At 41.6% G+C, this 43,894-nt stretch carries 43 protein-coding genes and 1 rRNA gene; 38 read left to right on the top strand and 6 right to left on the bottom strand.

Annotated features, from left to right (window positions below):
* The 8 genes from rrf to hisC all read left to right on the top strand — a co-directional run bounded on the left by rrf (position 1) and on the right by hisC (position 7,340).
* Positions 1-115 (top strand): 5S ribosomal RNA (rrf, locus tag E0H79_RS13535).
* A 207-nt stretch (positions 116-322) separates the two neighbouring features.
* Positions 323-1,777: an RNA polymerase factor sigma-54 gene (locus tag E0H79_RS13530; protein WP_131261926.1), complete on the top strand. Its 1,455-nt coding sequence runs from the start codon at positions 323-325 to the stop codon at positions 1,775-1,777.
* Between the two features lie 166 nt (positions 1,778-1,943).
* Positions 1,944-2,276 carry a ribosome hibernation-promoting factor, HPF/YfiA family gene (hpf, locus tag E0H79_RS13525; protein ID WP_004975196.1) on the top strand — a complete coding sequence of 111 codons (333 nt, stop codon included), beginning with the start codon at positions 1,944-1,946 and terminating at the stop codon, positions 2,274-2,276.
* A 138-nt stretch (positions 2,277-2,414) separates the two neighbouring features.
* The gene (gene ibaG / locus E0H79_RS13520; RefSeq protein ID WP_004975198.1) at positions 2,415-2,666 is read left to right on the top strand and encodes a BolA family iron metabolism protein IbaG; all 252 of its coding nucleotides are present in this window, start codon (positions 2,415-2,417) and stop codon (positions 2,664-2,666) included.
* Positions 2,667-2,673: 7 nt separating this feature from the next.
* Positions 2,674-3,930, top strand: a complete 1,257-nt coding sequence (gene murA, locus E0H79_RS13515; RefSeq protein WP_131261925.1) for a UDP-N-acetylglucosamine 1-carboxyvinyltransferase — start codon at positions 2,674-2,676, stop codon at positions 3,928-3,930.
* A complete protein-coding gene (gene hisG, locus E0H79_RS13510) occupies positions 3,930-4,634 on the top strand; it encodes an ATP phosphoribosyltransferase (protein ID WP_004975201.1) in 705 nt (234 codons plus the stop codon). The genes murA and hisG overlap by 1 nt, the downstream gene beginning before the upstream one ends.
* Positions 4,635-4,811: 177 nt before the next feature.
* Complete coding sequence (gene hisD, locus E0H79_RS13505) at positions 4,812-6,116, top strand: histidinol dehydrogenase (RefSeq protein ID WP_165492545.1); 1,305 nt, start codon at positions 4,812-4,814, stop codon at positions 6,114-6,116.
* 135 nt (positions 6,117-6,251) lie between these two features.
* Positions 6,252-7,340 carry a histidinol-phosphate transaminase gene (gene hisC / locus E0H79_RS13500; RefSeq protein WP_131261923.1) on the top strand — a complete coding sequence of 363 codons (1,089 nt, stop codon included), beginning with the start codon at positions 6,252-6,254 and terminating at the stop codon, positions 7,338-7,340.
* A gap of 66 nt (positions 7,341-7,406) precedes the next feature.
* On the opposite strand, the gene pabB is transcribed toward hisC, so the two are convergent.
* Complete coding sequence (gene pabB, locus E0H79_RS13495; RefSeq protein ID WP_004975209.1) at positions 7,407-8,747, bottom strand: aminodeoxychorismate synthase component I; 1,341 nt, start codon at positions 8,745-8,747, stop codon at positions 7,407-7,409.
* Between the two features lie 255 nt (positions 8,748-9,002).
* Between pabB and E0H79_RS13490 the strand changes: the two genes are divergently transcribed.
* The 6 genes from E0H79_RS13490 to E0H79_RS13465 all read left to right on the top strand — a co-directional run bounded on the left by E0H79_RS13490 (position 9,003) and on the right by E0H79_RS13465 (position 17,180).
* Positions 9,003-10,022 (top strand): DUF6160 family protein, encoded by a 1,020-nt coding sequence (locus E0H79_RS13490; RefSeq protein ID WP_131261922.1) that lies wholly within the window; start codon positions 9,003-9,005, stop codon positions 10,020-10,022.
* Positions 10,023-10,215: 193 nt separating this feature from the next.
* A complete protein-coding gene (locus E0H79_RS13485) occupies positions 10,216-11,049 on the top strand; it encodes a C39 family peptidase (protein ID WP_131261921.1) in 834 nt (277 codons plus the stop codon).
* 46 nt (positions 11,050-11,095) lie between these two features.
* Positions 11,096-12,226 carry a hypothetical protein gene (locus E0H79_RS13480; RefSeq protein ID WP_131261920.1) on the top strand — a complete coding sequence of 377 codons (1,131 nt, stop codon included), beginning with the start codon at positions 11,096-11,098 and terminating at the stop codon, positions 12,224-12,226.
* A 12-nt stretch (positions 12,227-12,238) separates the two neighbouring features.
* Positions 12,239-13,903 (top strand): OmpP1/FadL family transporter, encoded by a 1,665-nt coding sequence (locus E0H79_RS13475; RefSeq protein ID WP_004975217.1) that lies wholly within the window; start codon positions 12,239-12,241, stop codon positions 13,901-13,903.
* Positions 13,897-15,249 carry a putative pilus assembly protein FilE gene (filE, locus tag E0H79_RS13470; protein ID WP_131261919.1) on the top strand — a complete coding sequence of 451 codons (1,353 nt, stop codon included), beginning with the start codon at positions 13,897-13,899 and terminating at the stop codon, positions 15,247-15,249. Before E0H79_RS13475 ends, filE begins: the two co-directional genes overlap by 7 nt.
* A gap of 20 nt (positions 15,250-15,269) precedes the next feature.
* Positions 15,270-17,180 carry a flagellar protein FilF gene (locus E0H79_RS13465; protein WP_131261918.1) on the top strand — a complete coding sequence of 637 codons (1,911 nt, stop codon included), beginning with the start codon at positions 15,270-15,272 and terminating at the stop codon, positions 17,178-17,180.
* A gap of 101 nt (positions 17,181-17,281) precedes the next feature.
* Here E0H79_RS13465 and E0H79_RS13460 read toward each other — a convergent pair whose 3' ends face one another.
* Positions 17,282-17,830: an NUDIX hydrolase gene (locus tag E0H79_RS13460; protein WP_026438436.1), complete on the bottom strand. Its 549-nt coding sequence runs from the start codon at positions 17,828-17,830 to the stop codon at positions 17,282-17,284.
* A gap of 123 nt (positions 17,831-17,953) precedes the next feature.
* On the opposite strand from E0H79_RS13460, the gene E0H79_RS13455 reads away from it, so the two are divergent.
* The 9 genes from E0H79_RS13455 (at position 17,954) to E0H79_RS13415 (ending at position 26,322) form a co-directional block, all read left to right on the top strand.
* Positions 17,954-18,550 carry a CoA pyrophosphatase gene (locus E0H79_RS13455; RefSeq protein ID WP_004975226.1) on the top strand — a complete coding sequence of 199 codons (597 nt, stop codon included), beginning with the start codon at positions 17,954-17,956 and terminating at the stop codon, positions 18,548-18,550.
* A 31-nt stretch (positions 18,551-18,581) separates the two neighbouring features.
* On the top strand, positions 18,582-19,112 hold the full coding sequence (locus tag E0H79_RS13450) for a gamma carbonic anhydrase family protein (RefSeq protein WP_131261917.1): 531 nt from the start codon (positions 18,582-18,584) through the stop codon (positions 19,110-19,112).
* Positions 19,113-19,272: 160 nt separating this feature from the next.
* Positions 19,273-19,938, top strand: a complete 666-nt coding sequence (gene tsaB, locus E0H79_RS13445; protein WP_131261916.1) for a tRNA (adenosine(37)-N6)-threonylcarbamoyltransferase complex dimerization subunit type 1 TsaB — start codon at positions 19,273-19,275, stop codon at positions 19,936-19,938.
* 12 nt (positions 19,939-19,950) lie between these two features.
* Positions 19,951-20,775: an undecaprenyl-diphosphate phosphatase gene (locus E0H79_RS13440; RefSeq protein WP_131261915.1), complete on the top strand. Its 825-nt coding sequence runs from the start codon at positions 19,951-19,953 to the stop codon at positions 20,773-20,775.
* Positions 20,769-21,590: a class I SAM-dependent methyltransferase gene (locus E0H79_RS13435; RefSeq protein WP_131261914.1), complete on the top strand. Its 822-nt coding sequence runs from the start codon at positions 20,769-20,771 to the stop codon at positions 21,588-21,590. Before E0H79_RS13440 ends, E0H79_RS13435 begins: the two co-directional genes overlap by 7 nt.
* Before the next feature lie 146 nt (positions 21,591-21,736).
* Entirely contained in the window at positions 21,737-23,146 is a 1,410-nt protein-coding gene (locus E0H79_RS13430) for a C13 family peptidase (RefSeq protein WP_131261913.1), read from the top strand.
* 18 nt (positions 23,147-23,164) lie between these two features.
* The gene (fghA, locus tag E0H79_RS13425; RefSeq protein WP_131261912.1) at positions 23,165-24,004 is read left to right on the top strand and encodes an S-formylglutathione hydrolase; all 840 of its coding nucleotides are present in this window, start codon (positions 23,165-23,167) and stop codon (positions 24,002-24,004) included.
* Positions 24,005-24,172: 168 nt separating this feature from the next.
* Positions 24,173-25,276 (top strand): YjgN family protein, encoded by a 1,104-nt coding sequence (locus E0H79_RS13420; RefSeq protein WP_131261911.1) that lies wholly within the window; start codon positions 24,173-24,175, stop codon positions 25,274-25,276.
* A gap of 14 nt (positions 25,277-25,290) precedes the next feature.
* Entirely contained in the window at positions 25,291-26,322 is a 1,032-nt protein-coding gene (locus E0H79_RS13415; RefSeq protein WP_131261910.1) for a M48 family metallopeptidase, read from the top strand.
* 10 nt (positions 26,323-26,332) lie between these two features.
* Here the strand turns inward: E0H79_RS13415 and E0H79_RS13410 are convergent, their stop codons facing one another.
* Positions 26,333-26,614 (bottom strand): DUF2218 domain-containing protein, encoded by a 282-nt coding sequence (locus E0H79_RS13410; RefSeq protein ID WP_131261928.1) that lies wholly within the window; start codon positions 26,612-26,614, stop codon positions 26,333-26,335.
* Positions 26,615-26,843: 229 nt separating this feature from the next.
* Between E0H79_RS13410 and rpe the strand changes: the two genes are divergently transcribed.
* From rpe to E0H79_RS13370, 8 genes are all read left to right on the top strand, one after another.
* On the top strand, positions 26,844-27,530 hold the full coding sequence (gene rpe / locus E0H79_RS13405) for a ribulose-phosphate 3-epimerase (RefSeq protein WP_004975246.1): 687 nt from the start codon (positions 26,844-26,846) through the stop codon (positions 27,528-27,530).
* A gap of 426 nt (positions 27,531-27,956) precedes the next feature.
* The gene (locus E0H79_RS13400; RefSeq protein WP_225543581.1) at positions 27,957-28,478 is read left to right on the top strand and encodes a hypothetical protein; all 522 of its coding nucleotides are present in this window, start codon (positions 27,957-27,959) and stop codon (positions 28,476-28,478) included.
* Positions 28,479-28,523: 45 nt separating this feature from the next.
* Entirely contained in the window at positions 28,524-30,569 is a 2,046-nt protein-coding gene (locus tag E0H79_RS13395) for a multicopper oxidase domain-containing protein (RefSeq protein ID WP_131261909.1), read from the top strand.
* Positions 30,556-31,491, top strand: coding sequence for a copper resistance protein B (locus tag E0H79_RS13390; RefSeq protein ID WP_131261908.1), 936 nt, complete (start codon positions 30,556-30,558; stop codon positions 31,489-31,491). The genes E0H79_RS13395 and E0H79_RS13390 overlap by 14 nt, the downstream gene beginning before the upstream one ends.
* 122 nt (positions 31,492-31,613) lie before the next feature.
* Positions 31,614-32,675, top strand: coding sequence for a cation transporter (locus E0H79_RS13385; protein WP_104852421.1), 1,062 nt, complete (start codon positions 31,614-31,616; stop codon positions 32,673-32,675).
* A gap of 146 nt (positions 32,676-32,821) precedes the next feature.
* Positions 32,822-33,139, top strand: a complete 318-nt coding sequence (gene sugE, locus E0H79_RS13380; protein ID WP_004975255.1) for a quaternary ammonium compound efflux SMR transporter SugE — start codon at positions 32,822-32,824, stop codon at positions 33,137-33,139.
* Between the two features lie 95 nt (positions 33,140-33,234).
* On the top strand, positions 33,235-33,726 hold the full coding sequence (locus E0H79_RS13375; RefSeq protein ID WP_004975257.1) for a methylated-DNA--[protein]-cysteine S-methyltransferase: 492 nt from the start codon (positions 33,235-33,237) through the stop codon (positions 33,724-33,726).
* A 51-nt stretch (positions 33,727-33,777) separates the two neighbouring features.
* Positions 33,778-34,416 (top strand): nuclease-related domain-containing protein, encoded by a 639-nt coding sequence (locus E0H79_RS13370; RefSeq protein ID WP_004975258.1) that lies wholly within the window; start codon positions 33,778-33,780, stop codon positions 34,414-34,416.
* Positions 34,417-34,479: 63 nt separating this feature from the next.
* On the opposite strand, the gene E0H79_RS13365 is transcribed toward E0H79_RS13370, so the two are convergent.
* The gene (locus E0H79_RS13365) at positions 34,480-35,247 is read right to left on the bottom strand and encodes a hydroxymethylpyrimidine/phosphomethylpyrimidine kinase (protein ID WP_131261907.1); all 768 of its coding nucleotides are present in this window, start codon (positions 35,245-35,247) and stop codon (positions 34,480-34,482) included.
* Between the two features lie 88 nt (positions 35,248-35,335).
* Here E0H79_RS13365 and E0H79_RS13360 point away from each other — a divergent pair, with 88 nt between their 5' ends.
* Both E0H79_RS13360 and E0H79_RS13355 read left to right on the top strand, forming a co-directional pair.
* The gene (locus E0H79_RS13360; protein WP_131261906.1) at positions 35,336-35,992 is read left to right on the top strand and encodes an HAD-IA family hydrolase; all 657 of its coding nucleotides are present in this window, start codon (positions 35,336-35,338) and stop codon (positions 35,990-35,992) included.
* A gap of 109 nt (positions 35,993-36,101) precedes the next feature.
* A complete protein-coding gene (locus E0H79_RS13355; RefSeq protein WP_131261905.1) occupies positions 36,102-36,464 on the top strand; it encodes a hypothetical protein in 363 nt (120 codons plus the stop codon).
* A 105-nt stretch (positions 36,465-36,569) separates the two neighbouring features.
* On the opposite strand, the gene hemJ is transcribed toward E0H79_RS13355, so the two are convergent.
* On the bottom strand, positions 36,570-37,022 hold the full coding sequence (gene hemJ / locus E0H79_RS13350) for a protoporphyrinogen oxidase HemJ (RefSeq protein ID WP_004975266.1): 453 nt from the start codon (positions 37,020-37,022) through the stop codon (positions 36,570-36,572).
* A 17-nt stretch (positions 37,023-37,039) separates the two neighbouring features.
* Positions 37,040-38,269, bottom strand: a complete 1,230-nt coding sequence (locus E0H79_RS13345; RefSeq protein ID WP_131261904.1) for a beta-ketoacyl synthase N-terminal-like domain-containing protein — start codon at positions 38,267-38,269, stop codon at positions 37,040-37,042.
* Between the two features lie 284 nt (positions 38,270-38,553).
* Here E0H79_RS13345 and E0H79_RS13340 point away from each other — a divergent pair, with 284 nt between their 5' ends.
* The 5 genes from E0H79_RS13340 to E0H79_RS13320 all read left to right on the top strand — a co-directional run.
* A complete protein-coding gene (locus E0H79_RS13340; protein WP_131261903.1) occupies positions 38,554-40,062 on the top strand; it encodes an EcsC family protein in 1,509 nt (502 codons plus the stop codon).
* Positions 40,063-40,201: 139 nt separating this feature from the next.
* Positions 40,202-40,576, top strand: coding sequence for a 30S ribosomal protein S12 (gene rpsL, locus E0H79_RS13335; protein WP_000246374.1), 375 nt, complete (start codon positions 40,202-40,204; stop codon positions 40,574-40,576).
* 179 nt (positions 40,577-40,755) lie between these two features.
* Complete coding sequence (gene rpsG, locus E0H79_RS13330) at positions 40,756-41,226, top strand: 30S ribosomal protein S7 (protein WP_004975277.1); 471 nt, start codon at positions 40,756-40,758, stop codon at positions 41,224-41,226.
* A 131-nt stretch (positions 41,227-41,357) separates the two neighbouring features.
* Positions 41,358-43,493, top strand: a complete 2,136-nt coding sequence (gene fusA, locus E0H79_RS13325; protein ID WP_004975278.1) for an elongation factor G — start codon at positions 41,358-41,360, stop codon at positions 43,491-43,493.
* 95 nt (positions 43,494-43,588) lie between these two features.
* Positions 43,589-43,894, top strand: a 306-nt coding sequence (locus E0H79_RS13320) for a GTP-binding protein (RefSeq protein ID WP_228258797.1), incomplete at its 3' end; no start/stop codon positions are given.

Below are 43,894 nucleotides of genomic sequence, written 5' to 3'. Positions count from 1 at the left end.
GCTGGCGACCATAGCAAGAGTGAACCACCTGATCCCTTCCCGAACTCAGAAGTGAAACCTCTTCGCGCTGATGGTAGTGTGGGGTTACCCATGTGAGAGTAAGTCATCGCCAGCTCATTATTCGAACACCCTCAACTAGCGTTGGGGGTGTTTTTTTATGTGGGAAAGAAAAGTAGAAAGAAATCTGAACAGAACTTCTGATTAAAATCTTTATGTCTTTTAATGAATCTATGTTATACCTAATAAAACGGCATAGAAATTGCTTATCAAAAACTTATATATTAAGTTGTTGAAAAACATAAATTTAAAAGAGTGGGTGAAAATGAAGTTATCGGTTGGATTAAAAGTTGCAAACTCCTTGTCACTGACACCGCAGTTACAACAAGCCATTCGTTTGCTTCAACTTTCGAGCTTGGAACTTGAACAAGAAGTTCAAATTCAGTTGGACAGTAATCCCTTATTAGAAAAAGTCGAAGAACAAAGTAGTGTCGAAAGTTTATCCACCTTAGAAGAGCAAGAGCATGATCAAAAGGATTTGACTAAAGAATTAAATGCAGATCATCTACCGAATGACTTGCCTGTCGATACAGACTGGGATGATGTGTACACTCATTTACCCACGAGTTTGGGAGCAGCGGAATATGAAGAGCGCGAGGATAATCGTCAGGGACATTTAGGTTTAAAAGAGCACATGATGCAACAAATCAATCTGTTGCATTTTTCTCAAGTCGAGCAGCTCATTGCCTACTGTATTGTCGATGCTTTGGATGACAATGGTTTCTTGGATTGTGAAATATCTGAAATCACTACATCTGTGCAACATTTATTGATCTCCATGGAATACGAAGATGAAGTTGAAGACGATGAAGTTTTGGTCGTTTTGAAACATATTCAGCGTTTAGAGCCGATTGGTATTGGTTCGCGTAATTTGGCGGAATGTTTATCTATTCAGCTTGAAAGTTTGGCTACAGATGTGCCTTATCGGCAGGAAGCACTGCAACTCTTGCAGCATTATGAGTTATTAATTTCGAATGATTTAGCCAAGTTAATTAAGCAAACGGGTTTAAGCGCAGATCAGCTACAGCATGCAGTGGCTTTATTAAAAACCTTGAAAGCGCATCCTGGTACAGCATTTGAAGATCAGGAGTCAGATTATCAAATTCCAGATGTAGTGGTCAGTAAAAAGCAGGACCATTGGCAGGTGCAGCTGAATCCTGATGTTGTGCCTAAGCTTAGAATTAATTCGTTTTATGCCAATATGATTAAACGCGCAGATCAAAGTGAAGATAATCAATATTTGCGTAATCAAATGCTAGATGCGAAAAACTTTATTAAAAGTGTTGATGAACGTCATAAAACCTTATTAAAGGTAGCGACTTGTATTGTGCAGCATCAACGTGAATTTTTAGAAATTGGTGCTGAAGGAATGAAACCGTTGATTTTGCGTGATGTAGCTGATGAGGTGGAGTTGCATGAATCTACAGTTTCACGGGTGACCACCAATAAATATATGTTAACTCCACGTGGTTTATTTGAATTGAAATATTTCTTTTCAAGTCATGTTGGAACCTGTTCAGGTGGAGAAGCATCCTCAACTGCGATTCGCGCGAAGATTAAAAAGTTAATTGCAGATGAAAATCCACGTAAACCTTTGTCAGACAACACAATTGCAAACCTTCTTAAGGAAGAAGGAATTGATGTGGCACGTAGAACGGTTGCGAAATATCGTGAGTCATTAAATATTCCGTCATCTTCTGAACGAAAAGTCTTGATCTAGTTTTTAAAATCGGTCTATTCTAAGGATTCATTATGACCAAATAATGAATTTTTTTTGAAGGAATAGTTAGACATGATTTAAAGTGACCGCTGCAGTGATCTGTTATTTGGCAATCAATCATGTGAACTATGCCTTCCTAATCCTAATGAAGGTGAGGGATAGAATTATGCAAATAACAATTCGTGGACATCACTTAGCTATCACCCCTGCAATTGAAGAAAATATTCGACTTAAATTTGCACAAATGACCAAACATCTGGATCAGGTCAATAGTATGCAGGTGAAATTAAGTAAAGATCATCAAATCGATAAACATTCTAAAAAAGGCAGCGCCAATCATATTGCAGAAGCAATTATTCGTTTACCTGGAACGGAGCTTTTTGCGCAGGCTAGTGCAGATGATATGTATACTTCAATTAAGATGATGACAGAAAAATTAAAACGTCAGTTAGAGAAACATCGGAAGATGCAGTTGGATTATCAGCCTTTAGCCATCTAGTTAAAATGTGATTTAAAAAGAGGTTTTGGATAAACCTCTTTTTTTATTGCGATAATGTATAGTATTAATGAATTATTTTTTCTATTTATAGTAAAATGACAGGTTTTTACACCGTTGGTCCTATAAGAGGTCTTTGTGATGAATAGTGAACAGCTCACTGAAATTTTAAAAGCTGCTTTTCCAGAGGCTGAAGTTGCTGTAAGTGGGCAAGGCGGCAAGTTTGATCTTCGTATTGTAGATAATCAGTTTGAAGGTAAGCGTCCTGTTGCTCGTCAACAAGCAGTGTATGCACCATTGAATAGCTATATTGCCAGCGGTGAAGTTCATGCGGTTACAATTCGTGCAATGACACAAGAAGAATGGCGTAAAGCAAGCTTATTTGGAGCTTAATAATTTAATGGATAAATTTTTAATTCAGGGCGGTAATAAGCTCGAAGGTGAAGTGCGTATTTCTGGTGCAAAAAATGCAGCCTTGCCACTTCTTGCTGCAATGATTCTTGCAGAAACGCCAATTACATTGAAAAATGTTCCAAATTTAAAAGATGTAAATACCTTGGTGAAGTTGATCGCAGGCTTGGGCATTAAAATGTCTTATGAAGGCGATACAGTCATTGCAGATACATCAACGTTGGACAACCAATTTGCACCTTATGAATTGGTAAAAACCATGCGTGCTTCTATTTTGGTGCTTGGCCCATTGGTCGCGCGCTATGGTAGTGCAAAAGTATCTTTGCCAGGTGGTTGTGCAATTGGTTCACGTCCTGTCGATCAGCATCTTAAAGCACTTGAAGCTTTAGGCGCAGAAATTGAAGTTGAAAATGGCTATGTGAATGCCAAAGTTAATGGTCGCCTTAAAGGTGGCGAAGTGGTCTTTGATATGGTCACTGTTGGCGGAACAGAAAACATTCTCATGGCTGCGGTATTGGCAGATGGTGTTACCACTATTCGTAATGCTGCACGTGAACCTGAAATTACCGACCTTGCGCAAATGCTCATCAAAATGGGCGCTAAAATTGAAGGTTTAGATACCGATACTTTAGTGGTTACAGGTGTTGAACACTTGCATGGTTGTGAGTATTCGGTGGTTGCTGACCGTATCGAAACGGGTTCTTATTTGGCTGCGGCTGCAATTACAGGCGGTAAAATCAGAACCACACATACCGATCCTGCCTTGCTAGAATCTGTGTTAGATAAGTTTGAAGAAATGGGTGCGGAAGTCACACGTGGCGATGACTGGATTGAACTGGATATGATGGGCAAGCGCCCTAAAGCCGTGAGTTTGAGAACTTTACCACACCCTGAATTTCCAACAGACATGCAAGCACAGTTAATGGCGGTGAATGCGATTGGACGCGGTTTTGCTACCATTTCGGAAACTATTTTTGAAAACCGTTTTATGCATGTCCCTGAGTTGTCACGTATGGGTGCCAATATTCAGGTAGAAGGCAATGATGCGGTGGTGACAGGCGTAGAAAAACTTTCTGCTGCACCTGTTATGGCAACCGATTTACGTGCCTCATTCTCGTTGGTGTTAGCAGCATTGGCGGCAGAAGGCGAAACATTGATTGACCGTATTTATCATATTGATCGCGGTTATGAAAATGTAGAACAAAAGTTACAAGGTTTAGGCGCCCAAATTAAGCGAGTAAATTGATGAATGACATGAGAAACGATGATCCAAATTTTGACGTCATGGGCAATTTTGATCATGGTTTAACTTTGGCATTAAGTAAGGGGCGAATTTTAAAAGAAACTTTGCCTTTATTAGAAACTGCGGGAATTAATTTACTGGAAGATCCAGATAAATCACGTAAGTTGATTTTCCCAACCACACATAAACAAGTGCGTATTTTAATTTTACGTGCCTCTGATGTACCAACTTATGTTGAAAATGGTGCGGCAGATATTGGGGTTGCGGGTAAAGACGTGCTGATGGAGCATGGCGCTCAAAATGTATATGAGCCGCTGGATCTGAAAATTGCCAATTGTAAATTAATGACTGCGGGCAAAGTTGGTATGCAGCGTCCAAAAGGTCGTTTAAAAATTGCCACTAAATATGTGAATTTGACCCGTCAATATTATGCCAGCTTAGGTGAGCAGGTTGATGTCATTAAACTCTATGGCTCAATGGAATTAGCACCATTGGTCGGTTTGGGTGATTACATTGTCGATGTGGTTGATACAGGTAATACTTTACGTGCCAACGGTTTAGAGCCGCTAGAAGAAATCTGTAAAGTATCTTCACGTTTAATTGTCAATAAAGCCAGTTTTAAGCGCAAGCAAGATTTGCTCAATCCAATTTTGGCACAACTTGAAAAAGCTGTGGCAGAACGAGAGTTGGCAAAACAATCTGCTTAACTTTGAACTTTGTATCCATCATCCTGCCTTCTCAAAAAACCGTCATTCAATGGCGGTTTTTTTATGTTCGTGCATGATTCTGTTCTTGAATTTCCATCAAAACATACTGCTTTCGCCATGTATAGATTCCCACAAAGCCCTAGAAACAAGGTAAACTAAACTTTTCTATCAAACCTTGTGGGTAAATTGATGCGACGTTTATCGACTCAAGATCAAAGCTTTAAACAAGCCTTTGCAGACTTGTTGGCTTTTGAAACTGTCAGTGATCCTGAACTTTTAAAAACTGTAGATCAAATTATTGCTGATGTGCGTCAGCACGGTGATGCTCAGGTTCTTAAACTCACTCAACAGTTCGATCGACATCCAGCGCATCAATTTTCAGAACTTGAGTTAAGTCAAGAACAACTGAAAGCCGCATTTGATGCTTTAGATAACGAAGTTCGTGAAGCTTTGGAATTGGCTGCTGCACGTATTCGTGAATTTCACCAAGCGCAAAAGCAGGATGGTTGGACTTATGTTGATGCTTTGGGCAATACACTCGGGCAAAAAGTCACACCATTAGACCGTGTTGGTATTTATGTGCCAGGTGGTTTGGCGTCTTATCCATCTTCAGTGCTTATGAATGCTGTACCTGCGCATGTTGCTGGCGTGCCTGAAATTATTATGGTGGTGCCTGCACCGAATGGTGAACTCAATCCATTGGTTTTGGCTGCTGCATATTTGGCAGGGGTGACTCGTGTATTTACCATTGGCGGCGCGCAAGCCGTTGCTGCGTTGGCGTATGGTACAGAAACTATCCCTTCGGTAGATAAAATTACGGGGCCGGGTAATCGCTTTGTGGCAGCTGCAAAACGTGCTGTGTTTGGTCAGGTCGGCATTGATATGATTGCAGGGCCATCCGAAATTTTGGTTTATGCTGAAGGTGAGAATAATCCTGAATGGTTGGCCATGGACTTACTTTCTCAAGCCGAGCATGACACGGTTGCACAATCTATTTTTATTACACCAGATGAGCAATTGCTGAATCAGGTTGAGCAAGCGATTGAACAGCACTTGGCGAATTTGCCTAAAGCTGAAATTGCCCGTACTTCTATTGCAAATCGTGGTGCATTGGTTTTGGTGAAAGATCGTCAAGAGGCGATTGAATTGATCAACCAAGTTGCGCCCGAACACTTAGAATTGTGTATGGATGATCCACAAGTGATGGCAGAAGAAATTCGTCATGCGGGTGCGATCTTTATGGGGCGCTATACACCAGAAGCTATTGGTGATTATTGTGCAGGGCCAAACCACGTATTACCAACGTCGGGTACAGCACGTTTTTCATCGCCATTGGGTGTTTACGATTTCCAAAAACGCTCAAGTCTGATTATGTGTTCAGCTGAGGGCGTGAAAAGTTTGGCGAAAACCGCTGATATTTTAGCGAAGCAGGAAAATCTGGATGCGCATGCACGATCAGCACGTTATCGTTATCAATCATAAATAGCATTACAACCTCTCCCTGACCCTCTCCTAATAAAGAGAGGGGAATTTAAACCACACAAATTTTGTGTCTTTAGTAATGAAAATTCCTCTCCCTTTGGGAGAGGTTAGGAGAGGGTTTAAAGAGAATACAAAATGAATATCACAGCAGAACAAATGCGTTTTTGGAGCCCTGAAGTACGTGAGCTAGAGCCTTATGTACCGGGTGAGCAGCCAAAAATTCAAAATTTATTAAAATTGAATACCAATGAAAACCCGTATCCACCTTCGCCTAAAGTGGTGGAAGCGGTGCAAAAGGTTTTAGAAAACTCGGCAGATGCACTGCGTTTATATCCAGATCCAGATGCGTCTGAGCTTAAGCAAGCCATTGCGAAACAGCAAAATGTAGCTGTTGGAAATGTCTTTGTTGGCAATGGTTCAGATGAAGTCCTTGCACATATTTTTAAGGCTTTTTTTGTTCAGGAACAGCCGTTACTGTATCCGGATATCACCTATAGTTTTTACCCTGTATATAGTCAATTTTTTGGGGTAAAAACTAAAATTTTGCCTTTAAATGATGATTTTGAAATTGTAGTTGATGACTATAAGCAAGCCAATGGTGGCATTATCATCACCAATCCGAATGCACCGACCAGTATTGCTTTAGGTTTAAGCGCGATTGAAGAAATTTTACAGGCCAATCCAAATTCAGTGGTGGTGATTGATGAGGCTTATGTCGATTTTGGTGCAGAGTCTGCAGTGAAATTGGTGGAAAAGTACGAGAATCTAGTGGTGTGTCAAACCACCTCTAAATCACGTTCATTGGCAGGTTTACGTGTTGGTTTTGCGATTGCACAACCACATTTAATTGCCGCATTGGAAGCCGTAAAAAATAGTTTTAACTCTTATCCAATGGATCGTTTTGCCATTGCAGCTGCGGTGGCATCTTTTCAAGATCAGGCGTATTTTGAAGCCCAATGCCAAAAAGTTATTGCTAGCCGTGAGAAATTGGTGACGGATTTAACGAGCTTGGGCTTTAAGATATTGCCATCACACGCCAACTTTATTTTTGCATCACATCCTCAACAGGATGCGGGTGAATTAGCTGCAGCATTACGTGAACGCGGTATTATTGTGCGTTATTTTAATAAACCACGCATCAATCAATATTTGCGCATTACTATTGGTACAGATGATCAAAATCAACGCTTAGTAGATACTTTAAAATACGATATTTTGGCTTAATTGTTAAAATATCGTAGAGGCGAGTGAAGCATTGAATTCACTCGCTTTTTTTGTTTTTGTGACATGCTATTGCGCAGGTTTGTACCAGCGGTTCAATAAGTCCAACATCGCTGAAACCTTGTCAAAACATTCTTGATATTCTGCTTCACAAACAGATGCAATCGTGACGCCACCACCAGCCCATAATGAAACATCTTGCTGATATTTCTGAATAGAACGGATCAGGATATTCCAAGAACCCGTTCCATCGGCATCAAAATAACCCATAGAGCCGCAATAGGCGCCACGTGCTGCACCTTCGAGTTCATCTATAATTTGCATGGCACGAATTTTCGGTGCGCCTGTAATTGACCCACCTGGCAAGGCAGACATCAACACATCAAAAGGATTCATCTCGGCTTTTAGTGTTGCGGTCACTTCACTGACCATGTGATGCACTTGGTTAAAAGACTCAATATTGAATAACTTTGGCGTTTTGACGCTGCCAGTTTCGGCATAAACACTTAAATCATTACGTAATAAATCCACAATCATCACATTTTCAGCCTGATCTTTTTTAGATTCACTTAATTGTTGTTTCGATTGTCGGTCTAATTCAGGATCGCCATAACGTGGCATCGTGCCCTTAATGGGTTTTGTGGTAATTTTTCGATTTTCCTCAAAATCGATAAAGAGTTCGGGCGAACAACTTAAAATTTCAAAATCACCAATACGTAAATAACCTGCATAAGGTGCATTGGTCAGTTGCCAAAACTGAGCTGCAGTCTCTAAAAGTTGACCTTGAGCCTCAGCGCTAAACTCTTGCGTAAGATTAATTTGATAACAATCTCCTGCCACTATATAGTCTTGAACATGTTGAAAGGCGCGTTGGTAATCTGTGAAATTCCAGCGGGCTTGACACTTTTGGCTTAATTGGAACTGTTCAATTATGGTTGATTGAGTATATAAATTTAAAATAAAATCAAAGATTTGAGTAGCAGCATCGTCTGAACTATAAAAATACCAGCCATCAGTTTCTTGCTGTAAATAGCTTTTAAATTGACCTAAAAAAATACTTGGCTGGGGACGAGACTGCATATTGATGTGTTGCTGTGCTGCTGCATCATACGAAACAAACCCCATTACACTGCAAAATGGGGCGGTGTCAGCATCTTCTAAAGCACCGAGATGAGCTGTTAAATCTAATTGAGTTGGACTTAATTCATATTGATCCAATGCCGTTTTTTGAAAGTAAAAATGTTGATGGTTTTGCTGCACACAATAGCGTTCAGCCAAAAAAGCAATACGTGCCTTTCCATTATTTTGCAAATAAATACAATGTGAAAGTGCTGCCAAAGCTTGCAAAATTCTTGCAGCCTCATATTCAGGTTCACAGAATAATTTTTTAAAATGAGTAGGATAGGACATAAAGCGTAAACAGCTGAGAGATTTTAAAAGGCTATTTTACATGATTGCAGCAGATAAAAAGCAAATAACCGTTTGTCGGTAAGATGTGGATTGCGACCAACAGCAGTTGAACAAAAAATAACTCAGATATACCTTTGTATGTGCAAACCGGCTACTCAAGGAATGTGTGTCAGTGTTGTCCTCATCAAATAAAAACACAATCACTGGCACTGAGTGGTAAAACCAAAAAAATAATACTCTCGGGAGAGTAACAAGATGAAAAAATTTACTAAACTTGCTTTGGTATCATCAATCGCGTTAACGACAAATGCAATGGCAATGCAGGCAATGGACGATACTGCATTAAGCGCAACTACTGGTCAAGATGGTTTAAGCATCGGGATTGGTATTTCTAAAATCGAAATCGAAAAACTTTTAATCCATGATAATGATGGTTTGGCTGCAAAAGGTGCTGCTGGAGACTTAGGTTTCGGTGGTACTTCAAAGGCAGGTGCTATCGTAATTAAGGGCAATGGCGAAGGAAAAACAGCGAATCACGGTGTGGTTATTGAAGCCAATATGTCTGATGTGACAAATCCAACAAAATATTTATTGGCTTCTCATAATTTAGCAGATTTAGTCATTGATACAGATGCTGGTGAGACTGCTGATGGTGGTGCATTTATTAATGTAGCTGCTCAAGTAGCTGGGCTTGAAATTAATATTGGTGAAATTGGTGTCTCTGCATCGAATGCTAAGCCAGTAGCTGGTGCTACGAGCATTCGTCGTGGTAATGATGATAACAACTATAATGCAATTTTATCTGGCTTAACGTTAAAAACAGGTAAAATGGATGCCAATATTCAATTGGGTGCAGCGCCACAAGGTGCCATGATTAAACTTGATACCACAATGGTGGGTGGTTTAGAAATTGCAAACTTAGGTATTTTAGATAACTCTACTAAAGCAGGTACTGGTGATGGTACTGTAGGTAATCGTGCAGCAGGTGAAATCTTTATTGAAAGTATTAAGTTTGCAGATGCTAATTCTACGGACTTAACCTTAAAGCAAGATATTAGTGTGATAGGTAAGGAAGGTGCAAACAATGGCTATATTCAAATCATTAGCCATGGTGGTGCAAAAGATAATTATGTACAAGGTATCCGTTTAGGCAGTAAGACTGCTGCTTCTATTGGTGATATGGAAGTTCAAGGCTTACAAACTTATTACGGTGGTAATACATTGCAACCTGCTGGTTATACACAAGGTGCAAAAATCACCATTTCGGGTCACTAATTTAAACACTGAAAAAGCGCGTGAATTCACGCGCTTTTTTTTACAAATAAACTGATGAGTTCGCAAAAAAATATAGAAAGCTCTTTTTTTTTTCTATAAAACGAGTATCTTTCTAAATACAAGGAAGTAGAGTGAAAACTCTAAAAATAAAAATATTAGGCAGGTATTGCCGAGAACTAAAAAGTAAAAATATATGTTAGAGATCGCTTTGGGCTCGGCATTGATCTATTACGCTGCCACACAAGCCTTTGATTTAAAAGAACAGCATCCAGAAGCTGTGCACTATACAGAAACTTTGGATTCTAGAAATAATTCATTTACCCGTATGCATAGAGAACCTGTGCAAATTAAACCTGCTTTAGAAGATCAATTCCGTGGCATTGTACGCCAAGCCTATGACTATAGCTGTGGTTCTGCAGCGTTAACGACTTTGCTCAATGGTTATGTTGGCACACAACTGAACGAACAACAGACCATGAGTGGTTTACTTCGTTATGGAGAGTATGAGCGAATTATCGAGCGTCGTAGTTTTTCATTGTTAGATATGAAGCGCTTTGTTGCTGCTTTAGGGCTAGAGAGTGGGGGGTATCGTGGTGAATTTGAAGATTTAGTCAAGCAAGGGCAGCCTGCAATCGTACCAATTTCTTATGCAGGTTTTAAACATTTTGTGGTGTATAAAGCCTATAAAAATGGGCGGGTTTATGTGGCTGACCCAGCTTTGGGCAATATTAGTTTTGATGAAGAACGATTTAAGGACGTTTGGGAAAATAACACCCTGTTCTTAATTAATGTAGCACCTCAGCATCGACAAAATATGTTGGCATTACATGAAAAAGATTTACGTCATGTGGAAGATGCAACAGTGAATCGTTATGCCTTTGTTGATATTCAATATCCACAATTTGCGATGGAAAAAATAGCCGATAAAGCATCGACAATACGTCTGGAACGTAATGTAAATAAAGATTCCGAAAATTATGGACAGTACGAGCATCGTTTTTTAAGACTCTACTATAAAAACAAGTAATTAGTTGTTCACGAAATACAAAAATAAAAAATGGAAGGGGTAAATCATGGATCGTAAATGGATGAATAAAACCTTATTGGCTCTCAGTATTCAAATGGCATTTGGGGTGGCTTATGCCGCAGAGGAGACGCAATTAGGGGAATATGAAACTACAGCTGAACAGGCAGAAGTATCAAATACAGCAGCATCAACTGCAGATACAAGTGCTGAAACAAATAGTGCGGTTGTCGCTACAAATGGCGTACAAGCAGCATCATCTGCTTTGCAACAGCAAGAGGGCGATGCAACCAAAGAGGCGAATTTAGAAGAAGTATTTACCTCGAATGAGCGTCAATACTCGCTCATGAAACAAGGTGATATTTCATCTTATTATGATATTGATTATACCTATCATCGTGATACGCAGCTCGACCTTGAAATGGCTCAAGGTCAGTTGTATCAGCTTCGTGTGCAAGAAAATGCGTCCCACGCATTAACTAACACCTTCACCGCACAATATGGTTTGCGTGACAATTTAACTTTATCTGCTTCTGTACCATTGGTTGCAAAGTCAGACTTGTTAAAAGATGCCACGGCAGCAGGCTTGGGGGATATTTCTTTAGGTGCACGTTGGGAGCCATTCCCATTAAAAGCGGGGCGTTTACCTTTAATTTTATTCGCAAATTTATCGACCAAAACGGGGGATAGTCCTTACGAGATTAATCCTGTTAAAGATTTATCAACAGGTAAGGGTTACTACTCTGCAGGCATCGGTGCAAGTACGCGTAAGTATATTGACCCAGTTGTATTGTTTGCTTCTGCTTCAGCCAACTATGGTTTTAAAGAAAGCGGTCTCAATCAAATTCGCGGTAGCCGTATTATTGAAGAGTTTGAGCCAGGTATTAGTGGTGGTTTTGCTTTTGGTTTTGCTTATTCGTTTAACTACGATGTGTCGATGACCATGTCCTATCAGCAAAGCTTTAATACAGGTTCGGAGTTTACTTATCATACGGGTGAAAGCTATTCACCTGCAGACCAGACCAGTTCGACTTTGGCTATTTCATTAGGCGTTCGCGTTTCACCTGAAACCATTGTGAATGGTACGGTAGGAATCGGTCTGACCGAAGACGCGCCAGACGTATCACTTGGTTTGTCATTCCCACTGGATATTCTCGGTTTCGGTAAAAAAATTCGCTAAGAGGCTAGTCGCATGAAAATGATACGACTTCGCCCGTTAGTGACTGCAATTATACTGTCGGGCTGTTCAGGGGCTGCTTTTGCGCAGCTTGGACAAAACTTATCTGTCGATATTCGTTCTTTGACTATGGGGAATGCGGTCACTGCAGATCCTCCTGGTATTAGTGCGATTCACTTTAACCCTGCTGCACTGACCAAGATTGAAGGTTTGCAAACAGATGTGCAAGGGGTGTTGGCACATTTTGATGTACAGCGTGAGCTTTCCGTTCCAGCAGGTTATGACGTATTTGGTTATTCTGATGACCCTGTGGTGTGTAACGATGGACCAGAAATTTTGGCCGATTTTTGTACCGATTTTAAAGGTACAGTACAAGCCGATGTAGAATATCCAACGCTGTATGTCCCGATTCTGAAAAAATTTGTCGATTTGGGTAAAGGCATGCCACTGGCAGCGCCAACCAACGGTATTGCCTATAATCCACCAGGTTCCAAAGTGACCTTTGCCACCGCATTATATGCGCCGTTGATTGCGGGCTTTGGTGCCGAAAATGGTAACCCTGGTAACTTTATGGGACAACAGGTTGCCTTAGAACGTATCACCTATCTTTCTCCATCTATCGCCTATCAAGTCAATGATGAATTGTCAGTCGGTGCGTCAATAGGGATGTCTTACCAAGCCATCGCCATGAATACCGATTTACGCTTCCCGAATGAACTGATCGGGATGTTACGTATGGTGGATGAAGTGGTCTGTACGCCATTTAAAGAAAATTCAGACATCATTACCGATATTTTGTTGCTCGGGATTTGTAATGCCGAAGAAGGTATGAATCCATTTTCCCGTTTTGGGCAAATGCAACTGGCGGTTGAGCAAAGTTTAAGCCCGAGTTATAACTTGGGTATTTTGTGGGAACCGACAGAAGATTTTAGCTTTGGTATGGTGTATCAGAGTGCAGCTAAAATGCGCTTAAAGGGCAAATATCATATTGATAACTCGAAAGCACCGCGTGAGTTAATTAATGGTTTGATGTCTTCACCAACAGGTCAGATTTTAGCGGCAATTTTAGGTTTCCCAAGTTATATTCCAGCCAGTGAGTCTGGTTTGGTTTCTATGGATTTTGAATATCCTGCGCACTTTCAAGCGGGGATAAAATATAAAGTCATGCCTGATTTACAAGTCAATTTTGATGTGGGCTGGACTGACTATAAAGCATGGGATAAATTCAAATTCGAGTTTGACCGTCAAATCTCGGCATTAAAAATTGCAAAATTGCTTTCGGAGCATGTGTCTGATGACAGTTTAGCTTTGCCATTAGAGTTTAAGTCACCGTGGAACTGGGGTGTTGGCATCGAATATTCAGCCACAGACCGTTTAAAACTGCGTGCGGGTTATGAACCACGTGGTAGTGCGATTCCTGACAATAAACGTAACACTATGGTACCAATTAATAATGCACGTTTATTCGGTCTGGGTGTGGGATATCGTTTTGATGCAGATACAGACCTTGATTTATCCATCGGCTTTTTACAAAGTAAGGATAAAATTCCAGCCAATACCAGTAGCTTAGCCAATAAGGAAGGTGTGAATAACCTGCTGTTAAACCCTTATGCGGGTTTGAATGTGAAAACGGATACAAAAATTACAATTCTTGGATTGAGTTATAGAACACGATGGTAAGTTCAGTACGGAAAATAAAACGGACTTTATTTTCAAAGTCGATACTCACACTGATTTTCAGTATGGGATCGGTGTGTTACGCGAATCAGTTTTACACCATTATTGGACCAGATGGTCGTCCAATTGTGGTGCAGCGTAATGCTGCAGAAAAAAAGCAAACGATACAGGCGTTGGAAACCGCACAACAGCAAAAGCAAGTCCAACAAAAGCAACTACAAGAAAACCAACAACAAGACCAGTTTAAGCAAGACAAGGTGCATCAAGTACAGCAGATAACTGCTCAAACATCCGTTCAGGTATCTAAAAATATTTCTGTTCAGGCGAGCAAGCAACTGAATTTGTCTAAGCCGAATATCTCAGAACAATCCGCTATGTCACAAAATCAGGCTAGTCAAAGCAAAGAGAACTCATCATTGCGTGCATCACACACTGAGCCAAATGCAGTGCAGCAAGATATTTCCAGTGCGGAATCTGTTCATCAAACAGGATTGGCAAAAGAAGCAGCGATCAACAAAGTCGCGGTAAAACCATCTGTACTAGAGGATTTACAACAGCTTCCTCAGCAATTTGCGATTGATCCATCCACAGTGTCTGTTTCTAAAAAAACACCAGATCAAGCATCGCATGCATCTGCCCAACAAACGGGTTTTATGGAGATGGCGGGAGAACAGTATGTTAAAAGTGAGTATTTGGAAGATCAGGAGTTTAATTTAGAAGGAAAAAAACGCTTTTATAGTATGCCAGAAGGCATAATTGACACAAAAAATGGCGGTGGTACTCGTATGCAAGTGGTCGAACGTGAACGTGGTGTAAGCCGTTCCGTTCTCAATAAATTATTTAAAAAGCAATCGGTTGCTGAGCCTCACGCTATTGTTTTGGCTGCAGACTATTATCGTGTTAATCAAGCTGAAGCAATTGAGGGTTTGGGGCAGCAATGTTTTGCTGAAAGCAAAAAAAATAAAGCTAAAACCTTAAAAGCACAACAAGATTTAAATTTGTGGCCTAGAGCTCCCTTAACCGAAAAATTTGATTATGAATTGGTGAAGTTAGAAGGCAATATTCAAAATATTCAAATCAACTCTTATGCTACGAAGCAAAATCAACCTACCTTTTATTGGCCTTTTGTGGTTTTTCTGGATCAAAAAGGCTGTGTGATTGAAGGTGCTGGTGGTTTTAGAAATCAGGATACTGCAGGCAATGTCTTACAACATGAGGTGATAGAGGGCATGCTGCAACTTCCAAAAAATAGCCACTATGTATTATTAACGCCATTGGCTTCTGCAGTGGATATGGAACATCGCGCGCTCAGTAACCAAGGGCAATTAAAACTCATTGCGATACGCTAACAACAATAAGAGAATTCAGGATGAAAACAAGACATATTTTACCTTTTGCAACGACAGCATTGATGGCGGCATTGAGTGGCTGTGGTGGAGAAAGTGCCAATATTAATCCAGAGCCTAATGCTGTGGCGTATATCAACGGGAGTTGTGCCAGTACAGCAAAAAACTGCGTGGAATTTGCATTGGATTATCCTGTGGATGGTTTGAATTTTACCTGTAGCAGTGATACCAGTAAAACCTACATCACCATGATTGAGCCGAAAAGTAATGCGGCAACAGGTAAATGTAGTGAAGGAGATAAAGTCCACTTCTTTATTCAGGAAAAGACCAATCAATATATTGATTTAGGGACAGTATCATTGTCTGATATTGGAATGGTCAGTACTGCAGGTGCGGGTTATCCACGTTTAAGTGTGTTAGATATGGCACGTGGATTAACAGGACGCCAAGCAACGAGTTTAAGTAGTAGTGACGAAACGATACAGGTCGCGACTGCAATTGTACGCTTGCTACAAGCACTTTCTGTTGAAGGTGGAGGAACCATTGCAGGTGATATTCAGCCTTTAACGATTACGACACTCAAAAAAGAACAATTGGCAAATATTGCTGAGTCCGTTGAGGTTGGTGACTATCGTTCAGGGGCTTATGCCAGTATTTTACGCCCGTGGGTAGATGTGTCACAGGTATCTCAAGATGATGCTTATCAAGCATTAAACACCTTGGTTTACATGAATAACTCGGCATCTTATCAAGCTAACTATCCAATTTTAGCCAAAGAAGATTCACAATTACCACAAGGTTTATATGGCTGTAATTTGGCAGACTGTAAATCTACGGTCGCAGATTTGAAACACCTCATTGGGCAATATCAACTAATCACAGACCGTTCTGGATATACCTTCGGTTATGGTATGCAATGGAAAGGTGCGGTGTCTGCAAACACGACCAACCCAATTTTAACGGTGAGTGGTGAATTGATTCGTAAAGTACGTCCTGAGCGTATGGTAGCAGCAGCACAAACCACATGGGTCAACCCATTGAATAAACGTATTCAGGGGCCATTCCGTTTTAGTGTGAATGACAATGCGGCTGATGATTTTAAAATTACCCAAGGTAAGGTGTTTAATGATTATTTAATTGCAGGCACGGAAGGTTTTTATAAATTATTGACCAAATCTACAACAGCGAATCCTGCAGATTATGGTCAATGGCAACAAACCATAGGTACCGATCAGTTCAAAGGTTCTTTTGATGCCTATAAATTCTTTTCTGTGAACTTTTTGGATAATCGCGTTTTTAAAACCCAGAAAAATGTACCTTTAGGCAGTCGCTATATTTTCCCAATTTATGCAACCTTGACCTTTAATTTTGATGGCGGAACGACTACAGATAGCATCAAATTAGGTGTTGTTTTAGATGAGGATGGCAATATTCGTACAGATATAGCACCAAATGCCACAGAAACCGATATGTCTGGTCAGTGTGCAGCAATTCGTCAGTCTGGTGCTGAATATGTTGATACAAATGGTGTGCAGCAATACCGTATAGGTGTGTTAGGTGCAACCGATATCGACAATAAAGCAGTCACTTTACGTATGATTTTAGCCAATCCAAAATTTCATAAACTTGATGGCGCAGTCATTGGTTTGAATACCAAAATTGAAGCGGTTGAAGGTGGAAATGGTCAAGTGGTGGGCGGTGCACGTGCCAATATTGGCAATTTAGTTGCAGCCAACTCTACACGTATTACATTGTCTGATTTCAATGGCTCAACAGTGAAGTGGAGCAATATTTATCATGCGCAACTTGCAACTTACGTGGCTCAAAACCCTGCTTTAGCAACTGATGCAGATAAAGCTTTGGTGAAAGCCCAAGGTGGAGCTGTAAGTCTAGATGTTGCTGAGTGTTATAACCCAAATAAAGTGCGTATTTAGCATTAATTTTAGGTGACATAGTGATGAAAATAGCCCACTTTAGAGTGGGCTATTTATTATTCGAATTTTAGCTTGATTCAAATGAACATCATGTGGGGTTTTTAACCCGTATGATCTGTACGTGAACCTAAGGTTTCTAAGTGGGTCGTAAAATGATTGTTTTTTCGATCTGCAAAGTAGTGTTGTAAAGTACGTTCTACACTTGGGAAAGCCAATTCAGACCACGGAATTTCATCTTCACTAAACAAGCGTGATTCGATGGTTTCTTCACCTGCACCAAATTGACCATTCAACAATTGAGCTTTGAACAGCACATAAATTTGCCCAATCCGTGGAATGTTATACATGCAATAAAGTTGTTCGATTTCAATTTCCGCTTCGGCTTCTTCGCGGGTTTCACGGGCAGAACCTTGCTCCATGGTTTCAAACATTTCCATATAGCCTGCGGGTAAAGTCCACAAACCATAGCGTGGTTCAATTGCACGACGACACAACAATACTTTATTTTCCCAAACGACCAATGCACCACAAATGACTTTTGGATTGACATAGTGAATATTGCCACATGCGCTACACACTTGACGTAATTGCTGATCGCCAAGCGGAATTTTCGTTGTTGTTTTTTGTCCACAATTTCCACAAAAGTTCATAGTGATCGTCATTGTTGAAGGGAGTTCTCAGAATAACTGAAAATTTCAACTTTGGCATCCTCTCTATCTATTGCCCACCTATTTCAGCTATGATGAAAACTTAGACAAGGAGAATTATAAGGCATGATTGATCATTCGCTCACGCATCTATTACAGCAACGTTTGCGCTTTTCTAAAACGTTCATGGAAGCGCATGCAGCGGTATTGATTGCCATTACCGACGAGTCTGATCCAAAGGTATTGCTAACCCGCCGTTCTACCTTACTCAATAATCACGCGGGTGAGGTGTCTTTCCCTGGTGGCAAACGCGATCCGCAAGATACCAGTAATATTGTGGTGGCATTGCGTGAAGCGCAGGAAGAAACCGCATTAAATCCATTTGAAGTGCAGTTGATTGGTGACTTGCCAATGCAAAAAGCCCGTAATGGAATGTTGGTTAAGCCTGTGGTGGGGCTGATTCCTCCAAAAGTAGAATTAATTCCACAACCTTCAGAAATTGATCGGATCTTTTTTGCCTCTTTACAGCATTTAATGGAAGCGCCACCAACGCCGTATGAAGTGAGCTTTGCACAACAAAAATTATATTTTCCGAGTATGCAGGTTGAAGATGAAGTGGTTTGGGGCTTAACAGCGCGGATGTTGGTGTCTTTATTTGAATATGGTTTGGATTATCGTAAAGAATGGCCGTTTTTGTTAAATTCACCAACATTTAAGAAATAGAAAAATTTTGATGTGAAGATAGGAAGGAACCATGTTGTATAAATTTAAAGGATATGCCCCGAAAGCAATGCAGCAACCGTGGGATGGGTGGGTGGCGGATAATGCCACGGTCATTGGTCAGGTTGAGTTGGGACAGAAAGTTAGTATTTGGTTTGGGGCTGTGGTACGTGCCGATAACAGTAAAATCAAATTGGGTAATTTTAGTAATGTTCAGGAAAATGCTGTTTTGCACACCGATGCAGGTATTGAAATGCAGATTGGTGATTATGTGACTATTGGACATCTGGCGATGTTACATGGTTGTACCGTGGGCGATAACACCCTGATTGGTATTAATGCAGTGGTGCTGAATCATGCGGTGATTGGTAAAAACTGTATTATTGGTGCCAATGCTTTAATTCCTGAAGGGAAAGTGATTCCTGATAATTCTGTGGTGATGGGTTCTCCCGGTAAAGTGGTTAAGACTTTGGATGAGTCTGCAGAAGCACGTTTAAAAATGAGTGCGCTGCACTATGCTGAACATTTTCAGCATTTTGTAAACCTAGAGCCTGCAACACTCTAAAATAGAATTTGCATCGTTTAGTCAAACGCATTTTTTAGCTGTAATTACATAGAATTTTATACTCAGGAATTGCAATCTAAGGCATGTAAATCCTCGCGTGAATTTCAGGAGTGGAGTATCATAACGCCAATTTTTGATATTTACTCCTTGAAGGTTGTGCATGAAATTGCTGGCATTGGAAACTGCCAATGAGCAGTGTTCCGTTTCGATTGTAGATGAAACACAGGAACTCTTTTTTCAATTAGATGCGCGAGCAAAAGCACAAACGCAAATCATCTTACCGATGATTGAGCAAGGCTTTGCTGAAACTCAAATTAGTACGGCTGATCTGACTGCAATTGCCTTTAGCCGTGGCCCGGGTTCTTTTAGCGGTGTGCGAATTAATGCGGCAGTCACGCAAGCTTTGGCGTGGGCGCATGATGTGCCTGTAATTCCTGTATCGACTTTGCAGGCATTGGCGCAGGCGGCTTATCGTCTTGAAGGATTAACTGCGGTTACGGCTGTGTTGGATGCACGCATGAATGAAGTGTATATCGCCAGTTTTGAGCTAGATGCACAAGGAATCATGCAGGCGGTTGATCAGGAACAATTATTGAATTATAGCGATGCTGCACAGGCGGTACGCTTTGAATTAGTCGGTTCTGGGGCGGGTCTGATTGATCAAGAACAAATACAATACAAAGGCTTAAGTGCAAGCGCACAAGATATTGCTACTATTGCACGCGTCTGTGCACAGCAACAGCAATGGGTCAGCGCAGAACAAGCATTGCCTGTTTATTTACGTGACAATGCTTGGAAAAAAATTCCAGAACAAGGCAAGGCATAATTAGGGTTATTTATGGATCTTTTACTGCTGCTCAAAGCGGCAATTATGGGTATTGTAGAAGGGATTACCGAATTTCTACCCATTTCTAGCACAGGACATTTGATTCTAGCTGCAGAGCTAATGGACTTTTGGACCAAAGAAAAAAGCGATGTATTTGTGATTGCCATTCAAATGGGAGCAATTGCAGCGGTCATATATGAGTACTGGACACGTCTATGGGGCGCAGCCACAGGCATGTTTACTGGCGAAGAAAAAGGTCGACGCTTGGGCTTTGGTCTGATTATGGCATCTATTCCAATTATTCTGATTGGATTGACCTTTGGGCAGACTGTAAAAGAATTACTCTTTAATGATGTTGCCGTGGCGATTGGTTTGATTATTGGCGGTTTTATTATTATGTGGATTGAAAAACATCCACCACAAGTACGTGCCCATGAGGTTGAAGAACTAACTTATCGAGATGCGATTTGGATTGGTCTAATTCAGGTATTGTCGCTGATTCCGGGGACTTCGCGTTCAGGTGCAACTATTATTGGCGCGATGTTCTTGGGTGTATCGCGTAAAGCAGCAACCGAGTTTTCCTTCTTTTTGGGGATTCCTGTCATTATTGGCGCAGGATTACTCGACTTGTACCAAAGCTATGATGTATTCCAAACCACCGAAGATTGGACCGTGCTCAGCTTCGGGATCATCGTTTCTTTTGTTTCCGCACTTTTGCTGATCCGTGCATTGGTGGCGTATGTGGCTAAGCAAGATTTTATGATTTTTGCTTGGTATCGTATTGCTTCAGGTTTAATCATTTTATTGTTCGCATTCACAGGCTGGAAACTATGGTAAGCGAACTTCGCTTATATACCGAAGCCGAGTGTCTCACTCAAGCACAGCATTATTCTGCTGTGCTTTTGTCTAGAGGCGTGCAAACGCGCATTGAAACAGTAGAAAAACTCAATGCGCGTTTTTTGCGTTTGAACCCTGAATTGGCATTGTGTGTCGATGCTGAAGGGCTGTGGTTATGTGCCCATGGCATGAAAATGCAACCCGATTGGAAAGCTGAAATTGGGCGGTTAAAACGTGCCTCTTTAAAATCGGAAATGATTGCTCGCGCCTGTAATTTGTCGGAAAAACCAAGTTTGATTGATGCTACGGCAGGGCTAGGACATGACAGTTTACTCATGGCACATTTGGGTGCTTCTGTCACGTTATTGGAGCGCCATCCGATTCTTTTTACTTTGTTGGAAGACGCTAAACGTCAAGCCGCAGATGATCCTTTCTTGGCAAGTGTTGTTGCTCGTATCCAATTGGTTTTTACAGATTCAGCAGATTATTTACGTGACTGTATAGCGCAGAGTAAAGTGGTTGATGTGGTGTATTTAGATCCGATGTTTCCGCAGCGAGATCAACATCAACAGGCGCAGAAAAAGCAGGCTCAAGTCAAAAAACAAATGCAGTTATTACATTTGTTGTTACCTGAAGATGGTGAAATGGATTTGGGTGATCATTTATTAAGCTTAGCACAGCAAATTGCCAAACGTGTTGTGGTGAAGCGTCCACGTTTGGCGGTGTTTTTGGCGGGGCAGGAAACTACACATCAATGGCAGGGCGATGCTTGCCGATTTGATGCTTATTTCCAAGCAAATTTGAACAATGGGTAGATTTCTACCACTAAAGCAGTGGCAAGGCGTTCAATGCTTCTATAATGCGCAAAGATTTGTTATATAGTTAAAATTGACAATTGATAATTACGACGACAAGCATAAACTTGGAGTGTGGAAACGCGAGCAGCGATTAACAGAATCCTATGATTGACTTCAAACCCTCCATTAATTTTTGGCACGATTTTAAAAGCAACCAAGCCGCGGGTGTTTGGTTATTTTTGGGTTCGCGACGCTCTTTACAAATTATTCGACCTTCTATCTTACAACTGATTTTTTGGGGGATTTTAGGCGGTCTTGCCAATACCTTATTCAGTTGGTTGGTGGCGGGAGAAGTGGGGGAATTTAACCCACAGGGTTTGGTTAGTTATGCTTTGTGGCCTTTTATTGCCTTAATTGTCGGAATTATTCTTTCTCAGCGTGTCAATAACCCGCGTTTATTATTAGTACCTGCTTTGTTGTGGTTAGTATTAGATACACACGTTGCTTTATTACAAAGCTTGATTCAATACATGGGCATGATGGATGTCTTACCGTATGTGTTGTATGACTATTTACCTACCATTTTTATGGTGCTGTTTGTTTGGCAAAGCTTGGCCGTGGTGTGGGTATTTTCACGTGAGCTACATTGGCCGTGGTGGGAACGTGCACTGATTGTTTTGGCGACCTTATTCACTTTGGTGGTTTGGCAGATGTCAGTGAAAAGTCAGCCCATTTGGAAAGTAGAAGAAGTTCCACCAAGTTTAAGCGAAGAAGCTTTTTATGCACAAAGCCGTGTACTGAATAAAGCTTTAGACAGTATTCAATATGGGGAATTTGCCCAATCGCATTGGTACTTCTTAGGGGTTGCAGGGGCGAGCTATCAAGACGTATTTATGTCTGAAATTGAGCGCATTCGTGAACAGTTTGATACCCGTTTTGGCACTTTTGGACGTTCGATGGTGCTCATTAATAACCCAATGACCCGTAATGTAATTCCAATTGCTTCGCAAACCAGTATTGAATTGGCGCTGCGCCGTATTGGGCAACGCATGAACCGTGAAAGTGATGTGCTGTTTTTATATATGACCTCACACGGTTTAAAAGATCATTTTGAAATTGAAAATGCGCCACTCGACTTAAATCAGGTCGATCCGAAATGGCTGCGTGATACTTTGGATAAATCGGGTATTCGCTGGCGTGTGATCGTTATTTCAGCCTGTTATTCAGGTAGCTTTGTATCAGCCTTGCAAGATGATAATACCTTGGTGATTACTGCATCGGCAGCAGATCGTGAGTCGTTTGGCTGTTCAAACGAAGCTGACTATACCTATTTTGGCCGTGCCTTTTTTGATCAGGCTATGCGTGAACAAAACTCTTTTGCCAATGCCTTTAATGAAGCCAAAGCGACCGTGGCAAAATGGGAGCAAGCGCAAGGTTTTGAACCTTCAGAGCCACAATGGGCAATTGGTAAAAATATGGAATTAATGCTGCCACAATTAGAGCAGCGTTTGTTTCCACAAAAAAGTGTTGTAACATCGGCAGAAATTCAATCGAGTGCGCAGTCTGTTCAATAAGCCAAAGAGGAGAGGGTGATGGAGTTAATTCAGAACAACTGCTGTTTTGAGGGTGAGCAACGGATTTATCGTTTTCATTCAAATGCTTTACAGACTGAAACTCAGTTTGGCATTTTTTTACCAGAACAAGCTTTGGCGGGGCAGGCGTGTCCTGCGGTATTTTATTTGGCGGGTTTAACGTGTAACGAAGAAACCTTTGCGATTAAAGCACATGCGCAGCACATGGCAGCACAATTGGGATTAATCTTGATTAGTCCAGATACTTCACCACGTGGTGAAGCTGTTGCGAAAGGCGACCATTGGGATATTGGACAGGGTGCAGGTTTCTATATCAATGCGACACAATCACCGTGGGCGACACATTATCAAATGGAAACGTTTGTCTCCGATGAGCTTTATCAATTGGTACTGCAACAGTTCCCAATTCAGGCACAGCACCTTGGCATCATGGGGCACAGTATGGGCGGTCATGGTGCATTGACCCTCGCGTTTAAATATCCTGACAAATTTAAGTCCGTATCTGCTTTTGCTCCGATTTGTGCGCCAAGCCAATGTCCGTGGGGTGAAAAAGCATTTTCGAATTATTTAGGTACAGATCAGCAAGTATGGTTACAGCACGATGCTACTGCTTTGGTGCGGGCCAAAGGTGCATTGTTCAGTGAAATTTTGATTGATCAGGGATTGAAAGATCAATTTTATAGTCAGCTCAATCCTGCATTATTTCAGCAAGCTTGCGATGCGGTTGGGCAAAAATTGAGTTTGCGGGAACATGCAGGCTATGATCATGGCTATTATTTCATTCAAAGCTTTATAGATCAGCATTTGCAATTCCATGCGGTACAATTGCAAGCGGACTAAGCCAAGTACTCAATTTTACGCATTGATTTTTAAACTTTTCTAGGCAAGTTGTTCACTTTTTATTAGAATGGTGAACACTTGCTTTTTTACCATTTGGAAAGATTGCTCATTTGGGTTTGAGTGTCTGGGTAAAATAACGACCGCACAATAAAATAAATAAGGCATCACATGCACAATTCAGAATGGGATTCACCACAACAAGCAATGCCATCTTCCCCCTTTTTTGCAGCGGAGCCTACGACGCCACCCGCACGGAATCCATTACTTGGACGGATTCATCATTTTCAGTTTCATGGTAGTGCCTCAGAGTATTTTGGTATTTGGATTGTCAATATTTTGTTGATGATCGTGACCTTTGGGCTGTATGCACCGTGGGCAAAAGTACGTCGTTTGCGCTATTTTTATGGCAATACCGAATTAATCAAACGTCGTTTTGATTTTACAGGCATCCCACATAAAATTTTATTGGGACGTTTAATTGCCATTGGAATTTATGTTGCGATCTCGGTGGTTTCCAATTATTCAGTCAAAGCCATGGTTATTGGCGTGGTGGCTTTATATTTGGCTGTGCCGTGGTTGATTCGAGCGACCATCCGTTTCAAGGCGCGAAATAGTAAATTTGGCAATGCGCGTTTTTATTTTTCAGGCAGTAACAAAGAAGCCTATTGGGTATTTCTAAAATGTATCGTAATTAATTTGTTTACTTTGGGCTTATTTTTTCCTGTGTTGGTGTGGATGTATAAGCGTTATTGCCTAGACCATTTATATGCAGGACAGCTTAAATTTAAACTAAAAGCAGACTGGCCAGCATATATGCGCGCAATGTATATGCCTATTTTTTTGTTCTTTGGCATTTTGCTTGCTGTCGGGATAATGTTGACTTTGGCAGGACAGTTGAGTCGTAATCCTGCGCAGTTGGTTTGGTTATTTTTAGCGGTTTATCTGTTGGGGATATTTTTAATTTGGCCACTAATGTCGGCGCGAATTTTTATCACCACATGGAACAATACCAGTATCAGTCGTAGTGAATTTCAGACCGATTGCGGACAGTGGCACTATACTTGGATTGTGGTGACCAATTGGATTGTGAAAGTTCTGAGTTTGGGTTTAATGACCCCATGGGCAGCCATTCGTTTATATCGCTATCAGGTTGAGTCTTTAAGTCTACATTTAAAAAATGATCCAGATTTGATGATCAATAAACTGCAAGCTGAACATAGCGCACTTGCAGAAGAACTCAGTGATATTTTTGATATTGATGTATCGCTGTAAGCTAGGAGAAGAAGATGGCAGCACAGATCGTGGATGTGGTGTTTTATGATGGTGTAGTGTCTAAACCATGGGCTGCCAAAATCTCTCCTATAGATGCTCAGTCGGTACTTATTCGTTATGGTGAAAATTTACAGCAACAACGACACTATCATTATCAAGACATGATGTTGGTGGGCGCACTAGGTAAAATTCAACCTGTCATTGAACTTAAAGACGATGCACGTATTGAATTTTCCGAAGCCTTGCCTGAATGGTTTCAACTGCGAAATAAACAGGTGCAGCATTCTATTTGGAAATTGGAACGTACGCCAAGCCTAATTGTATTTAGTCTGGTTTTTGTATTGTTGATGGTATTTGCCACAGTGCAATGGGGCATCCCAAGTGCATCCAAATACGTTGCTTTTCAGTTACCTGCGAATACCTTAAAGCAAATTGGTGATGAAGCAGAGCGTTATATCTTAGACATGACAGCGCCAAGCCAACTGCCCGCAGCGCGTCAGCAGAAAATTCTAACAGATTATCGACAGCTTATTGCAGGAGATACACCTGCCAAAGTGCTGTTTCGACAAGGTGATCGCTTAGGCGCGAATGCTCTGGCAATTCCGAATAACACCATTATTTTGACCGATGAATTGGTGGAATTGGCGGAGAATGATCAGGAAATCATTGGCGTGTTGGCACATGAACAAGGGCATTTGGTAGAACGACACAGCTTGCAACAGGCTTTATCGAGCTTAGGGTTTAGTATTATTTTGCTCGCGATTACAGGAGATGGTACAGATTTAGTTTCGACCTTGCCTGTGGCGCTCGTGGGGGCAAATTATTCACGTAATTTTGAATCTGAAGCAGATCATTATGCTTTAAATACGATGCACGCTCAGGGCATTCCAACCATTCATTTTGCACATTTTTTGGAGCGTTTGGCAGAAGATGCAGGTGAAGACATCGCCAAAAGCCCTTTGGATTTTTTGCAAAGCCATCCTGCAACACAAAAACGTATTCAAGCGGTTAAGGATTTTGAACAGACGCAGCGTTTAGCGCCTTAACATGAAACAGTTAGTAGCGTTGCCAAACTGCGCTCAATACTGTTTGTCCCATACGACTTAAATGATCAAGCACGACTTGTTCAAGGTAACTTAAATCTGTTTCAGTATTTTTTACTTGAATTTTAACCACAAGCTCATGTGTTTGGGGTGTAAGCAGAATTGTGGCACTTGGCATCATAATTTGGTATTGGGTTGCGCTTTCTGCAACGTCAAATTTATGTTTCCAGTGGTTGAGTAGACGCTTGGCAATACGGCTTGCTTGCGTTGTTTGAATATGGGCAGAACTGTTTATCATCTGTTGAAACCAGCATGTTGTTCAAATGAGTAATGGTGTTCACCATAACAAAGCTAGACTGAAAGAACAGTGGAATGCTGCAACAGAGCGTTGCGGATATAGAATTATTAAATTGGATGATCCAACTGAATCATCGAACTGAATGATCCAATCGTAACAGAATCCACCACATCAAGCAGTCTTTGCTATAATGCGCCACAATCCCAATATTCAGCTAGGTTCTCCCATGTCCAAGCCTTATTTAATTGCGCCGTCTATTTTATCTGCAGATTTTGCTCGTCTAGGCGAAGAAGTGGAAAATGTACTTCAGGCAGGTGCCGATGTGGTGCATTTTGATGTGATGGATAATCACTATGTACCGAATTTAACTTTCGGTGCAGGTGTATGTAAGGCATTGAAAAACTATGGTATTACTGCACCAATTGATGTGCACTTAATGGTAAAACCTGTAGACCGCATGATTGGTGATTTTCTAGAAGCGGGCGCAGACATTATCACGTTCCATCCTGAAGCTTCAGAGCATATTGACCGTTCATTGCAACTGATTAAATCGGGTGGGGCAAAAGCGGGTTTGGTCTTTAACCCTGCTACACCGCTGCATTATTTAGATTATGTACTTGATAAAGTTGATCAGATTTTACTCATGAGTGTGAACCCTGGTTTTGGTGGGCAAAAATTCATTCCAATGACTTTAGAGAAATTACGTCAGGCACGTCAAATCATTGATGCTTCAGGTCGTGATATCCGTTTAGAAGTCGATGGTGGTGTGGGACCTGCCAATATTCGTGAAATTGCAGAAGCGGGCGCAGATATGTTTGTTGCAGGCTCAGCAATTTTTGGCAAGCCAGACTATAAAACGGTGATTGATGAAATGCGTGCTGAATTGGCAAAAGTTGGCGCAGTCGAAGTATAAATTTCTACAATCACAAGTGCTTATGCTGTGGATAACTTTGTAGATAACCGTATGGATATCTATGTTGATAACACTATGGATAAGCCGATTAATTTATAAACATTTGTACATCAATTGTTTATGACTTATACAAAATAAGTATAAAAAGGATTCAATCGAATCCTTTTTGTTTATTTTAAATACACTGAATTTATTGAGTATTTACTCAGTTAATTATAAAAATAAGTTGCTTAATATATAACTTGATTGTTTTAGTTGGCTTTTAAATCACACGGATTCACTCTGTTTTTCAATGCAGAAGATATTGTGTATAAGTGGGGCTTGAATTATATTGAGTGCATTGTAGATTGTGGATTGTACTTGGCAAAAATGTTCAATTCTTGTGCAAGTTCAGGTCTGCATCTTTCATACTCAGGAATTTATTTAGTGCTGACTCAACCCTACAAACGAATGTGGTTTGTTGTCCTGATGGCATTTGTCATGGGGTGGAGTGGTATTGTCAGTGCTGCGGTAAAACCTGCACATGATTGGATGATGTCAAATCAGGCAGCAGGGTCTGAGATTCGACATTCTGCAACCTCAGCGCATGGAGTAACATCTTTACTAGATTGTCATACGACAGCTTTGCAAACGCATCCTGAAACCAAGCAGCATTTATCTGGGCATGATGCCAATGCCAACCATCATCTCAGTCAGCACACATCCGCAACGGATACCGATTTAAATACGGCAGATTGTTATGGCTCGGCTGATTTTTCTACTGCAAAGACGAATTGTCAGGACTGTGCGCAGTTGCATTGTCAAAGCTTAAACAGTGTGTTGAATGTGCAAGTCCCTGAACTGATTCAACCTATAGCACTTACATCGGTCAATATTCTATTGCCTGCTTATCAAGCTCAACATTTACTTGGGCATTGGCAGCAAATTTTACGTCCACCCAAAGCTTAATCCTGAATTCAAAACACCTTTACGTTTTATTTTAAGGATTAAGTCATGTCTAAATTTTATCAGCCTGCGCTGTTTTTAACAGTCTGTGCATTGTGTTCGAGTTCTGCATTTGCTGCGGTCAAGGAATATCACCTGACCATTGCAGAACAAACGGTCAATATCACGGGAAAACCTGTTCAACGTATTACAGTCAATGGACAATTTCCCGCGCCTGCACTCGAATTTGAAGAAGGCGATGAGGCGGTAATTCACGTTAATAATCAATTAAAAAATCAGGACTCATCTATTCACTGGCATGGTTTATTGTTGCCCGGTTTGATGGATGGTGTGCCTGGATTTAATGGTTTTCAAGGGATTAAGCCACAAGGACATTTTGTTTATCAATTTAAAGTACGTCAAAGTGGTACCTATTGGTATCACGCACATTCCAAAGGTCAGGAACAAGATGGTCTATACGGCTCTTTGGTGATTCATCCTAAAGCCAAGCCAGCCGTAAACGCACATGAATACACAGATCGTGATTATGTGGTGATGCTGTCAGATTTTCATGAAAAATCTAGCAATCAAATTCAGAAAGATTTAAAAATTTCAGCCGAGTTTTATCAAAATCAGCGTGAAACCTTAGGTGATGTTTGGCGTCAAGTACAGCGTGATGGGCTAAAAGCCACATGGTCAGACCGCAAAATGTGGAATCAGATGCGCATGCTGAAAACCGACCTTTCCGATGTCACAGGCTATACTTTTTTAATGAATGGCAAGACACCTGAACAGAACTGGACAGGTGTATTTAAGCCAAATGAAAAAGTGCGTTTACGTTTTATCAATGCCTCTGCCATGTCGTTTTATGATGTGCGGATTCCAAACTTAAAAATGACAGTGGTCAGTGCCGATGGTCAGCCAGTCAAACCTGTTACTGTGGATGAATTTCGTATCGGCACTGCAGAAACCTACGATGTGATTGTTGAACCTCAAGCAGCGCATTATCAAATTGAAGCGGAATCAATAGACCGCTCAGGTTTTGCTGTGGGTAGCTTGCAGAGTGAACTTCATTCTGCAACATCAAATCTACAGCTCCCTGCAGCGCGCCCGCGTGCTTTACTCACCATGCAAGATATGGGGCATGCTACAGAGCATTCAGGCGATGATCATTCCAAGATGAACCATGCAACGATGTCTGAAATGGATCACTCAAAAATGAATCATGCAGCGATGTCTGAAATGGATCATTCCAAAATGAACCATGCAGCGATGTCGGATATGGATCATTCCAAGATGAACCATGCAGCGATGTCGGAAATGGATCATTCCAAGATGAACCATGCAGCAATGTCGGAGATGGATCATTCCAAGATGAATCATGCAGCGATGTCGGAAATGGATCATTCCAAGATGAACCATGTAGCGATGTCAGAAATGGATCATTCCAAGATGAATCATGCGGTAATGTCGGAAATGGATCATTCCAAGATGAACCATGCAACAATGTCTGAAAATACGCATACACAACATGGCATGCCTTCAACAGAACACAAAAATGCGGTGGTATATGGATGGGCAAATGCTTCTACACCCGCGGGGCATAAAGCCTTGCACTATGAAGATTTGAAATCGCTGCAGCCACAAGCAGATACACGTGAACCAAGCAGTGAATTGGTCGTGCGTTTAGGTGGTACGATGGAGCGTTATATCTGGACAATCAACGGTAAGAAATTTAGTGATGCCACACCACTCAAGGTGAAATATGGTGAGCGTATTCGGATTAAATTTATCAATGACAGCATGATGGCACATCCAATGCATTTACATGGCATGTTTATGCAGTTGGAAAATGGTCAAACGGCAGCAGAAATGCCGAATAAACACACCTTAATTGTGCCGCCAGGTCAAACTGTAACTGCACTGCTTACTGCAGATGAATTAGGTGAATGGGCAATACATTGTCATTTGCTCTATCACATGAGCGTGGGAATGATGAATAAATTGATTGTAGCGCAGGTGAGTGAAAATGAACCGCTTTCAACCACAGCAATTCAAGCCACTCAAACCCCTTCAGCGACAGCGCAAAAAGGAGCAGCACATGCACAACATTAATCTTTTTGCGAAAACAGTTTTAAGTATTTCTGTCTGCTGCATCAGTACAGTTGGGCTAGCAGCGACAGAGGTGCATAGTGCACATGCCAGTTCAGCAGAGATTGCAACAATTGCAGCTCAGGCTGATACTCAATCGCATCAATCGCATCAATCGCATCAATCGCATCAATCGCATCAATCGCATCAATCGCATCAATCGCATCAATCGCATCAATCCGATTCGTCCGTGCAAGAGTCGCAGTCACACGATCATCGTAAAGAACATGGTGCGCAGGTGTACGCGGTGAGCACTTTAGATACGCAATGGCAAGTGAATGATCATGCCGAGGGAGTGCTCAAATCTAAATTACAAACTCGTATCGGAACTGATGAAAACAAGTTGTTTGTGAAAATTCATAGCGATAAGCAAGAGTCACAAGCGACTGAATATGATGCCAAGTTGTTATACAGTCGTATGATTTCAGATTTTTGGGATGTGCAAGCAGGTATGCGTTATCGACACGAAGTGAATCAGCAAGAGCATCAAACAGACCGAGAAGATAAGTTTGACGCTGTGTTTGGCTTACATGGTTTAGCTCCATATTTTTTTGAAACCGATGCTTATTTTTATTTGGGTGAGGATCAATATGCGGCTTTGAGTTTGGAAACCACACGGGATCTGTTATTGACTCAGAAATTGATCGCACAGCCTTATTTAGATGTAGATGTTATTCTGCAGGATGATGCCAAATATGCGAAAAAAACAGGACTCAACCGCGCAGCTGTGGGTGTGGAAATGCGTTATGAAATCAGCAAGAACATCATGCCGTATATCAGTGCAGGTTATGAGTATACGAAAGGTGATCAACACACTGCTTGGCAGTCTGCAACCGATTCCGAGCAGAGCGGCTTATATGCGATAGGCTTGCGTTTCAGGTTTTAATGATTAGGGGTATTTATCAATGATTAAGTCAATGGATCGTTGCTGCTTCTAAATAGAATAGATTGTCCCTAAATACATAGGCTTGGTTTATACTGAGCCTATTGTATTTTTGGGTGTGGCGTATGTCTTCATCAACTCAAGATCCTCAATCGAATCAAGATAAAAACTTAGAAAACCAAAATCTAAACAATACTGGCTGTGGTTGTGATACGCAAAAAAATGTAAACCAGCCTTGTGCAACTGCGCCTACACACTCCAAGTCATGTGGCGATACAGGCTGTGGTTCGTCTTGCGATACAGAAAAAAGCTGTGCTGATCAAAATAGCTGTACATCTGCAACGACTGCCAAGACAGATAAAGCAACAATTTTGGATTCGGAACTTTTGAGTCCGTGGGTGAGTGCATACCATATTCCTAAAATGGATTGTGGCGCAGAAGAACAAATGGTGCGGATTGCTTTGGCAGATCATAATGATATTGCAGCCTTGTCTTTTGATTCACCTGCACGACTTTTAAAGGTTTATCACAGCAACCAATCTGCCACAGAAATTACCCATAAATTAGAAGCATTGGGTTTGGGTGCTGTGTTGCAACAGACTGAAGCCAATACACAAACTGAACTGCCTGTATCTAACAGCGCTGCACAACAAAAAGTGCTATATGCCTTGCTTGGTATTAATGCCGCTATGTTTTTGGTGGAATTAATTGCAGGTTTAATTGCATCTTCGACTGGGTTAATTGCTGACTCCTTAGATATGTTTGCCGATGCCGCCGTGTATGGTTTGGCTTTATTTGTCGTGGGTCAATCCGCCAAGAAACAGCTCAAAGCTGCACATTTGTCTGGTTGGGTACAACTGGGTTTGGCTGCACTGGTTATCTTTGATGTCCTGCGCCGTTTCTTCTTAGGCAGTGAGCCTGAATCCATGTTGATGATGGTCATTGGTGCTGTGGCATTGCTGGCAAACGTCACCTGTTTATGGCTAATTTCAGGGCATAAAGATGGTGGAACCCACATGCAAGCCAGTTATATTTTTTCCGCCAATGATGTGATTGTGAATTTAGGTGTGATTATCGCGGGCGGTTTGGTGATGCTGACAGGGTCGAATTATCCAGACCTGATTATTGGCTTAGTTGTGGCCATGTTTGTATTGAATGGTGCGCGCAAAATTTTAAGTTTAAAATAGACGGATCATCGCTGCGCGGTGGCTTAAATTGCAACAGGAGGAACGACCTCCCTTGTTTGGGTTTTTAGAAATAGTCAAAGTGACTGAACACTCGACAAGAAAAATCTTCAGGACGGCCTGATTTCATGCTATTGAAGGAGGGCGTTATGGCCTGGATGATGTTGATATTGGCGGGTATTTTTGAAGTGGTTTGGGCATACTCCATGAAGTTGTCTGACGGCTTTAGTAAATTAACGCCCAGTATCGTGACTATCTTTTTTATGATTTTAAGTTTTGCGCTTTTGGCCTATGCCATGCGTACTTTGCCATTAGGCACGGCTTATACGATTTGGACAGGTATAGGCGCAGTCGGTTCATTTTTAGTCGGTATTTTTGTTTTAGGCGAACCTGCCAGTGCTATGCGTATGTTGGCTGCAGTTCTGATTATTTCAGGTTTGGTGCTTATGAAAATTTCATCCAGCTAACTTGGAATGCAGTCTTTTAGTGTGTGCTCAATAACAGATCGGTTTGAGTTAAAAACAGGATGACCTGATACCCAACCTGCTTGAGGAGAAAAATAATGCAATTGGCATTTACTGAAATGGACACTCCTGTAGGCGTGCTTAAATTGGTGGCTCACGATCACGCATTGGTTGCGGTAATGTGGGATAACGAAGATCATAAACGGGTACGTTTAGCCAGTTTAGTTCGACAAGATGATCATCCAATTTTGCTCAAAACTCAGCAGCAACTCCAAGAGTATTTTGCAGGTCAGCGTCAGCAATTTGATGTGCCTCTTGATTTTGAAGGCACTGAATTTCAGAAGAAAGTCTGGCAGGCGTTATTAAGCATTCCTTTTGGGGAAACTCGTAGTTATAAGCAAATTGCCGAACAAGTTGGTAGTGAGAATGCGATGCGTGCCGTAGGGGCGGCAAATGGCAAAAATCCAATTTCGATTATTGCACCGTGTCATCGGGTGGTGGGTGCAAGTGGAAAATTGGTGGGCTTTGCAGGCGGGTTGGATAATAAAGCGATTTTGTTAAAGTTAGAATCTTCAACTTCAAAAGTTTAAATGACTGAGATTCAACAACAATTTTGATCAAAATAAAATAGAGCAGGGGAAATGTTAAAAACATTATTGTTGCAGTTTTGGTGGCTTATTCTGCTTGTTGCAGGTGTAGGGCTGATCAAAATTTTCAAACCTTTTCTAAAGGGAAAGGTGGGGGAACTCGCAGTAAGTACGCATGTGAAGTTGTATTTAGATGAACGTTATATCTTGTTGAATGATGTAACTTTGCCTGATGAGTTCGCAGGAACAACTCAAATAGATCATATTTTATTGAGTCCTTTTGGGGTTTTTGTGATTGAAACAAAAAACTATAAAGGCTGGATTTTTGGTGGAGAACGCCAAAAAGTATGGACACAAAAAATTTATAAAAAGACCTACAAGTTTCAAAATCCTGTCTATCAGAACTATAAGCATATAAAAGTTTTGGAATCAGTATTGAGCGATATTGTCGAGCCTGAATATCTGCATTCTGTGATTGTATTTATGCCAGACTGTGAGTTTAAGACCTCTTTGCCCAACAATGTTTTTAAAGGCAGTGCATGGGTTGAGTATGTCAAAGGTTTTCGGCATGAAGTCATTTCACCGATGAAACTGAAACGTATTCAGCTGAGAATTGAAAAAGAACTACTTGATAAGTCTTGGAAAACCAATCGTCAACATGTCGAAAATTTGAAACAACGGCACGAACGTTAAAAAGTTGCAATGAAAAACCCTGATACAAGGTGATCAGGGTTTGAAGGAGTTGAACGATAAGCACTAAAACCTTTTCGGAATTTTCTGTCCGTTCGGTACAGGCGTTTCCGCATATTTAAGCACACCAAACAACCAAGTTTCAGCATGTTGTACCGCTTGTTTCAGTTGATCTCCCATTGCCAAGCGCCCTGCAATAAAGCTCGCCAATGAACAGCCTGAACCGTGATATTCACCTTCAAGCCGTGGACAGCGGGTTTCTGAAACCATTTCATTGTTAATATACAGTGCATTACGAATATGATCAGGGGTATCTTCATGCCCACCTTTGACCAAAACGGCCTGCGCGCCCATTGCAAATAATTTAGCTGTTGCGCGTTCTAAATCATCTTCACCCGTTAAGGCACGTAATTCCACAGTATTTGGCGTGATTAAAGTCGCCAGTGGAATCAACTCGACAAATGCCTGAACCAAAGTCGCTTGATTACCTAAAGAACCACCACTATTGGCAACCAAAACAGGGTCAAGCACATATAAATAATCAGGATGTGCACGTAAAAAATCTGCCAGCGCTGCAATATTGTCAGTGGTGCCCAACATGCCCGACTTTACAACTTTAATGGGCAAATCATTCACCACCGCATTGGCTTGCGCCAATAACAATTCTTTAGACGTTGCTTCAAAGCCAAATACTTGCTGAGAGTTTTGAATGGTCAGTGCTGTGCAGGCAATCGCTGCATGTGCACCGCTATTGCCAACGGCTTCAATATCAGCCTGTAAACCAGCGCCACCCGAAGGGTCTAAACCAGAAAAACATAGTACTGTTGGTCGCACACACATATCCTTAATTGCTTCTATTTACGTTAGTATAGGCAACTTTGGAGTAACACTCGATAGTCATTTAGGCACATAGGCTGACATTGTGATAAAGAACCTTTTAATTGATTTAGATGGCACGCTGACCGACCCGAAAGAGGGCATTACCGCTTCTGCGCGTTATGGTTTGGCTAAGGTTGGACATCCTATTGCAGATACGGAAAATATTGATTGGATTATCGGGCCGCCCTTAAAAGCCTCTTTGGCAAAATTACTTCATGTAGATGTGCATGACGTATTGGCAGAGCAAGCCTTAGCAGGCTATCGAGAGCGTTTTGCTGCAACAGGCTTATTTGAAAATCATGTCTTTGAAGATGTTGCTGCAACATTGGCAGATTTAAAACAGCAAGGCTATCGACTGTTTTTAGCAACAGCCAAACCTGAAATTTATGCACGCCAAATTTTAGATCACTTCGATTTATTGCAATATTTTGAATATCCCTACGGTAGCGAACTAAATGGTGAGCGTACCAATAAAGCGGATTTAATTGCCTATATTTTGCAGCAAGAACAATTGCAACCTGAACAATGTTTAATGATTGGAGATCGTGAACACGATATTTTTGGTGCACGAGCCAATGGAGTCGATTGTGTTGCAGTCGAATACGGCTATGGTTCGGCTCAGGAGTTAGACTTGGCTGCACCAAAACATAGAATTCAGTGTTTTGCGCAAATTTTGTCGGTGCTTGAACAGTTATCTTGATGAGCGAGATGCTTACATCTGTTTGCATTTCTAGCGCAGTGTTATTGCAAAGATCGTGCTTCAATATTTAATTTGAATATTTAATTTTAATATTGAAAGAGGGTATGTGATGAAGGTATTTAGTCAATCGATGACTTTTGTAGCAGTTTCAGTGTTCTTGACGGCATGTGTAAATAGCATACCCACACCTACACAGTCCGTAGCACAGGTCGAAATGTACACATCATTGCAACATCGTCAGTGTGAGCCTGACTCTGGTTTAACTGTTGCTGAGATTAGCCAACGTTTGCAGCAGGCACAGATTCAGGTATATCAGGCTCGTGTGGGTTCAGATGGAAGAATGTATGCACAAGTCTGTGGTGGGGCAGATGGACGAATTGCCATCGTGACTATTCCTCAATCTCAGCAGAAACAAGCAGAAGCCTTAGGGTTTAAGTCTTATCACGCAATCCAATCTATCAAAAATAAATAAGGCTGGAGTCAATAAAAAAACCTCAGTTCATATAGAGCTGAGGTTTTTTCTAACTCAATTGGAATTGAGTTAAGTTGGACGTATCTAGATGTTGCGGTTTAACGCTTAGAATTGCGGCTTAACCACCACTAAAATCACAATTGCCAGTAACAAAACTGTTGGCATTTCATTGAAGAATCGCCAAAACTTATGTGATTTGTAATGTGCATTACCAATCAATTTCTGACGGTAGTAGCCACAAACCAAGTGATAAATCACTAATAAACCCACCAATGCAACTTTCAGGTAAAACCATAACGCATCGTGGTAATTGCGGGTGGCATCACCCCAATCTACCAAAAAGTGTGCCGTAATGAGGGTGGCAATCATAGATGGCCACATAATCCCTCGGTACAACTTGCGCTCCATGATTTCGAAACGCTGATGGCTCAGCGTATCTTCACTCATGGCATGGTAAACATATAAACGTGGTAGGTAGAACAATGCAGCGAACCAACAAACCACAGCAATAATATGTAATGCTTTTACCCATAAAAAAGCATCAGAAGGTGCATCCATCGATCATCCTATGGAGATTATTCATCCCACTTCTTGAAAATAAGGCAGGCATTTACACCGCCAAAACCGAAACTGTTACTCATCACAGTATTCAATTTTGTGTCACGTTTTTCAAGTACGATATCAAATGGTTTTGCGCCTTCATCTAGTTCAGTAACGTTGATGTTTGGTGCGATAAAGTCGTTTTGCATCATCAAGACAGAGTAAATTGCTTCTTGAACACCAGCGGCGCCCAAGCTGTGACCTGTCATTGACTTCGTTGAGCTAAGTGCAGGAACTTGACCTTCGCCAAATGCACGTTCCATGGCTTTTAATTCTGTTACATCGCCCGCAGGGGTAGAAGTACCATGTGTGTTCACATAGTCAATTGCGTCTACACCGTGTTGTTTCGCTTCGTCTAAAGCCATCAAGATACAACGTGTTGCACCTTCACCGCTTGGTGCAACCATGTCTGCACCGTCAGAGTTTGCAGCATACGCAACCACTTCAGCTAAAATATTTGCACCACGTGCTTGTGCGTGTTCAAGTGATTCAAGAACCACGAAACCACCACCACCTGCAATGACGAAACCATCACGGTCTGCAGAGTACGGACGAGATGCTGTTTCTGGTGTGTCGTTGTATTTAGAACACAAAGCACCCATCGCATCAAACAATAAGCTTTGTGACCAGTGATCTTCTTCACCGCCACCTGCAAGCATTAAATCTTGTTTACCCAATTGAATTAGGTTGTAGGCATAACCAATTGCATCGGCAGAAGTTGCGCATGCACTGGTAATTGAGTGCGCGATACCTTGTAATTTGAACGCAACACCCAAGTTTGCCGTAATGGTGTTCGACATGTTACGTGGTACGAAGAACGGGCCAATTTTACGTGCGCCTTTTTCTTCAAGTAGCTCAATCATTTCTGCAACAGATGCAGTTGAGTTACCGCCTGAACCACCCGCGATACCGTAACGTGGGTTGCCTGCTAAATCTTCTTGCTTTAAGCCCGCATGTTCAATGGCATCTACTGCAGCGTTGTAAGCGTACATCGCACACACGCCCATAAAGCGTTTTAATTTACGGTCAATGTGGTTAAAGTTTTGTTCTGCTGCTGCACTTACGTGGCTTTTGAAATTAAGTTCAGCATAAGTTGGGTTGGAACGTGTCCCAGAAATACCGTTTTGTAAAGAATGAGTCACAGCTTCTAAAGTATTACCAATGCACGAGTTAATGCCCATGCCGGTGATTACAACACGTTTCATCTACAGATCCCTTTTATGGTGATAATGTTGAGCCGAACACCGTGACTGCCAAGCAATCGCTGATACGGTATGACTCATGTCTTACAATTGCGTTCATAATAGCAGAAAGAATTTTGAATTCTTATGGCAAATATGATGCCACTTTGCAGGGAAGATCAAACCGCAGCGAAGCGGTAAATGAGATGCAGGAAGCCAACCAAAAGATACACAATCATATTGAGATAAACTTAGACTACACCTAGTATCTACCCATAAATCATAGAAATTAAAAATGAGGAGTAAGAATGTCAGATTCCAAGAATAAACAATCAAGCGGATTCTTCTCGAATGCGATTGGGGTGGCTAAAAAGCTCAGCAGTACAGGCATCCATGTATTGCAGCAAGTTGCACCGGGTACTGTAGCGAAGGATGAGCACAGTGCAAAATCAGGGCAAATTATTGAAGGTCAGGCACGTAGCTTTAGTGCTTTTCAAGCGCGTCAATATGACAATCCTCAACACATGCTCAGACAGCATGTGCCTCAAGTTTCACGTCAGCTTTTAGGTCGTCACTATAACCGCGTCAATCAGGTGGCGAGTTTTGTGTCGCCCGATTTTTCCGACAAAATTTCAGATTACCTATTTGATCAGTTGAATAGTTTTACTTCCAATATCAGCTCTGTTGATGATGTGCTTGATCAGGCTGGCGTACGCGATTTAGAAGAATTGACTCAAGATGTAGATCGTTCTAAACGAATTAGTCAGGCACTCGCAGAACAAAATAAATGGATTGCATCACTGCAAGGCGCATTGACAGGTGCAACAGGAGTAATCGGTTCAACTATTGATGTGCCTGCATCTATTGTGATGTCTTTGCGTACCATTTATCAGGTGGGACGTGCATACGGTTTTGAACTGAACAAAGACACCGAGCAAGAAATTGTTCAGTTTATTTTTAAACAAATTGATTTAGGCGTCATTGCAGAAAAGCAAGCGGTACTGATGGGGCTAAAAACCTTATCCAATATGCTGCAAACTCATGATGTGCATCAATTACAAAATATGCTCGGTTCAAGCAATGATTATGAGGCATTAAAGAAATACTTCTTGAATGAGCAAGGTCAAGTCAAATGGCCGTGGTTGAATCATGTACCTAAGTTTTCCATGTTGAATAAACTCACGCCTGTAGCAACCGCATCGGTGAGTGCAGTATATAGCTGGAAATTGGTGGAAGATGTGCATCACAAGGCACAGCAAGTATTTTCCAATGCCCGTAGCTATTTAATTCAGCATAAAGACAGCAATTTATCTGCCATTCATGCGTATGAAAAATCGTTGGAATTGCTGGCACAGGCTGCGCCTAAACTCTTAGAGCAGTTGAAGGGCAATGAAGCCAAACATGCAGAGCAAGATGCATTAGTAGAGGGGCAAGAGAGAGCAGAATCTGCGCCGTCAGATGCTTTGCTGCAAACCGTATCAGACCATGAAAGTATCAGAACGGTAAAAGTGCAGAAAAAATCGAACAAAGTGGAAACAACTGCAGCACAACTCGATGAAAATATTCAGCAAGGTCTAGAAGAATTGGCAGATCAAATGCTAGAGCCACATGCTGAAGTTGCACCGCAAAAACCTGCTGTACCTGCAGAAGAAATTGATGAATATAGGCTGGAAGATGCTTTGGAGCCAGTGGAAGATTCAACTCAAGTGGCTGAAACTGTTTCGGAAAATCCAGTAACATCAAGCAAAGAAACTGCAAAGCAGGTTACAAAAAAGCCGAGAACTCGTACAAGTGCTCGCAAGCCAAAAGCTGAATAAAAACAAGTGATAAGTAGAAATTTGGTTGGTATTTTAACTGCCTATGAAATATTGACCATTTTTCTATCTTCGCTTACAATTGCATGCCCTCAAAAAGTAGTATGTTTTTGGGGCTTTTTATTAACGGGAGAATTGCCACATGGCAACAACAAATCAGTTGATCCGTAAGGGTCGTACGACTTTGGTTGAAAAATCAAAAGTTCCTGCGTTGAAGGCTTGTCCACAACGTCGTGGTGTTTGTACACGTGTTTACACAACTACACCTAAAAAACCTAACTCAGCAATGCGTAAAGTTTGCCGTGTTCGCTTAACTTCAGGTTTTGAAGTTTCTAGCTACATCGGTGGTGAAGGTCACAACCTACAAGAGCACAGTGTTGTTCTTATCCGTGGTGGTCGTGTTAAAGACTTACCAGGTGTACGTTACCATACCGTTCGTGGTTCTTTAGACTGTGCTGGCGTGAAAGATCGTAACCAGTCACGTTCTAAATACGGTGCTAAACGTCCTAAGAAATAATCTTTTAAAGATTAAACTCTTAGTTCGTAGAACTGCAATCCTTTATCGTCTCGCTTGTCTGATTTCTGCATTTAATTTTGTGAAATTCAAGCGACGTGTAGTAAGGCCAGCGAAATGCACACGACACTTTGTGCTACGGCTGGATCACCCTGAAGTGTCATATTTATAGGTAGTTTAAAATGCCAAGACGTCGCGTAGTCGCTGCTCGTGAAATCCTTCCGGATCCTAAATTCAGCAGCCAAACAATCGCTAAATTCATGAACCACGTAATGCAAGATGGTAAAAAATCTATTGCTGAAAGTATCGTTTACGGTGCTTTAGACCGCGTTCAAGAAAAATCTAAAGTAGACCCAGTTGAATTTTTTGAAGCTACGCTTGAAAAAGTTCGTCCAATGGTCGAAGTAAAAGCACGCCGTGTTGGTGGTGCTACTTATCAAGTTCCTATGGAAGTACGCCCATCCCGTCGTACTGCTTTAGCGATGCGTTGGTTGGTAGATGCTGCTGCTAAGCGTTCTGAAAAAACTATGGCGTTACGTCTTGCTGGCGAGTTGCTTGATGCATCTGAAGGTAAAGGCGCAGCGATCAAAAAACGTGAAGATGTGCACCGTATGGCTGAAGCCAACAAAGCCTTCTCTCACTACCGTTTCTAAGCGGATAAAACAGGCCCTAATCAGGAGGGTGATGAATCGGTTGTCACTGAATTGTCATCAAATCGCTTTAAGTTGCTAGGCAGCTTAAAGCGTCCTGTTTTAAACAACAAAATTTAGGAATGCTAGAAATCATGGCACGTCAAACCCCAATTTCTCGTTACCGTAACATTGGTATCTCTGCGCACATCGATGCGGGTAAAACAACAACTTCAGAACGTATTTTGTTCTATACAGGTGAAAGTCACAAACTTGGTGAAACTCACGAAGGTTCAGCAACAACTGACTGGATGGAACAAGAGCAAGAACGTGGTATTACTATTACCTCAGCAGCTGTAACATGCTTCTGGAAAGGTATGGGTAACCAGTTTGACCAACACCGTATTAACGTAATTGACACCCCAGGACACGTTGACTTCACAATTGAAGTTGAGCGTTCTATGCGTGTTCTTGACGGTGCATGTATGGTTTACTGTGCTGTAGGTGGTGTACAACCTCAGTCTGAAACTGTATGGCGTCAAGCAAACAAATATAAAGTACCTCGTTTAGCGTTCGTGAACAAAATGGACCGTACAGGTGCAAACTTCTTCCGCGTTGTTGAACAAATGAAAACTCGCTTGGGTGCAAACCCAGTGCCTATCGTTGTTCCAGTGGGTGCAGAAGACACATTCACAGGTGTTGTTGACTTAATCGAAATGAAGTCAATCATCTGGGATGAAGCTTCACAAGGTATGAAGTTTGAATACGGTGAGATTCCAGCTGACCTTCAAGCAACTGCTGAAGAATGGCGTACGAACATGGTTGAAGCTGCTGCAGAAGCATCAGAAGAACTCATGGACAAGTACCTAGAAAATGGCGAACTTTCTAAAGAAGAAATCGTTGCTGGTTTACGTCAACGTACATTAGCGGGTGAAATTCAACCTGCAATGTGTGGTTCTGCATTCAAAAACAAAGGTGTTCAACGTATGTTGGACGCAGTAATTGAATTCTTACCTGCACCAACTGACGTTGAAGCGATCAAAGGTATCTTAGACGACAAAGACGAAACTGAAGGTTCTCGTGAAGCGTCTGACGAAGCTCCTTTCGCAGCGTTAGCGTTCAAAATCATGAACGACAAATTCGTTGGTAACTTAACGTTCGTACGTGTTTACTCTGGTGTTCTTAAAGCGGGTAGCCCGGTTTATAACCCAGTGAAAATGAAGCGTGAGCGTATTGGTCGTATCGTACAGATGCACGCAAATGACCGTCACGACATCGAAGAAATTCGTGCAGGTGACATCGCAGCGTGTGTAGGTCTTAAAGATACAACCACTGGTGATACATTATGTGACGAAAACCACGTAATTACACTAGAGCGTATGGAATTCCCAGAGCCAGTAATTGCATTGGCTGTTGAACCTAAAACTAAAGCTGACCAAGAAAAAATGTCAGTTGCTTTAGGTCGCTTGGCGAAAGAAGATCCATCATTCCGCGTTCGTACAGACGAAGAATCTGGTCAAACGATCATTGCGGGTATGGGCGAGCTTCACCTTGACATCATCGTTGACCGTATGAAGCGTGAATTCAACGTAGAAGCGAACATTGGTAAACCAATGGTTGCATACCGCGAAACGATCAAAAAGACGATTGAGCAAGAAGGTAAATTCGTACGTCAAACTGGTGGTAAAGGTAAATTCGGTCACGTATTCGTACGTTTAGAGCCGCTTGATCCTGAAGCTGGTAAAGACTACGAATTCGCTGAAGAAGTTGTAGGTGGTGTAGTACCTAAAGAATTCTTCGGTGCAGTAGACAAAGGTATCCAAGAACGTATGAAGAATGGTGTCTTGGCTGGTTACCCAGTTGTAGGCATTAAAGCGACATTATTCGACGGTTCTTACCACGATGTCGACTCTGACGAATTATCGTTCAAAATGGCGGGTTCTTACGCATTCCGTGACGGTTTCATGAAAGCAGATCCTGTTCTTCTTGAGCCAATCATGAAAGTTGAAGTAGAAACTCCAGAAGACTACATGGGCGATATCATGGGTGACTTAAACCGTCGTCGTGGTATGGTTCAAGGTATGGACGACTTACCTGGTGGTACTAAAGCAATTCGTGCAGAAGTTCCACTTGCAGAGATGTTTGGTTACGCAACACACATGCGTTCTATGTCTCAAGGTCGTGCGACTTACTCTATGGAATTTGCTAAATATGCTGAAACTCCACGTAACGTGGCAGATGGCATCATTGCTAAATTCCAGTCTGGTGGTAAAAAAGGTGACGACGAGTAATCTTTCGATTACTATAAGCGCAAACTAATTCATAGTTAAAAAACCTAATGCTCATGGAGTGATCCTCCATGAGTTGTTTTAAAAAGGAAGATCTCATGGCTAAGGCTAAGTTCGAACGTAATAAGCCACACGTTAACGTGGGCACAATCGGTCACGTTGACCATGGTAAAACAACTTTAACAGCTGCGATTGCTACAGTATGTGCACGTAAGTTTGGTGGTGAAGCGAAAGATTACGCTGCTATCGACTCTGCACCAGAAGAAAAAGCACGTGGTATTACAATTAATACTTCTCACGTAGAATACGATTCTCCAACTCGTCACTACGCGCACGTAGACTGCCCAGGCCACGCCGACTATGTTAAAAACATGATCACTGGTGCTGCTCAGATGGACGGTGCG

This window comes from Acinetobacter sp. ANC 5045, from assembly GCF_004331005.1.
GTDB classification, from domain to species: Bacteria; Pseudomonadota; Gammaproteobacteria; order Pseudomonadales; family Moraxellaceae; genus Acinetobacter; species Acinetobacter towneri.
Note: the sequence above shows the minus strand (reverse complement) of the source record. Positions and strands in the feature narration are given on the sequence as shown.

Coding starts and splice junctions, on each gene's coding strand:
- E0H79_RS13460 (WP_026438436.1), bottom strand. CDS start 17,830: ATGAACTTTTGTGGAAATTGTGGACAAAAAACAACAACGAAAATTCCG.
- E0H79_RS13480 (WP_131261920.1), top strand. CDS start 11,096: ATGGATCGTAAATGGATGAATAAAACCTTATTGGCTCTCAGTATTCAA.
- rpsG (WP_004975277.1), top strand. CDS start 40,756: ATGCCAAGACGTCGCGTAGTCGCTGCTCGTGAAATCCTTCCGGATCCT.
- E0H79_RS13340 (WP_131261903.1), top strand. CDS start 38,554: ATGTCAGATTCCAAGAATAAACAATCAAGCGGATTCTTCTCGAATGCG.
- E0H79_RS13385 (WP_104852421.1), top strand. CDS start 31,614: ATGTCTTCATCAACTCAAGATCCTCAATCGAATCAAGATAAAAACTTA.
- E0H79_RS13455 (WP_004975226.1), top strand. CDS start 17,954: ATGATTGATCATTCGCTCACGCATCTATTACAGCAACGTTTGCGCTTT.
- E0H79_RS13345 (WP_131261904.1), bottom strand. CDS start 38,269: ATGAAACGTGTTGTAATCACCGGCATGGGCATTAACTCGTGCATTGGT.
- E0H79_RS13395 (WP_131261909.1), top strand. CDS start 28,524: ATGTCTAAATTTTATCAGCCTGCGCTGTTTTTAACAGTCTGTGCATTG.
- E0H79_RS13530 (WP_131261926.1), top strand. CDS start 323: ATGAAGTTATCGGTTGGATTAAAAGTTGCAAACTCCTTGTCACTGACA.
- ibaG (WP_004975198.1), top strand. CDS start 2,415: ATGAATAGTGAACAGCTCACTGAAATTTTAAAAGCTGCTTTTCCAGAG.
- fghA (WP_131261912.1), top strand. CDS start 23,165: ATGGAGTTAATTCAGAACAACTGCTGTTTTGAGGGTGAGCAACGGATT.
- E0H79_RS13355 (WP_131261905.1), top strand. CDS start 36,102: ATGAAGGTATTTAGTCAATCGATGACTTTTGTAGCAGTTTCAGTGTTC.
- E0H79_RS13435 (WP_131261914.1), top strand. CDS start 20,769: ATGGTAAGCGAACTTCGCTTATATACCGAAGCCGAGTGTCTCACTCAA.
- hisG (WP_004975201.1), top strand. CDS start 3,930: ATGAATGACATGAGAAACGATGATCCAAATTTTGACGTCATGGGCAAT.
- hemJ (WP_004975266.1), bottom strand. CDS start 37,022: ATGGATGCACCTTCTGATGCTTTTTTATGGGTAAAAGCATTACATATT.
- E0H79_RS13485 (WP_131261921.1), top strand. CDS start 10,216: ATGTTAGAGATCGCTTTGGGCTCGGCATTGATCTATTACGCTGCCACA.
- rpe (WP_004975246.1), top strand. CDS start 26,844: ATGTCCAAGCCTTATTTAATTGCGCCGTCTATTTTATCTGCAGATTTT.
- hpf (WP_004975196.1), top strand. CDS start 1,944: ATGCAAATAACAATTCGTGGACATCACTTAGCTATCACCCCTGCAATT.
- E0H79_RS13440 (WP_131261915.1), top strand. CDS start 19,951: ATGGATCTTTTACTGCTGCTCAAAGCGGCAATTATGGGTATTGTAGAA.
- E0H79_RS13490 (WP_131261922.1), top strand. CDS start 9,003: ATGAAAAAATTTACTAAACTTGCTTTGGTATCATCAATCGCGTTAACG.
- hisC (WP_131261923.1), top strand. CDS start 6,252: ATGAATATCACAGCAGAACAAATGCGTTTTTGGAGCCCTGAAGTACGT.
- rpsL (WP_000246374.1), top strand. CDS start 40,202: ATGGCAACAACAAATCAGTTGATCCGTAAGGGTCGTACGACTTTGGTT.
- tsaB (WP_131261916.1), top strand. CDS start 19,273: ATGAAATTGCTGGCATTGGAAACTGCCAATGAGCAGTGTTCCGTTTCG.
- E0H79_RS13415 (WP_131261910.1), top strand. CDS start 25,291: ATGGCAGCACAGATCGTGGATGTGGTGTTTTATGATGGTGTAGTGTCT.
- E0H79_RS13370 (WP_004975258.1), top strand. CDS start 33,778: ATGTTAAAAACATTATTGTTGCAGTTTTGGTGGCTTATTCTGCTTGTT.
- E0H79_RS13475 (WP_004975217.1), top strand. CDS start 12,239: ATGAAAATGATACGACTTCGCCCGTTAGTGACTGCAATTATACTGTCG.
- E0H79_RS13420 (WP_131261911.1), top strand. CDS start 24,173: ATGCACAATTCAGAATGGGATTCACCACAACAAGCAATGCCATCTTCC.
- filE (WP_131261919.1), top strand. CDS start 13,897: ATGGTAAGTTCAGTACGGAAAATAAAACGGACTTTATTTTCAAAGTCG.
- pabB (WP_004975209.1), bottom strand. CDS start 8,747: ATGTCCTATCCTACTCATTTTAAAAAATTATTCTGTGAACCTGAATAT.
- fusA (WP_004975278.1), top strand. CDS start 41,358: ATGGCACGTCAAACCCCAATTTCTCGTTACCGTAACATTGGTATCTCT.
- murA (WP_131261925.1), top strand. CDS start 2,674: ATGGATAAATTTTTAATTCAGGGCGGTAATAAGCTCGAAGGTGAAGTG.
- E0H79_RS13390 (WP_131261908.1), top strand. CDS start 30,556: ATGCACAACATTAATCTTTTTGCGAAAACAGTTTTAAGTATTTCTGTC.
- E0H79_RS13465 (WP_131261918.1), top strand. CDS start 15,270: ATGAAAACAAGACATATTTTACCTTTTGCAACGACAGCATTGATGGCG.
- E0H79_RS13430 (WP_131261913.1), top strand. CDS start 21,737: ATGATTGACTTCAAACCCTCCATTAATTTTTGGCACGATTTTAAAAGC.
- sugE (WP_004975255.1), top strand. CDS start 32,822: ATGGCCTGGATGATGTTGATATTGGCGGGTATTTTTGAAGTGGTTTGG.
- E0H79_RS13375 (WP_004975257.1), top strand. CDS start 33,235: ATGCAATTGGCATTTACTGAAATGGACACTCCTGTAGGCGTGCTTAAA.
- E0H79_RS13450 (WP_131261917.1), top strand. CDS start 18,582: ATGTTGTATAAATTTAAAGGATATGCCCCGAAAGCAATGCAGCAACCG.